Origin of the sequence: Corallococcus sp. AB018 (assembly GCF_003986945.1) — a bacterium.
Classification (GTDB): Bacteria; Myxococcota; Myxococcia; order Myxococcales; family Myxococcaceae; genus Corallococcus; species Corallococcus exiguus.
This window is the reverse complement of sequence record NZ_RAWR01000078.1, coordinates 1-40,954: the sequence shown is the minus strand read 5'-3', so window position 1 is coordinate 40,954 and position 40,954 is coordinate 1. Positions and strand designations below refer to the sequence as shown.

Annotated in this window: 34 protein-coding genes; 20 read left to right on the top strand and 14 right to left on the bottom strand. The window is 69.1% G+C overall.

Annotation, left to right across the window (positions count from 1 at the left end; all coding sequences use genetic code 11):
- The first annotated feature begins 75 nt into the window (after positions 1 to 75).
- Positions 76 to 960, top strand: a complete 885-nt coding sequence (locus D7Y11_RS18075; protein ID WP_120581581.1) for a fatty acid desaturase — start codon at positions 76 to 78, stop codon at positions 958 to 960.
- Between the two features lie 68 nt (positions 961 to 1,028).
- Here D7Y11_RS18075 and D7Y11_RS18070 read toward each other — a convergent pair whose 3' ends face one another.
- Complete coding sequence (locus D7Y11_RS18070) at positions 1,029 to 2,462, bottom strand: M28 family metallopeptidase (RefSeq protein WP_126934292.1); 1,434 nt, start codon at positions 2,460 to 2,462, stop codon at positions 1,029 to 1,031.
- A gap of 317 nt (positions 2,463 to 2,779) precedes the next feature.
- Between D7Y11_RS18070 and D7Y11_RS18065 the strand changes: the two genes are divergently transcribed.
- Positions 2,780 to 3,595 carry a hypothetical protein gene (locus tag D7Y11_RS18065; protein WP_120581583.1) on the top strand — a complete coding sequence of 272 codons (816 nt, stop codon included), beginning with the start codon at positions 2,780 to 2,782 and terminating at the stop codon, positions 3,593 to 3,595.
- A gap of 55 nt (positions 3,596 to 3,650) precedes the next feature.
- Here D7Y11_RS18065 and D7Y11_RS18060 read toward each other — a convergent pair whose 3' ends face one another.
- Together D7Y11_RS18060 and D7Y11_RS18055 are read right to left on the bottom strand one after the other, a co-directional pair.
- Entirely contained in the window at positions 3,651 to 6,101 is a 2,451-nt protein-coding gene (locus tag D7Y11_RS18060; protein ID WP_126934291.1) for a transglycosylase SLT domain-containing protein, read from the bottom strand.
- Between the two features lie 209 nt (positions 6,102 to 6,310).
- On the bottom strand, positions 6,311 to 7,000 hold the full coding sequence (locus D7Y11_RS18055) for a DNA-binding protein (RefSeq protein WP_120574274.1): 690 nt from the start codon (positions 6,998 to 7,000) through the stop codon (positions 6,311 to 6,313).
- A 218-nt stretch (positions 7,001 to 7,218) separates the two neighbouring features.
- Between D7Y11_RS18055 and menA the strand changes: the two genes are divergently transcribed.
- From menA to D7Y11_RS18030, 5 genes are all read left to right on the top strand, one after another.
- Positions 7,219 to 8,145: a 1,4-dihydroxy-2-naphthoate octaprenyltransferase gene (gene menA / locus D7Y11_RS18050; protein ID WP_120574273.1), complete on the top strand. Its 927-nt coding sequence runs from the start codon at positions 7,219 to 7,221 to the stop codon at positions 8,143 to 8,145.
- A gap of 234 nt (positions 8,146 to 8,379) precedes the next feature.
- On the top strand, positions 8,380 to 10,311 hold the full coding sequence (locus tag D7Y11_RS18045) for a hypothetical protein (RefSeq protein WP_120574272.1): 1,932 nt from the start codon (positions 8,380 to 8,382) through the stop codon (positions 10,309 to 10,311).
- A gap of 15 nt (positions 10,312 to 10,326) precedes the next feature.
- Positions 10,327 to 11,457, top strand: a complete 1,131-nt coding sequence (locus D7Y11_RS18040) for a hypothetical protein (RefSeq protein ID WP_120574271.1) — start codon at positions 10,327 to 10,329, stop codon at positions 11,455 to 11,457.
- Between the two features lie 100 nt (positions 11,458 to 11,557).
- Positions 11,558 to 12,811, top strand: coding sequence for a cytochrome c (locus tag D7Y11_RS18035; RefSeq protein WP_120574270.1), 1,254 nt, complete (start codon positions 11,558 to 11,560; stop codon positions 12,809 to 12,811).
- Positions 12,812 to 13,080: 269 nt separating this feature from the next.
- On the top strand, positions 13,081 to 13,920 hold the full coding sequence (locus D7Y11_RS18030; RefSeq protein ID WP_126934290.1) for a DUF5995 family protein: 840 nt from the start codon (positions 13,081 to 13,083) through the stop codon (positions 13,918 to 13,920).
- A 9-nt stretch (positions 13,921 to 13,929) separates the two neighbouring features.
- Here the strand turns inward: D7Y11_RS18030 and D7Y11_RS18025 are convergent, their stop codons facing one another.
- Positions 13,930 to 15,327, bottom strand: coding sequence for a BamA/TamA family outer membrane protein (locus D7Y11_RS18025; RefSeq protein WP_233607323.1), 1,398 nt, complete (start codon positions 15,325 to 15,327; stop codon positions 13,930 to 13,932).
- Positions 15,328 to 15,539: 212 nt separating this feature from the next.
- Here D7Y11_RS18025 and D7Y11_RS18020 point away from each other — a divergent pair, with 212 nt between their 5' ends.
- The gene (locus D7Y11_RS18020) at positions 15,540 to 16,016 is read left to right on the top strand and encodes a MaoC family dehydratase (protein ID WP_120593574.1); all 477 of its coding nucleotides are present in this window, start codon (positions 15,540 to 15,542) and stop codon (positions 16,014 to 16,016) included.
- 94 nt (positions 16,017 to 16,110) lie between these two features.
- Positions 16,111 to 17,262, top strand: coding sequence for a fatty acid desaturase (locus D7Y11_RS18015; protein WP_120574266.1), 1,152 nt, complete (start codon positions 16,111 to 16,113; stop codon positions 17,260 to 17,262).
- 3 nt (positions 17,263 to 17,265) lie between these two features.
- Here D7Y11_RS18015 and D7Y11_RS18010 read toward each other — a convergent pair whose 3' ends face one another.
- Positions 17,266 to 17,763 carry a hypothetical protein gene (locus D7Y11_RS18010; RefSeq protein ID WP_120574265.1) on the bottom strand — a complete coding sequence of 166 codons (498 nt, stop codon included), beginning with the start codon at positions 17,761 to 17,763 and terminating at the stop codon, positions 17,266 to 17,268.
- Positions 17,764 to 17,901: 138 nt separating this feature from the next.
- Here D7Y11_RS18010 and def point away from each other — a divergent pair, with 138 nt between their 5' ends.
- The 5 genes from def (at position 17,902) to D7Y11_RS17985 (ending at position 22,229) form a co-directional block, all read left to right on the top strand.
- Complete coding sequence (gene def, locus D7Y11_RS18005) at positions 17,902 to 18,528, top strand: peptide deformylase (RefSeq protein ID WP_120574264.1); 627 nt, start codon at positions 17,902 to 17,904, stop codon at positions 18,526 to 18,528.
- Complete coding sequence (locus D7Y11_RS18000; RefSeq protein ID WP_126934289.1) at positions 18,525 to 19,592, top strand: NADH:flavin oxidoreductase/NADH oxidase; 1,068 nt, start codon at positions 18,525 to 18,527, stop codon at positions 19,590 to 19,592. The genes def and D7Y11_RS18000 overlap by 4 nt, the downstream gene beginning before the upstream one ends.
- A 19-nt stretch (positions 19,593 to 19,611) precedes the next feature.
- Positions 19,612 to 20,460, top strand: coding sequence for an MBL fold metallo-hydrolase (locus D7Y11_RS17995; protein ID WP_120574262.1), 849 nt, complete (start codon positions 19,612 to 19,614; stop codon positions 20,458 to 20,460).
- Between the two features lie 29 nt (positions 20,461 to 20,489).
- Complete coding sequence (locus D7Y11_RS17990; protein ID WP_126934288.1) at positions 20,490 to 21,650, top strand: FAD-dependent monooxygenase; 1,161 nt, start codon at positions 20,490 to 20,492, stop codon at positions 21,648 to 21,650.
- 69 nt (positions 21,651 to 21,719) lie between these two features.
- Positions 21,720 to 22,229, top strand: a complete 510-nt coding sequence (locus tag D7Y11_RS17985) for a hypothetical protein (RefSeq protein WP_126934287.1) — start codon at positions 21,720 to 21,722, stop codon at positions 22,227 to 22,229.
- Here D7Y11_RS17985 and D7Y11_RS17980 read toward each other — a convergent pair whose 3' ends face one another.
- The 4 genes from D7Y11_RS17980 to D7Y11_RS17965 all read right to left on the bottom strand — a co-directional run bounded on the left by D7Y11_RS17980 (position 22,230) and on the right by D7Y11_RS17965 (position 27,845).
- Positions 22,230 to 22,994 carry an alpha/beta fold hydrolase gene (locus D7Y11_RS17980; protein WP_126934286.1) on the bottom strand — a complete coding sequence of 255 codons (765 nt, stop codon included), beginning with the start codon at positions 22,992 to 22,994 and terminating at the stop codon, positions 22,230 to 22,232.
- Positions 22,995 to 23,008: 14 nt separating this feature from the next.
- Positions 23,009 to 24,568, bottom strand: a complete 1,560-nt coding sequence (locus D7Y11_RS17975; RefSeq protein WP_121751424.1) for a mucoidy inhibitor MuiA family protein — start codon at positions 24,566 to 24,568, stop codon at positions 23,009 to 23,011.
- Positions 24,568 to 26,793: a DUF4139 domain-containing protein gene (locus D7Y11_RS17970; RefSeq protein WP_121751423.1), complete on the bottom strand. Its 2,226-nt coding sequence runs from the start codon at positions 26,791 to 26,793 to the stop codon at positions 24,568 to 24,570. The genes D7Y11_RS17975 and D7Y11_RS17970 overlap by 1 nt, the downstream gene beginning before the upstream one ends.
- A gap of 128 nt (positions 26,794 to 26,921) precedes the next feature.
- Positions 26,922 to 27,845: a hypothetical protein gene (locus D7Y11_RS17965; RefSeq protein WP_233604794.1), complete on the bottom strand. Its 924-nt coding sequence runs from the start codon at positions 27,843 to 27,845 to the stop codon at positions 26,922 to 26,924.
- Between the two features lie 118 nt (positions 27,846 to 27,963).
- Between D7Y11_RS17965 and D7Y11_RS17960 the strand changes: the two genes are divergently transcribed.
- The 4 genes from D7Y11_RS17960 (at position 27,964) to D7Y11_RS17945 (ending at position 35,651) form a co-directional block, all read left to right on the top strand.
- Positions 27,964 to 28,956, top strand: a complete 993-nt coding sequence (locus D7Y11_RS17960) for an alpha/beta fold hydrolase (RefSeq protein WP_121751422.1) — start codon at positions 27,964 to 27,966, stop codon at positions 28,954 to 28,956.
- 59 nt (positions 28,957 to 29,015) lie between these two features.
- A complete protein-coding gene (locus D7Y11_RS17955) occupies positions 29,016 to 31,940 on the top strand; it encodes an FAD-binding protein (protein WP_126934285.1) in 2,925 nt (974 codons plus the stop codon).
- Positions 31,941 to 31,951: 11 nt separating this feature from the next.
- Positions 31,952 to 33,160, top strand: coding sequence for an extracellular solute-binding protein (locus D7Y11_RS17950; protein ID WP_126934284.1), 1,209 nt, complete (start codon positions 31,952 to 31,954; stop codon positions 33,158 to 33,160).
- Between the two features lie 82 nt (positions 33,161 to 33,242).
- On the top strand, positions 33,243 to 35,651 hold the full coding sequence (locus D7Y11_RS17945) for a PAS domain S-box protein (RefSeq protein WP_120574253.1): 2,409 nt from the start codon (positions 33,243 to 33,245) through the stop codon (positions 35,649 to 35,651).
- On the opposite strand, the gene D7Y11_RS17940 is transcribed toward D7Y11_RS17945, so the two are convergent.
- The 5 genes from D7Y11_RS17940 to D7Y11_RS17920 form a co-directional block, all read right to left on the bottom strand.
- The gene (locus D7Y11_RS17940; RefSeq protein ID WP_120574252.1) at positions 35,648 to 36,193 is read right to left on the bottom strand and encodes a D-alanyl-D-alanine carboxypeptidase family protein; all 546 of its coding nucleotides are present in this window, start codon (positions 36,191 to 36,193) and stop codon (positions 35,648 to 35,650) included. The genes D7Y11_RS17945 and D7Y11_RS17940 overlap by 4 nt on opposite strands.
- A gap of 121 nt (positions 36,194 to 36,314) precedes the next feature.
- Positions 36,315 to 36,716, bottom strand: a complete 402-nt coding sequence (locus D7Y11_RS17935; protein WP_121751418.1) for an MGMT family protein — start codon at positions 36,714 to 36,716, stop codon at positions 36,315 to 36,317.
- An 88-nt stretch (positions 36,717 to 36,804) separates the two neighbouring features.
- Positions 36,805 to 37,563, bottom strand: a complete 759-nt coding sequence (locus D7Y11_RS17930) for a hypothetical protein (protein ID WP_126934283.1) — start codon at positions 37,561 to 37,563, stop codon at positions 36,805 to 36,807.
- Complete coding sequence (locus D7Y11_RS17925) at positions 37,560 to 39,167, bottom strand: patatin-like phospholipase family protein (protein WP_233607322.1); 1,608 nt, start codon at positions 39,165 to 39,167, stop codon at positions 37,560 to 37,562. Before D7Y11_RS17925 ends, D7Y11_RS17930 begins: the two co-directional genes overlap by 4 nt.
- Positions 39,168 to 39,266: 99 nt before the next feature.
- Positions 39,267 to 40,118 carry an alpha/beta fold hydrolase gene (locus D7Y11_RS17920; protein WP_126934282.1) on the bottom strand — a complete coding sequence of 284 codons (852 nt, stop codon included), beginning with the start codon at positions 40,116 to 40,118 and terminating at the stop codon, positions 39,267 to 39,269.
- A gap of 90 nt (positions 40,119 to 40,208) precedes the next feature.
- Here D7Y11_RS17920 and D7Y11_RS17915 point away from each other — a divergent pair, with 90 nt between their 5' ends.
- Positions 40,209 to 40,562, top strand: a complete 354-nt coding sequence (locus D7Y11_RS17915) for a hypothetical protein (protein ID WP_126934281.1) — start codon at positions 40,209 to 40,211, stop codon at positions 40,560 to 40,562.
- Positions 40,559 to 40,825, top strand: a complete 267-nt coding sequence (locus D7Y11_RS17910; RefSeq protein ID WP_126934280.1) for a hypothetical protein — start codon at positions 40,559 to 40,561, stop codon at positions 40,823 to 40,825. Before D7Y11_RS17915 ends, D7Y11_RS17910 begins: the two co-directional genes overlap by 4 nt.
- The last annotated feature ends 129 nt before the right edge of the window (positions 40,826 to 40,954 follow it).

The window sequence follows — 40,954 nt, the reverse complement described above, 5'->3', positions numbered from 1 at the left end:
CTGTTCGGGGTGGGGAATGCAGCCTACAGTTGGAAAAGCGGCATTTTTTCCCCGGCCCACTTGTCTCGGAAGCCCATGACCCTGTTCCGGCACCCTGAAGATCGCATCCCGGTCCTGATGTTCCTTGGCGTGTTCGCGCTCGACCTGACGGTGTTCCTCACGGCCCAGAGCTGGTGGATCCCGGTGCTGTGGTTCGGACTGGGCATCATCCCCAAGGGATGGATCTGCTCGTGGAACCACCACCACCAGCACCTGTCCTTCTTCAAGCACGCGCTGCCCAACCGCCTGTTGGAGATCGTCTTCGGCTTCCAGACGGGCGTGACGTCGCAGGCGTGGTTCCTCCACCACGTGCTGGGCCACCACAAGAACTACCTGGACCAGACGCAGGACGAGTCGCGCTGGAAGCGGGATGACGGCTCGACGATGGGGGAGGTGGAGTACTCGCTGAGCACGGCGCTGACCGCGTACTCGCGCGCGTTCCACGTGGGGAAGAAGCATCACCCCAAGGCGCTGCGCGTGTTCGTGTGGATGGCCGCGCTCCAGGTGGTGCTGCTGGCGGGCCTGTTCTGGGTGAACCCCTACAACGCGCTCTTCGTGTTCCTCTTGCCCATGATGGCGTCGCTCTACGTGACGACCTGGGCCACGTACTTCCACCACGTGGGCCTGGAGACGGCCAACCACTCGGAGGCCTCGTACAACATCCTCCACAAGGGCTACAACCTGATGACGGGCAACCTGGGCTACCACACCGCGCATCACACGCGGCACGGTCTGCACTGGTCCAAGCTGCCGGAGCTGCACGCGCAGCTGGCGCAGGAGATCCCCGCGAACCTGTACCGCCAGCCGGGCATCCCGTTCGTCTGGAGCGGCTCTGAAGAGAAGCTCGTGCTGAGCGAGCACGAGGTCGCCGCGCTCTCCGGCAGGCCCGTGGAAGGCAGCGGGGAGAAGCTGGCCGCCTAGCGGTCCCGCTGTCCCCGCTGGATGCTCCCGCCGGAAGTGCTCCTTCCGGCGGAGGGTGCCGCGGTCAGCTACTTCGGCTGCTGCTGCGGCTCCGTCGTGCGGTTCGCCGCGATGTTGATGACGTTGAGGAGCAGGTCCTTCACGCGGCGGGGCTTGTTGCCGCCGTTGTCCTCGATGATCTTGTCGATGTCGTCATCCTGCCGGTGGTACTCCGGGATGAGGTCGCCGCCGCCCTCGGGGTTGGACAGGCCCTCGAAGAGGAAGAGGACGTCCTCGCCCTTGCGCCCGAAGGACGCGCCGTCCTGCCGGTCGCGGTAGACGTTGATGTCGCGGTTGATGCGGTCGAACGGATCCGCCAGCTGCTGGTTCGCCTGGTCCACCACGTCACGGAAGTAGTTGGGCTGGCCCTTGGTGTTGGTGTCCACCACGGACAGGCGCTGATCATCCCAACGGCCCACCATGTCCGTGTTGATGACGCCGGCGATGTTCTTCAGCTCCAGGCCGGGGATGGGGTGGTCCACGAAGTACTGCGAGCCCACCAGGCCCTTCTCCTCCGCGCCCGTCCAGATGAAGAGCACGGAGCGGTCCAGCTTGCCGTTCTTCGCGGCCTCCGCCAGCTCCGGCACCGCCGCCATCAGCACCGCGCTGCCGGACGCGTTGTCGTCCGCGCCGTTGTACGGGTTGCCCTTGCGGTCCACGCCCACGTGGTCCAGGTGGGCCATCACCACGATGACCTCGTCCTTGTGGGGGCCGGTGCCGGGCAGCATGGCCATGGTGTTCACCGCCTGGCCCGTGGCGGCGGCCACCTGCTTGAGCTCCTCCACGCTGCGCTGCTTGCCCGCGCGCGCCGGCACCACCGACTGGCCCGCCGCCTTCATCGTCTGCTCGTACTGCTGGTTGAGCTTCTTCAGCGTGTCCTTGGGCATCTTCTCGTCCAGGTAGAAGCCTTCCTGGAACATCGTGTGGCCGAACTGCTTGTGCTCGGCATGCCCTGCGTGCGCCGCGCCCGCCGTCTCGCCCGCCTTGTCCGCGCCCAGCCACGAGTAGACGTTGAACTTCTGCTGGAAGGGGTTCTCCGGGTTGTTGATGTTGGGCCCCACGAGCCCGTACTTCTCCGCGTGGGCCTGCACGTAGACGGAAGCGGCATCCAGGCCCGCGGAGGGGCTGTCACGTCCCTGCAGCGCGTCCGAGGCCAGGTACTCGAGGTGCGTCATCGGATCCGAGTCGACCGAAACGGGCGGCTCGGTGGGCGCCTCCGGAGGCACCGGCGTCGTCGGCGCGGGCGTCGGGGTGGTGGGCGCGGGCAGCCCCAGGATCGGAGGCGGCGCGGGCAGCCGCGGCAGCTGGCCGGGCGCGGGGCGCGTGCTGCCGGAGGACTCGAAGCCGTCCTTGAATGCGAGAGGGCGGTTCCGGGACTTCGCATCCGTCGTCCGGGCGTCCTGCGAGGACAGCCGCGAGACGGAGGTGAGGGGACGCGAGCTGTCGTTGATCTTCGAGGCCATGGTGGGGAGTCCGGGGGAGGAACAGCGCTCCCCAGATTATCCGCCGAACCCCCTGGGGAGTTGTGCGCCACGGCAAAGTTCCGCCCGCGTCCGGCTCATCCCTTGAATCCCCGTTTCAGGACCCCGCCCGCGAGTAAGGGGTCCTGAGGCTCCGGGTGAGACCGGACCTGCTACAAATCGCGTGTTTCATGTGACATCCGCCGCTACTCCGTTTTCTCAATCAATGAATGACACGAGTGAAACAGACGGGCTCCAGGTGTTGGCGTGAGGGGTGCAGTGGGGCAGCGGGCAGTACACCCCACACCATGAGGTAACGGATGCATCTGAAGATCACGGGTTCCCTGCTGGCTTCCATGCTGCTGAGCATCACGGGTTGCGCGGGCGGTGCCGATGACGGCCAGGCCTCCGGTTCCCTGAACGCGCAGGAAGCCGCGGCGTCCCAGTGCGTGAAGAAGTTCGAAGGCATCACCAGCTGCGCGCTGGGCCGCGCGAAGGTGGATGCCGTCGCTGACGGGCTGGCGGTGTCCAACCTCACGACCCAGAAGGACGGCGTCTCCAGCAGCTTCACGCAGGCCGTGAAGTGGGAGCAGCGCGTGGCGACGCGTCTGGGGGCGCAGGGTGGCTACCAGCTGTCCGCGCGCGATGGCGATCAGGTCGTCAGCACGCTGAAGGTGACGCCGGGCCGCGAGGCGAACACGGTCAACATCCTGCCCACGTTCACGGGCTCGCCGGGCGGCTCCGCGTACCGGATGAACATCTACCGGGGCGGCGTGCTCCAGGGCTCCAGCCCCCAGCCGGCCGGGCTGATGATCACCTTCACCAACTGGCGGGACTTCCTCCGCTGGGCGGAGATGAACCACCACTTCCTGAACGACTTCGACATCGACGGGCTGTCCACCGGCTCCGCGGAGACGAACGTGGGCGCGTGCGTGTGGCGCCTGGACTCGGAGAAGAACACCTTCACCGTGGACATCAACGGCAAGTCCGTCACCGGTGACTCGGTGGAGTTCATCGAGACCGTCGCGGATGGCGCGTACCCGTACCGTCACTTCACGGGCATCGACACGAACGCCATCGCTGGCGAGTACACCATCCGCTCCGAGTCCATCACCCAGCCCACGGGCGTGAAGTAGCGCGAACCCGCGGTCCCAGCGCCGGACGGGAACACGGCCCCGTCCGGCGTGCCGCCTAGCGTCTCCCGGAGACGGAGGACGTGGGCGTCGCCATGTTCCGGCCGCTGCCTCCCACGCCCGACGCAGGGCTCACCGTGGGCGTGCGCCCGGCCTCCAGCGGGGCCTTGCGGGCCGGCGCGAAGGAGGCGGGGACTTCGTTGGCGTAGAGCAGCTTGTAGGCGCTGTAGCTGCTGAGCACGCGCTTCACGTAGTCGCGGGTCTCGTCGAAGGCGATGTGCTCCACCCACTCGTCCAGCTCCGCCTGGGGCAGGGCCTTGCGCCAGCGCTCCACCGCATTGGGGCCTGCGTTGTAGGCGGCCACCGCGTAGGCGGGGTTGCCGTCGAAGTGCTTGAGCAGCGAGCCCAGGTACGCCGCCCCCAGCCGGATGTTCGGCGCGGGCTGGAGCAGCGACGACATCTCGAACGACGCCAGCTTGAGCGAGTCCGCCACCGCCTGCGCCGTCGTGGGCATGAGCTGCGCGAGCCCCAGCGCGCCGGTGGACGAGCGCGCGCGTGGGTTGAACCGGCTCTCCTCGCGGATGAGGCCCTGCAGGAGGTCGGGGTCCACGCGTGCGGCCTTCGAATAGCTCTGGATGAGCGGCCGGAACGCGAGCGGCCACGTCGCCTCCCACACCGGACGGGACGCGGCGCTGAGCGGCCCGGCGGCCTCCTGGCGCAGCGTCACGCGAGCCACCTGCCGCGTGGCCCGGCCGCGGCCGGTGCGGCGCATGGTCTGGTAGAGCAGCCGCGCGGGCGCTTCCGCCAGGCCGCGCGTGTCCACCGCGAGCAGCTCCTCCACCACGCCCGGCTGTCCCAGGCGCAAGAGCTCCACGCCCGCCGCGAAGCGCGCATCCTTCTGGAGCGGGCCCGGGGGCAGGGGCCAGACCTCGTCGTTGGCCGGCGCGGCGGTGTTCAAGGTCTTCGCCACGGCCGGTTGCGCGGCGGTTTCCGTCAACCGCGCCAGTCGCTCCGGTGCGTGCTGCGCCAGCCGCGTGCGGGACAGCAGCCCGTACCAGGCCGTGGGCCGCTCGGTGGCGATGAGCTCGTAGCGCGCGAGCGCCGGGTCCAGCGCGCCAGCGTTCTCCTGGACTCGCGCCTGCCAGTAACGCGCGCGCCAGAGGGCGTCGTCGGTGCGCGCGGCCTCCGGCAGCTGCTCCACCGACATCAGCGACGCCAGGCCCTGCTGCGTCTCGCCCTTGCGCTGGTGCAGCCAGAAGGCGCGGAAGAGGGCCTCCGCGGCGAAGTTGCCGGCGGGGTAGCGCTTCGCGAGCGCCTCGTAGTTCTCCAGCGCCTCGTCCGCGCGGCCCAGGCGCTGCTGCGTCCAGGCCTCGAAGAACAGCGCGTCGTCCGCGTAGCCGTGCCCCGGGTAGTCCCGCGCCAGCGTGGCGTACGTCTCCACCGCCGCTTCGGGCTGCACCACGGACTGCGAATAGGCGAGCAGGTAGAGCGCCTGCGGCCGCTGCTCCGGCGACTGGCACTCGCGCGCCACCGGCTCCAGCACCTGGATGGCGCGGCGGTGCTGACGCTCCTTGCGCAGGGCGCGGCCCAGGGTGAGCTGGGCGCGGCAGGCCAGCTCGTCCGGAAGCTCCGTGCGAGGCCCCGAGCGGGCCAGCATGTTCATGGCCGGGACGTTCTGGTGCAGCTCCACCAGCGCCTCCGCGCGGCGCACGCGCCACTTCATGGGCAGGGGCAGGTCGCGCAGCAGGGCCTTCGCGCGGTCCGCCTCCGGCGACAGGGGCGCGGTGGCCCAGACCTCCAGCAGCGCGCGGTGCTCGGCGTTGTACTGCCCCGCCGCGCGCGCCAGGTCGCAGTACGCGAGCAGCGCCTTCATCCGCAGCGCGTCCGGCCCGCGAGCCTGCCGGCTGTCGATGAACTCCTGGAGCGCGGCCAGCGCCTCGGGGATCTTCAGCTGGCGCTTGAGCACGCGCGCCATGGTGAAGCGGGCCTCCGGGTAGAGCGGGGAGCCCGGGCTCACCAGGCCATACTGCTCCGCCGCGCGCAGCGGCTTGCGCAGCCGTTCATGCGACTGCGCGGCCTTCATCAGGCAGTGGTCGCGCAGCGGGACGTAGTCCTCCGCGAGCGCGGTGAACTCCGCGGCGGCGGTCGTGAAGTCGCGCGCGAGGAACGCGCTCTGCGCCTGGAGGAAGCGGCCGGGGAGGGAAGGGGGAGACTCCGTCGCGAGCAGCGCCCGCGCGGACTTGTACCGGCCGCGGTCGAACTCCGCCTTCGCCTTCGCCAGCAGGCCTTCCGCGAAGTAGGTCGAAAGCCGCTCCGGCCCGAAGGCCTCCGCCGTCACCTCGTCCTGCGAGGGCTGCGCCGTCGGCGTGTCGAGCAGGGCCTCCAGCTTCTCCTCCGACATCACGTCGCCGGAGTCGTCCTCGTCGGGCGCCTGTGCCCACGCGGTGCCCGGGGCCCACAGGCCCGCGCACGCAAGCAAGACCGCTGCTGTTCCTCGAAGTCCGTCCATGCCAGCCCTCGTTCGTCCGCCAGGGACTCGGATGGATTGGCACTGCGCGTACGCTTGGAACCTGCCCGCCTGTCCCCTTGTCAGGCGCACGTTGGCTTTCGTGCATCCGCCCCCAGGCACACATGTGGAGCCCTGCACGAAAGCCAACGGCCCGCGGACCCTGCGTCTGGCGTCTGGGGTGCTACATACCCAGGGGCGCCTGGCTGCTGTCAGGGCGCGGCGCTCTGCACCGAGAGGTCGCCCGGCATGCGGGGCGCCACCTCGTAGGTCGTCTCATACTGCGCGGCCAGCCCCACCACGGCGATGCGCTGTCCCACGGTGAGGGCCTGGAGCGCGGTCTTGTCGAAGCCGGCGGAGACGTGGACGAACACCTGCACCTCGCCGGTGCCGTCGTCGATGTAGAGCTTGTAGCCGTAGGGCGAGTCGTCCTGGAAAGCCTGGGTGATGGCGCCGCTCGCGCGGATGAGCTGGCCCTCCACGGACTCGTTCACGCCGCCGGTGGTCACTTCCTTGGGCGACACCTGCTCCGTGCCCGACTTCAGGTCCACGTCCTCGGGCACGCTCTTGAGGATGCGCAGCATGTTCTGCTCGTCCAGAGTGCCGGAGACGCGCACGCGGGCCCCCAGCCCGAAGGACAGCTTCTCCTCCAGCTTGACGTAGATGCCGCCGGTGTCGTCCTGGATGGCGAAGCCCTCATCGCCCAGGGCGGAGGAGAACGTGCCGGGCGCCACGGTCACCGCGCCCTCCACCACCACCTCCGAACCGTTGGAGCGCGAGCGCGCGTCCTCGATGGAGAGCACCGGATGACACCCGGCGAGCGCGAGCACGAACGCGCCCAGCAGCGTCACGGCGCTCCGGCGCGAAAGGGAAGGGGAGGAGGGAAGGGAGGTCGAGTTCATGGCCGCCTTCTATCACCCGGCGGCCACGGATGGCCTGTATTTCTGATTGTTCCGGAATTTGCCCGAGAGGGGACTGGCGTCTGGCTTTGTGTCACGCAGCCGCCCGCCGGAGTGTAGACAGGTGATACATGAGGATAACCGATGTGAAGCATTGGCTCCTCTTGCGGTCGGCGGGCCTGTAGCTTTACCGTGCGCCTGCTGCCCTCCCCCGGATATCCATGGCCACTCCGAGTCTCCCGTCGTCGAGTGTCGCGCTTGAATCAAGACCCCCTCTGGCCCGCGTCTGGTGGCTCGCGCTGCGGCCCAAGACGCTGACCGCCTCCGTCGCCCCCACGCTGCTGGGCTGGGCGTTCGCGAACGCGGAGGGCCACTGGCGGCTCGCGCCGGCGCTGACGTTCCTGGTGGGCTTCGTGCTCATGCAGATCGTCAGCAACCTGGTGAACGACTACGCGGACTTCGAACGGGGCGCGGACACCGAGGCGCGTCTGGGGCCCGCGCGCGTCACGCAGAAGGGCTGGCTCACGGCGCGCGAGGTGGCGACGGCCGCGGCGCTGGCGTTCACCGGATCCTCGCTCGCGCTGCTGCTGCTGACCCAGGCGGAGGGCTGGCCGGTGTTCGCGGGCGGCGCCTTCTGCCTGGCGGGCGCGGTCTTCTACTCCGCGGGCCCCGTGCCCCTGGGGTACCTGGGCCTGGGGGACGTGCTGGTGCTGATCATCTTCGGGCTGCTGGGGGTGAGCGGCAGCTATGTGGTGCTCACGCACCACGTCACACCGGCCGTGCTGGTGGCGGGGCTGTCCATGGGGCTCTTCTCCGCGGGCATCCTCGCGGTGAACAACCTGCGCGACCGCAAGACGGACGTGATCGCCGGCAAGCGCACGCTGGTGGTGCGCTTCGGCCAGCGCTTCGGGCAGTGGGAATACACGCTGGCGGTAGGGGGCGCGTTCGTGCTCCCAGTGATTGCCTGGGCGGTGCTGCCGGAGCACCGCTGGGCCTGGCTCCTCACCCTGGTCGCCGTGCCGCTCGCGGTGCGGCAGATCCGCGCCATCTGGCGCGAGGACGGCAGCGCGCTCAACCCACACCTGGGGAAGACTGCCGCGCTCGGGCTGGTGTTCGCGCTGCTCCTGTCCGCGGGCCTGAGCCTCTGATCCGGCGCGCGGGCGCGTGCTTCCCTCTGTGCGATCTGAAGTCCACGAATTGCGCGGACTCTCATAATGTGGTCAGTTTGAACCGATGAGGTGTTCTCCTCCCAACCCTTACCAGGCCTCACCATCTCCGCGTCGCGGAGCGCTGGCGGCGTCGGGAAGGGTGGGTCGCGTGGGCCCGCGCGTGAGGACACCTGCTCCTTTTCCTCCCCCCGACTCCCTCCGGCCTCGTCTTCCATGAATCGCTCAATCCTGTTGAAGAGCGCGTGGTGCGCCCTGCTGGTGCCCCTGCTGTCCTGCAACCTCCTCAAGGTCACTGATGACGAGGGGTCCACCACGGGCCGCGGTGCCAAGCGGTTCGACCCGTACCAGGGCCTCAACTCCGGAGCGATCCGGCTGAGCCTCCAGTACATCAACGGCTGCGCCTTCCTGCCCAACGGGCAGATGGTGGCGAAGAACGGCGTGCCGTTGAGGCACAACGACCTGCCGGTGACCTACCCGGACGTGTGCGTCACGCCGCTCGCGCAGAACCCGCTGACGCAGTCGCCTCCCACGGGGACGCTGCAGATCCTGTCGGACACCCAGTACTTCCTGAACCAGTTCTCCGTGTCGGAGACCGTGGTCAACCAGCACAACAATCCCAACGACCAGACGGCCGCGCTGGCGTGGATCAAGAACCAGTCCGTCTTCTCGGGACTGGACTGGACCAACGTCAACCAGGGCCCGGACGAGTGGAGCTTCTACAGCCTCGCGGGCGCGGTGGAGGACTGCTGGACCCGCGAGGTGCAGTTCGGCAACGCGAACTGGCAGAAGGTGAAGGACGACACCATCACCGTGGAGGTGCTGGACGAGTCGGGCACCCCGCGCGCGAGCCAGACGTATCTGCGCTCGGAGCTGCTGGCCTCCTCGCCCTACGCCGGCCACAGCCGCTTCTCCTGGCGGTCGGAGAACCTGAAGCCGCCGCGCTTCCCCGGCGACAAGGACCCGGGCACCGTGACGGGCTTCGCGGGTGGTCTGGACCAGAGCGCCATCACCCGCACCATCGCGCGCGTGGACTGGGTGGGCAGCACCAACCCCTTCAAGGTGCTGCGCGTGCCGCGCCTGTCCGGTCCCGGCGCGCTCAAGGCCACCTGGAGCCAGCTGCCGGACAAGCCGTTCTTCTTCCCCGTCACGTACGTCATCCCGGATGATCGCCCGTCCACCTGCACCGACGACGCCGGCAACCCGGTGCAGTGCAACCCGGGCCTGGACTCGCGGCTGGTGTTCTCGCCCCCGAAGGAGGGCAGCTTCTACAAGCCCGGCGAGGACGTGAGCGTCTACGTGGACCTGCGCGACAGCGCGGGCGCCCACCTGCACTCGCGCGACCTGTTGCCCAGCGCGCGGGAGATCATCAGCGGCCAGTCCAACGGCCTCGTGACGTTCGTCCCCGGCGTCATCGCGTCCGTCACGGAGAACGACTCCATCTCCAACGTGGCCATCGCGGGCCCCCTCCAGGATCTCCAGGTCCTGGGCAACCCCAGCGACAAGCCCCAGTTCTTCGCCAAGCCGTTCCCGTTCGCGACGCTGGATGACGCCACGCTCACGGGGCTGACGCCGGGCCTCATCGACTACAAGTGGCCCACCCGCCAGACGTTCTCGCTGCCCGCGAACGCGAAGCCGGGCACCTACGTGGCACTGGTGAAGTTCAACCGTGGAGCCATGGGCGAGCGCGTCGCGAAGCTGAACCCCTTCTTCTTCCAGGTGGGCCAGGACGAGTCGACGACGTACCCGGGCAACGTGGGCAACTGCCAGCTCTGCCACCGCGGCGTGCTGTCGCTGGACAACCTGCGCCACGGCCTGTCGGTGGACCACATCGAGAGCTGCAAGGTCTGCCACCACTACGACACGGACACGGTGGGCCGCACGCAGGAGATGGTGCACCGCATCCACATGAACTCGCCCACGTACCCGGCGAACCGCGCGGACTGCACCGTGTGCCACCTGACGCGCAAGAGCACGGAGCGTCCCAGCCTGTCGCTGTGCGGCTCCTGCCACATCTCCCAGCACGGGGACGAGTTCTTCCAGATCGCCTTCAACCAGCGCGGCACGCCCAGCCGGTTCGGCAACTGCGCGCAGACCTGTCACGGCGGCGATCAGCTTCCCGCCAGCCACATCCTCCCCGCGAAGTAGGGGAAGCACCCCGCCATGCAAAGAGCTCTCTTCGTCGGAACGCTCCTCGGCGCGGCCCTGCTGAACGCCGGCTGCCAGGAATCCTCCAACAACCCCTCGGCGTCGACCTTCACGCCGCGCCCCACGTATGAGAACCGCGAGCCGGAGGGCCTCACCTCCCGGCTGAACGGCTTCACCGTGGACCCGGAGGCCTACTTCTTCAACCTGGCGGCCTGCGCGCCGCCGCCCGCGCAGTGCCCGCTGCCGCCGCTGTACGCGGAGTTCAGCCCGCTCCTGCAGCGCGCGGTGGTGCAGAACGCGCCCATCACCCTGCTGGACAGCGCCACGGGCCAGGTGCTCGCGGAGAGCGGCGTGTTCGCTGCATCGGACGCCCATGGCGTCTGGACGCTGGACAAGGTGCCCACGCGCCGGGGCGCGCCGTTCTTCGTGCTGTCGTCGGCGTTGCCAGGGGTGCCGAGCGGCACGCTGGCCAATAATGCCCCTGCGGGGCCGCCGCTGCCGCCGCTGCCTCCCGTGCCGGAGGGCAACTACGTGCCCACGCTGACGGTGCGGCCGGTGGTGCCCGCGCACAGCGCCTGCGTGGGCCTGGAGGCCCTGCAGATGAGCGACAAGGGCATCCTGGAGGCGGTCGCGAAGTACCTGACCACCGAGGGCACGCTCACCACGGTGGCGGACCTGCTCAACCCGGCCCGCTTCGGCGGCGTGACGGTGTTCTGGCTGTACCGGCCGGGCTTCCCCGTCTTCCGCGTGCCAGCTGCGAACACCACCGTGGTGGCCAGCGCGGGCCGCGTGCTGAACATCGAGTGGGCGCCCCCAGGCGCGCTGCCGCCGCCGCTGGCGCCGTTCCAGTCCACGCGCGGCTTCTTCATCCCGCCGGGGCCGCCGGCGCCGAACAGCTCCCTGGGCGTCGTCGCTGTCGTCCACCCGCCGCTGCCGCTGCCGCCGATGGGGCCGCCGCCGGTGGTCCACTACGAAGCGGTGGACTCCACCACCAGCGACCCGGAAGGGCGCCCGTGGGTGCTCCAGCCGCTGGATCTCCCCGTGGCCCCGGGCAGCGTGACGTTCGCTGGCCTCCAGATGTACAGCAAGACGCCCTCGACGACGCCTTCGATTCCCCCGCCCAGCACCTGTCTGCCGGGCCAGTAGCCGCCTCACCCGTCCCAACACCGGCGCTCTGTCCACTCCTCCCCCGTGGAGCAGACGGAGCGCCGTGTGCCGTCCCCGTTCATCCGGAGAAGCGTTCCCCATGATGAAGAAGATCCTGATCGCCATTGGTGCGTTGGTCGCCCTGGTCCTGATTGGCGCGGGTTCCGCCATGGGCGTGGCCACCCACAAGATCAACAAGACGTACGACTATGTCGCGCTGCCCAACATCACGCGGGACAGCTCTCCTGAGGGCATTGCCCGCGGTGAGCAGGTGTTCCGCGCGGTGTGTGGCGAGTGTCACGCGGGCGGAGGCAACACCAAGCCCGTGGGCGGCCGGATGTTCGACTTCCCGGCCGAACTGGGCACGTTCTACTCGGCGAACATCACCTCCGACATGGAGAAGGGCGTGGGCGCCTGGACGGACCAGGAGATCGCCCGCCTGGTGATCAACGGCATCGACAAGAACCACCACTTCCGCCCCATGCCCCCGTTCCCCAACATGGGTGACAAGGACATCGCGGCGGTCATCGGCTTCATGCGCTCCGGGCACCCGGACTTCGCGCCGGAGAAGCAGCAGCCGCCGCGCTCCGAGCTGACGCCCCCGGGCCGGATGGCGTTCGCGTTCGCCATGGGCATCAACGACAAGGGCCGCACGGAGCCGGTGCCCGTGCCCGCGAAGGCGGCGGACTCCGTGGAGTACGGCCGCTACCTGGCCTCCAGCGTCTACGACTGCACCTTCTGCCACTCGCCCGGCCTGGAGAGCAGCGCGGTGAAGATGCAGCACCCGGAGACGCTGCTGAGCGGCGGCTTCGAGTTCGACATGGTGCCGCTGGGCGGCGAGGGCAAGCTGCTGTCGCCCAACATCACCCCCAGCGAGACGGCCGGCATCGGCAAGTGGACGCTGGACGAGTTCAATCACGCCATGGTCACGGGCATCACGCCCGGGGGCTACATCCTGCGCGCGCCCATGCCCAAGTACCGCTACGCGGACGCCGTGGAGCTCTCCGCCCTCTACACCTTCCTGCGCTCCATGAAGCCCAACGACAAGGTCGTGCCGCCGCCCGCCGGTGGCCGCCCCAAGGCGGAGCCCTCCAGCGACCCGGAGAAGATGTTCAGCTCGCTGGGCTGCGCGACCTGCCACGCCCCCGGCAAGGCCTACGAGGCCAAGCTCCAGGGCGCCAAGGGCAAGGCTCCGGAGGAAGTGGCGAAGTGGATCCGCAACCCGGAGACCTTCAAGCCCGGCACGCAGATGCCCACCTACGAGTCCCTCGTCGACGAGAACAACGCCCTCGCGCTCGCCAGGTACGTCCTGGGCAAGACGGGCGGCACCGTGAGTGAAGGCACCGCGCCCTGAGTTTGACATCGATGTGACAAAGGCCCCCGCGTGAGTGTCAACACGCGGGGGGCCTCGTGAAACATCGAATTTCTTCTGAGCGGGTGTCATCACACGAGGGACCGGTTCAGATAAGCTTTCATGTGAAGTCGTTCCCCCACCCCGCGGAGCGTCATTTCATGAATGTTTCACCGGCTTCCCCCTCGGCTCACCGGTCGCAGCGTTCCCAGTCGCTTCACCTCCACGAGACAAAGGCCCCGGACGCGCAGGGGCCCATCCGGTTGGATGACGTGCTCTGGAATCCGGTCAACGCGGAGGAGGCGCTGGAGGGTCTGGAGAAGATCCTCGGCCGGCTGAACGCGCGGGATGACTCACGCGCCATCTTCCTGGACATCTACGCCATCGTCACGCGGAAGGTCGTCCACCTGCTGAGCCGCGATGACGCGGGCGGCTTCCTCGAACCCGAGTGGCTGTCTCACCTGACGGGCCGCTTCGCGGAGGAGGCGCTCATCGCGGTGCGCGACTCGCTGAAGAACCTGCCGCTGCCCACCGCGGCGTGGCGCTTCGCGACGCACTACCCGGCCCAGGGGCTCACGCAGCCGTACCAGGACGCGCTGCTGGGCGTGAGCGCCCACATCAACCACGACCTGGGAATGGTCGTCTACGACAACATCGCCCACCAGTCGCCGCCGGCGGATGCACGCCGGATGGCGCGCTACCGGCATGACTACTTCCACGTGAACGAGATCCTCCGCTCGTGCATCCCGGACTGCGTGGACCTGCTCGCGGAGCGCTACCGGTGCGCGTCCACGCGGCTGCTCCTGCGCGTGCCCTTCAGCCGCCCCGTGGTGGAGCGGGCGGTGATGCGGATGCTCATCGTCTGGCGGCAGCGCGTCTGGGACAACGTCGTCGCGATGCTGGAGGCGCAGACGCCCGAGGAGCACCAGGCCGTCGTGGAGCGCGTCCGCACGACGTCCGGCCGCATCGCGCAGGCGCTGTGCGCGGACAAGGCGCTCTGGTGGACGGTGCGCGGCGAGTCACCGCCGTTCAGCCTGGACCTGCCGCCGGAGGCATGGCCCGGCGTGGTGCCGCCTCCGGAGCCGGACGCGGACGCTGCCCGCGCCGGCTAGCAAGCCGCATCAGGAGGGCGTGACTCCGGCCACGAGGTAGAAGCGCACCTGGCCGGAGTTGACGGCGTAGGCGACGTCCACGCCCAACAGGGGCAGCACGACGTTGTTGAGGTACAGCCGCAGGCCCCCGCCCACGCCCTGGGCCACGGTGACGGCGTTCTGGCCCGTGATCGTCTCCCGCAGGTAGTTGCGGATGACGCGTCCGTTGGCGTCGCGCAGGTTTCCGTCCTCGGGCACATCCCACCATGCGATGGCACCCGTGTCGGAGAAGGCCACGCCCCGGAAGGCCAGCGACTGCACCTTGAAGAGGGGGAAGTGGTACTCGGCCGTGAAGGTGAGCCGGCTGTCGCCGCGGAACTGCCGGTACTGGAAGCCGCGCAGCGTGTTGCCGCCCATCACCAGCTCCTGTTGGAAGGGCAGGTGCCTGCCCAGCACCAGCTCCCCGCGCAGCACCAGGTTGTTCTCCGTGAAGAAGCGGATGCCGTGGCGATAGAGGAGGCCGAACTTGCGGTAGTCGAACTCGCTCCACACGCCCGGGGTGGACACCTCGTAGGAGGCCTCCAGGTTGAGCCCCTCCGTCACCGCGTGCAGCGTCTGGCGCGAGTCCAGGCCCACCATGAGGCGCAGCGACGTGTCTCGCATGGCGGGGCCGGTGGAGAACGGCGGCACCGTCACCGGCATCTCCGGATCCGGAGTCTTCGCGTCGATGCTGGCCAGGCGGTACTTCGCCGCCGCGCGCACGCGCTCGAAGAGGATGAAGCCCAGTTCGGAGCTGATGGACGCGGAGTTGAAGCGCGTCCGCCGGAGGATCTCCGGGTCGTCCTCACTGGCGTCCATGCTGTACTCGTCCACGCGGTCGCTCTTCAGCTGTCCCTCCAGGCTGAACTTGAGCTGCGGCAGGCCGAAGAGGATCGGATCCAGGAAGCCCACGTACAGGCCGCTCTCGCCGGTGCTCACCTGCGCCGCGACGGCGAACTTCTTCGCGCGGCCGCCCAGGTTGTTCTCCGCGTAGAGCAGCCCGCCGCCGGTGTTCGCGGAGGACAGCGCCACCGTGGGGGCCACCACCCACGACGCCTTGTCCTTCACCCGCAGCACCAGCCGCACGCGCCCGTCGGGCATCGGCTCGGTGCCGACACGGACCTCCTGGAAGAGGCCGGTGGCCAACAGGCGCCGCTCCACCTTCTCCAGTTCCTCGCTGTCCACCTCGTCGCCCACGCCCACCTGTCCGAACGAGCGCACCGTCCCGGACGTCGTCTTGTTCGCGCCCTCCACCGTCACCTCTCCGACCTGGGAGCGGTCGATGGGGGACACGGGCGTGTCCTCGTCGGCGTGGGCGACGGGGGCCGCCAGGCCCGTCAGGGCCAAGGCGAGGACGGACAGGTGACGGCGAAAGCAGGAGAGCGGCACGCACTGCTCATACTCCACGGGCCGTGGGCACTGGTTGTTTCGACGCGTGTCCGCCGGTGCGGGCGCGCGATGTTCAACGTTCGGCATCCGGAGCGACCCGAGGGGCGGCCCCCCGTGCGACCTGGAGAACAGTGGCACCCGGACGAGCGCCCCGGTCATGGACGGATTATGCTCATAATGTGGGCGGGCATCCGTCCCGGAGGGACGCGGGCATGGCATCGACGGCAGAGGGCGGGCGCCAGGAGTTGTTCCTGGACGACCTGTCCGTGGGGCAGAAGTTCTTCAGTGACACGCACGCGCTGGACGCGGCGCAGATCATCGCCTTCGCGAGGGAGTTCGACCCGCAGGGCTTCCATCTGGACGACGCCGCGGCGAAGGACACGCTGTTCGAAGGGCTGGCGGCGAGCGGCTGGCACACGGCGGCGCTCACCATGAAGCTCAACGTCCAGAGCGGTCTGCCCTTCAAGGGAGGCATCGTGGGGGCGGGCGGCGACATCCGCTGGCCCCGGCCCACGCGCCCGGGAGACATCCTCCAGGTGGAGAGCGAGGTGCTGGAGATCATTCCCTCCCGCACGCGGCCGGACCGGGGCATCGCCACGGTGCGCAGCGAAACTCGCAACCAGAAGGGCGACGTGCTGCAGGTGCTCATCGCGAAGCTGGTGCTGCCCCGTCGCCCTGCGAGCGGGTGAGCGGGACGTGACGCTTTGCGTGAGCGCTGGCGGAGGCTACCGTGCGGCCCGCATCGGCCGTGGTCCCCGTCCCGCTCTCGAGGAGTCCCTTCGCATGTCCCGCGCCCCCCCTGACTTCGACCTGGCCTCCGTGGACGTGGAGGGCTTCTACGCGGAGCTGAAGGCGCTGCGCGCCCAGCTGGACGCGAACCTGGGTGAAGCGGACAAGGCGCACCTGCGGAAGATGGAGCGGTGGGGGAAGGTGGCTTCAGTGCTGGGCATGGCCACGGCGTGGATTGCTCCCAATCCACTCTCCGCGGTGGCGCTGGGCCTGGGCCGCTCCACGCGCTGGCTGCTCATGCACCACGTGGGGCACCGGGGCTATGACCGCGTGCCGGGCATGCCCGCGTCGCGCACCAGCAAGGGCTTCGCGAAGGGGAACCGCCGGTTCGTGGACTGGCTGGACTGGATGCTGCCGGAGGCGTGGGTCTTCGAGCACAACGTGCTGCACCACTCGCACACCGGCGAGGACGCGGATCCGGACCTCCTGGAGCGCAACGCGGAGGGCTCGCTGCGTGACACCGGCCGGCCGCTGGCCCTGCGCTACGTGCAGCTGGCGCTGCTGGCCGTCACCTGGCGCGCGAGCTACTACGCGCCGGAGACGCTGGGCTCGCTGCGCCGCAAGGGCCGCCGCGAGGGTGGGGCGCTGACGCGCACGGAGCTGTGGGAGCTCTTCACGCGCTGCTACCTGCCGTACGCGACCGTCTTCTTCGGGCTGTATCCGGCGGCGTTCCTGGTGGTGGGGCCGTGGGCGGCGTTCAGCGTGTTCTGCAACTCCGTGCTGGCGGACGTCGTCACCAACCTGCACACGTTCTTCGTGGTGGGCCCCAACCACACCGGCGAGGACCTGTACCGCTTCGACTCCGCGCCCGCGAACAAGGCGGAGCGCATGGTGCAGCAGGTGGTGGGCAGCGCGAACTACCGCACGGGCGGCGACCTCAACGACTTCGCGCACCTGTGGCTGAACTACCAGATTGAGCACCACCTCTGGCCGGACCTGCCGATGCTGAAGTACCGCGAGGCGCAGCCGCACGTGCGCGCCCTCTGCGAGAAGTACGGCATCCCGTACGTGCAGGAGAGCGTCTGGACGCGCGCGCGGAAGATGGTGGACGTCGTCGTGGGCAAGGCGTCCATGAAGCGGCTGGTGAAGGCCGCGGCGCCCGGGATGTCTGCCGCGGACGCTCGCGCCGAGGCCTCCGCGGCCTGAGCGTCAGGCGGGCGGAGCGCGACGGCGGCGGGGCAGCGGGGCGAGCGCCACGGGCGTGGCCTCCGAGGCCGTGGCTTCCTGGCGCACGGCCTCCGCGTTCACCACGCGTACACCGTCAGGTTGGACGGGCAGCCCCAGGGTGTCCACGAAGAGGCGGTAGCTCTCCTCCAGGCGGCGGTGCAGCGAGTTGAACGTCTGGTGCGCGGTGCCGGGCATGTCCTCGGTGTAGGTGAAGTACCAGCGCAGCTCGTCCAGGCGCCCGTAGAAGTGGTCCACCACCGCCTGCTCCTGTTCGGTCAGGTGGATGAGCTGGGCGAAGGCGCCGTCCGCGTAGCGCGAGGCCACCGTCTCCACCAGCGGGTCGCGGCTGCGCAGGCGGGAGAAGAGGAGGAACATGTCCTCCTTGCGTGCGGCCAGCCGGCGCATGATGCCGGCGGCGTCGAGGGCGAGCAGGTTGCGCACGCGCGCGGTGGTTTCGTCGGCCTTCTTGCGGCGAGCCATGGTGCGACACAGCCTACCGTCAGTGGTACCCCTCCACGCCAGGGGCCGCCCGCTTCGTGAGGAGCCGGGCGGCCGGGCCCATGCCGGCCCCACGGCGTTGCGGCGCGGCGGGAGAGCGGTTGTTACGGTGGGGCCACCATGGTGCTCAAGATCGTCCAGGCGGGGGAACCGGTGCTGCGCCAGCGCGCGCGGGAGCTGACCCCGGAAGAAATCGGCAGCGAAGCGACGCGGCAGCTCATCCAGCTGATGCGCGACACGATGCGGGACGCGCCCGGCGTGGGGCTCGCGGCACCCCAGGTGGGCGTGGGCCTGCGGCTGGTGGTCATCGAGGACCGCGCCGAGTACCAGGCTGGCGCGGCGCCCGCGGACCTGGCGCTGCGGGAGCGCTCGCCGGTGGCCTTCCACGTGCTGATCAACCCCAAGCTCGTGGTGGAGGACCCCACGCCGATGGAGTTCCACGAGGGCTGTCTGAGCGTGAACGGCTTCGCGGCGCTGGTGGCCCGGGCGCGTGGCGTGCGGGTGGAGGCGCTGGATGAGAACGGGCGGCCGGTGTCGGTGTCCGCGCGCGGCTGGTACGCGCGCATCATCCAACACGAGCTGGATCATCTGGACGGCACGCTCTACGTGGACCGCATGGAGACGCGCAGCCTCACGACGCAGGAGAACCAGCGACGGCACTGGCTGGGCAAGAGCACGGCCCAGGTGCGCACGGCGCTGGGGCTGCCAGAGCAGACCCCTTCGCTTCCCCGAAAGGACCCGACATGAGCAGCAAGCTGTTCTCCCCCTTGAAGCTGCGGGACATCACCCTGCGCAACCGCGTGGTCGTCTCGCCCATGTGCCAGTACTCGAGCGAAGACGGCTTCGCGAACGAGTGGCACGTGGTGCACCTGGGCAGCCGCGCGGTGGGGGGCGCGGGCCTGGTGCTGACGGAGGCCACGGCGGTGGAGCCGGAGGGCCGCATCTCGCCGCAGGACCTGGGGCTGTGGAAGGACGCGCACGTGGAGCAACTGGCGCGCATCAACCGCTTCATGCACCAGAACGGCGCCGCGTCCGGCGTGCAGTTGGCACACGCGGGCCGCAAGGCCTCCACGCCCCGTCCGTGGGACGCGGGCAAGCGCGTGGATCCGGAGCATGGCGGTTGGCAGGTGCTGGGCCCCACGACGGAGGCGTTCGACGAGGGCTACCCGGTGCCCACCGCGCTGGACGAGGCGGGCATCCAGCGCATCGTGAAGGCGTTCGCGGACGCGGCGGTGCGGGCGAAGGCCGCGGGGTTCCAGGTCATCGAGCTGCACGCGGCGCACGGATACCTGCTGCACGAGTTCCTGTCGCCGCTGTCGAACAAGCGGACGGACAAGTACGGCGGCACGTTCGAGAACCGGACGCGCTTCGCGCTGGAGGTGACGCGCGCCGTGCGGTCGAAGTGGCCGGAGTCGCTGCCGCTCTTCATGCGCATCTCCTCCACGGACTGGGTGGAGGGCGGCTGGACGCCGGAGGACTCCGTGGCGCTGGCGCGGCTGGTGGCGAAGGAGGGCGTGGACCTGATGGATTGCTCGTCCGGCGGCGTGGTGCCGTACGCGAAGATTCCGGTGGGGCCGGGCTACCAGACGCAGCTTTCGGAGCAGGTGCGCAAGGAGACAGGCTTGCTCACGGGCGCGGTGGGGATGATCCGCTCCGCGTTCCAGGCCGAGCACATCCTGGCCACGGGCCAGGCGGACGTCGTTTTCCTGGCGCGCGAGCTGTTGAGGGATCCGTACTGGCCGCTGCGCGCCGCGAAGGAGCTGCGTGCGGATGTGCTGTGGCCGCACCAGTACGAGCGCGCGAAGAACTGATCGGCGTAGGCTTCCGCGCATGCTGACCGAGGTGCAGGCGGGACCCTATACCGTGCGCGGCGTGTCCGTGGGTGGCGTGTACACGTCGCTCCTGGTGCCGGAGTTGGGGGTGCTGCTCGACGCGGGCATCCCCATCCGCTCCTTCGCCACCACGGACCGCATCTTCCTCAGCCACGGGCATGCGGACCATGCGAGCGCGCTGGGCTCGCTGCTGGGCATCCGCGCGCTCGTGGGCAAGGGGCCGCCGTTCGTCTATCTGCCGGCGGAGATTGAAGCGCCCGTGCAGGAGGCGCTCGCCGCCCTGGGGCGCCTGCACCGGATGAAGTCGGAGGTCCGCACCGTTCCCCTGCGCCCCGGTGACACCGTGAAGGTGCAGCAGGACGTGTGGGTCCGTGCCTTTCGCACGCACCATCCCGTGCCGTCGCTGGGCTACCAGTTCCTCCGCCGCGTCGCGAAGCTCAAGCCGGAGTTCCGCGAGCTGCCTCCGGCGGAGATTGGCCGCCGTCGCCAGGCCGGTGAGCCGCTGTTCGATGAAGTCGAGCGGCTGGAGCTGGCCTACTGCACGGATACCCTCTCCAACGTGCTGGAGCGCCAGCCGTCGTTGTTCGACAGCCGCGTGCTCATCCTCGAATGCACGTTCATCGACGCGGAGCGCACCGTGCGCGACGCGCAGGAGCGGGCCCACATCCACCTGGAGGAGATCGCCTCCATGGCGGACCGCTTCCAGAACGAGGCCCTGGTCCTGATGCACTTCAGTCAGGCTTACAGCCCCGCGCAGGTCCACGCGACGCTCCAGGCCCGTCTGCCGGCGTCGCTGCTCGAACGCGTGCGAGTCTTTGCTCCTGACGCCGGCCGCTGGTTCGGTTGACCGCGGCGCCGGCATGACCGGAGGCCGCCATGACGTCCGCATCCACCCGCCACGTCCTCATCGCCGGAGCAGGCATTGGAGGCCTCACGCTGGCCTGTGCCCTCCAGCGCGCGGGCCTTCGCGCCACGGTGTTCGAACGCGCCGACGCGCTGCGCCCGGTGGGCGCGGGCATCATCGTGCAGATGAACGCCGCGGTCGCCCTGCGCCGCATCGGCTTGTGTGACGCGGTGGTCGCGGAGGGCGAGCGAGCCGAGCGGACACTCATCCTCGATTCGACGGGCGCTCGTATCACCGCCATCGATGTGCGCTCGCTCCAGGAGGAGTTGGATATCCCGATGGTGGCCATGCACCGCGCGCGCCTCCAGGCGGTCCTTCGCGCCCACGCGGGCCCGGAGGAGGCCGTGCGGCTGGGTGTCAGCGTGACGCGCTTCGAGGACGACGGCGCCCGCGTGACGGTGACGCTGTCCACTGGCGAGACCGTCACCGGCGACGTCCTGGTGGGCGCGGATGGCCTGCGCTCCGCCGTGCGGACCGGCCTGCTGGGCGCGCAGCCGACGCGCTACTCCGGCTACACCAGCTGGCGCGGTGTCTGCCCGGGGGCGGACCTCGTGGAGGCGGGCCAGTTCACCGAGACGTGGGGACCCGGGGCCCGCTTCGGCATCGTGCCCATCGGCCATGGCGAGGTGTACTGGTACACCACGCTGAACGCGCCCGCGGGGGCGGAGGATGCGCCGGGTCAGACGCTCGCCGTCCTCCAGGAGCGCTTCGCCGGATGGCACGCGCCCATCGCGAAGCTGCTCGCGGCGACGCCACCCGAGCGCGTCCTGCGCACGGACATCCACGACCGTCCGCCGGTCTCTCGCTGGAGCCGGGGCAGGGTGACGCTGTTGGGTGACGCCGCGCATCCCATGACGCCGAACCTGGGGCAGGGCGGCTGTCAGGCCATCGAGGACGGCGTGGTGCTGGGGGAATGTCTCGCGGCGCCGGGCAGCGTGGAGGACGCACTGCGTGCATACGAATCCCGCCGGGTGGAACGTGCCAACGCGCTGGTCGTGCGCTCACATCAGGTGGGACGTGTGGCCCAGTGGGAGAATCGAGCCGCGCGCTTTGTCCGTGATGCACTATTCCGGCGAGTCCCGCAGTCGGCCGCGAGACGCCAGCTATGGACGCTGGTCCAAGGCGTGAGCTGAGACGTATCGGGCTCTATAGAGTTTGTCTTTGCCAGGAGAGCGAGCAGCCTGCCCTGGCGGGGGGAACTCATGCAGACGAAGCCCACGCGGCTTGCCGCCCTTGTTCTTGTGTCAGCGGCTCCCTGTCAACGCGCTGAAACACCGGCAGCCACCGCGCCGCCAGTCGCTCCCAATGTCGTCACCGGTACGCCGGATGCCGGAACCGGAGACGTCAACGCCCGCATCCAGAGCGTCCTCGGAGAACCCGCGAAGTACGAACAGGCCTTCGCGGCGTTCCAGAAAGCGGTGGCCGCGCACGACGCGAAGGCGGTCGCGGCCCTGGTGGCGTATCCCTTCACCGCGAACGTGGGCGGCAGGAAGGTGAAGCTGCCCGACGCCGCGGCGTTCGTGAGGCACTACGACGTCATCGTCACGCCGGCCATCGCCAACGTCATCACCCGGCAGCGCTACGCGGACCTCTTCGTCAACGCCGACGGCGTGATGTTCGGCCAGGGCGAAGCGTGGCTCAACGGCATCTGCAAGGACGCCGGGTGCAAGGACTTCGACGTCCGGGTGATCGCCATCCAATCCGCGAATTGATCAGGACCGTGAGACGGAGTCGAGGAATGGCAGGACGTGGGGCAGCACCTTGGGCGCCTTCGCCCAGGCGCCGCCGTGGTCGGCGTGCTCGATGGTCGCGAACGCCGCGCCGGCCCGCTCCGCTACGGCCTTCATGGAGTCGTGGTACGGGTCCGTCACGCCGCAGTACAGCAGCCCCGGCTTGCCGGATTGCTCCAGTGCCTCATCCAGGCCCGCCGACGTTTCACAGGCCTTCATGCACAGCCGGAGCGCGTCCAGGTCTCCCGCGTCGATGGCCGCCGCCAGCTCCGGCGCGCGCCGTGCTCCCAGCAGGAGCACCTGGAACCAGTCCACGCGGGTACCGGGCTTGAGCTGCTTCTCCATGGCCGCGTAGGCCACGGGCAGGCCCACCACCGGATCCCAGCCGCCCACCACGTAGGACGCCAGCCGCTCCGGCGCGAAGGACGCCAGGCCACACACCGTCCAGCCTCCCATCGAGTAGCCCCACGCGTGGGCCCGGTCGATGGAGAGCGTGTCGAGCACCGACAGCGCGTCCTCCACGCGATGCTTCAGCGCATAGGCCTCCAGGTCGTGCGGCGTGTCGCTCTGGCCATGCCCCAGCGAGTCGAACGTCACCACCGTGTACGCATCCGTCAGCGCTGGCAGGTATCCCTTGAGCGACCAGTGCGAGCCCAACTGGAGCAGGCCGTGCAGGAGCAGCAGGGGAGGGCCGTGGCCCTGGACCTCGTAGTGGATGCGGCGGCCGGACTTCGTCGCGAAGGGCATGGCGTGGTGATTCCCTACAGGCCCGCGACCTTCGCTGCGCGGGCCACCGTGAAGCCGAAGTCCACCGTCTGCCGGGAGCGCGCTGGCACGTTCAATTCGAAGCGCACGATGCCCTCGGCGCTCACCTTCGTGGGCGCGGGCTTCGCGGCGTCCTTGAGCAGCGCCACCTCCACGGCCTCCACCTCCGACACCGGCATGCGCTCCTCCACCGCGAGCGCCGTGGGCTTCGCGCCCATGTTGGAGATGAACAGCTTCACCTTCTGCGTGCGGGTGCGCCGGCCGGTGATGCGAGCGACCTCCTCGCCCACGTCCACCTGCCGCGACACGCGCAACGAGTCCTCGCTGCCGAAGCCCAGCTTCACGCGCTCGCCCCGGCCCGCGAACTTCAGCTGCGCGCGGCCCACGTAGCCGCTGTTGCGCACCAGGTCCACCGGCCCCGCGAGCAACACCGCCGGCCCCGTGTTGTCGAACTTCGCCACGCGGTGCACCAGCGGTGACTGCTCCGGGCAGGCCACCAGCTCCGACGTGGCCGGCGACGTGAACGCGAACAGCGCCACGCGGTGCGCCTCGCCGTCCGACGGCACCGTGGCCTTGTGCGGCGCGGACAGCGTCACCGCTTCGCCGCCGTCGTCCATGCCGGGCAGCGCGTCCGCCGCCTTCGTCGCTCCCGCTTCGCCCGTCTCCTGGAGGGACTCCTCGCGCATGGAGACGTCCACCACCTGCTTCTCGCGCGACGTCTTCTCCCGCAGGAAGAGCCAGTCCTCCGTGAGCCGGGGCGGCGTGGCGCCCAGCGTGGGCCGCGCCGTGGAGAAGGCCAGGGTCACGTCCTTCCACGCCTCGCCGGTGTTCTGCCAGACCACGGCTTCGCACTCCAACTTCACCGAGGACGCCTCATCCGCGAGACCCAACACCGCGCGGTAGGCCGGCCGCCACGCGGCGCACGGCACCAGGTAGCTGAGCGTCAATGTCGCTTCACCGCCCGCGGCGTGGCTCACGTCCAGTTCAGCGCGCACGTCCAGCCTGGGCTCCGGCATCTCCGTGCGGGACAGCACGTCGCGGGACTCCTGGATGTGCTGCCGCTCCAGGCGACCCAGCTCACGGCGGGCCTGCCGCAGTTGATCGTCGGTCGCGGTCTGCTCCTGGCGGACCGTCGCGAGCTGTTCCTTCCATCGCGCAGGATCCGCTTCACCGGCTCCGGTGCGCTCGGAGATGGAACGGAGGATGTCCCGGCGCGCGGTCTCCAGCAGGCCGTGCTTCGCCTCCAGGCGCCGCACCTCCGCCTGGGCGCGCGCCAGCACCTGCTCGCGTTCGAAGGCGCGGCGGGCCAACTCCGAGTGGTGCTCGCGCAGGGCTTCGGGCAGCACCGCGCGCATGGAACGGCGCAGGCTGGCCTGGGTCACCATGCCGCCGGTGAGCTTCGCCTGGAGCGAGCGGTCCACCGCCACCGCCGGCAGCCCGTCCACCACGAGACGGCAGGGACCCGGCGGCAGCGTCACCGTGCCGCTGCGCTCGACGAGCGCCCGGTCCTCCAGGACCGTCACCTTGATCAGGGGCAACAGAATGGAAGTGCGCATCACGTCCTCCGGTTCCCGCCGTTCAGCATCTTGCTGGCGGGCAGCTTCACGACCCACGACGCCTTCATCGAACGCTTCTCTCCAGCGGGGACGCTCACGCGCCACACCCGCTCGCCCTCCACCGCCTCTTCACCCGGCAGCGGCGAGGCCTTCTGCCAGGGCGGTGCCACCTCCGCCTCCTCCACCTTGATGTCCTTCTGGGATTCGGGGACCGCGCTGATCCGCTCGGAGATGGCGATGTTCGCGGCGCGCGAGAGGTGGTTGGCCACCTCCACGGAGACGTGGTGCGTGAGCACCGTGCTGTTGCCGAACATGCCGCCCGTGGCCTCGTCGAAGCGGGTGTTGCGCGCCACCTGGAGCGCTTCCTCCACGCCCAGGCCCAGCCGCTGCGTCTCGCCCGGCCCCAGCGTGGGCATGGGCGACGTCATCAGGAACTCGTCGCCGAGCGTCACGTCCACAGGCCCCGCGAGCAGCGGATGCGGCGAGGCGTTGTCCATGCGCACCGTGCGGAAGACCCGCGGCTCCACGGAGGGCACGCACACGTATTCGGCCTTGAGCACCAGGGGCACCGTCAGCATCGGCACGGTGTGCCACGCGCCATCGGACGGCACGTCCGCGACGGCGTCCGAGTCGAAGCGCGCATCGAAGTGGCGGGCGGAGTCGTGCGGCGGCACGGCCCAGGTGGGGGGCGCCACGCTGTTCACGGACTCGGCGATGACGAAGGCCTGGGCCTCCAGGCGCACCACCTCCACCTGCACGTTCACCGACGTGATGGACAGCATCGCCTGGGAGACGAGCGCGGAGCGGGGACGCAACCGGCCGCGCTGCGCCTGGGAGGCCGCGGAGGCCAGCGTCAGCGAGTCGTAGTCGAACAGACGGTCCGCCGGCTCCAGGCCGGCCGCGCTCCGGAGCTCATCGTCGGCGCCACCCTCTTCTTCGTCCATCGACATGTCCGCCATCGGGGCGCCATCGAGGTCGTCCTCCTCGACCGCGCGCTTCTTGCTGCGCATGCGGTCGCTGCCGCCACCGCCGCGGGCCCCGGGCATTTCCTGTGCCGGGATGGCGCCGGTGACGTTGCGGCGGGACGCCGAGGGACGAACCGCTCCCAGAAAAGCCCCCGAGGACTTCGGTGCCGGCGCCATGGGCGCTGGCGGAGGAGGCGCGGACATGCTGGGCGCTGCTCCTGGCGCGCCTCCGAACGAGGCCGACTCCTTGTAGAGCTTCTCCTGCTCGTAGGCGCCTTCACTCATGATCGGCGCGGGCGGAGGCTGAGGCTTGGGAAGGACCGGCTCCGGGCGGGCGACGTGCAGGGCGTCGTAGCCCGCGAACAGCTCCTCCAGGCCCGGCGCGGGTTCACGCCACCCCGAGCGCGCGGGGGCAGGCTGGCTGCGGCCGATGCGCAGCGACTTCAGCTCCGGCACCTCCGCGCGCCGCTCCAGGCTCGCGGTGGAGACCGCTAGCCGCACACCGCTCCAGTCCTCGCCGGTCCGCTGGACGACGGCGGCGCGCATGCGCAGCGTGCCTTCCTCCAGCGTGCGCGGCAGGCGCAGATCGTAGGTGGGCACCCAGCGCGCACCGGCCACCGCGTACTCCAGCACCAGCCGCGCGTCCGCGTTCGCGGCGATGGGGCCGGACAGCGTCAGCAGCGCCGCGCGGAACAGCCGGGTCCGGTCCACGCTCTTCGCGGAGGACAGCTCCTGGACGCGGCGGCGGCGCAGCTCCAGCTCGTTCGTGGCGTCGCGGTGCTGGCGCGCCAGGTCCAGCTCCTGGGCCTGCAACTCCGCCAGCTCCGAGTCCACGAAGCCGGTGAGGGACAGCATCGAGGACAGCGGCGCCTCGCGTGGGAGGTGGCCCTTGCGCGGGGCCGGCCAGGTGGGCGTCAGCCCGCGCAGCGCCGAGATCTCCGCGCGAACCCGCTCCAGCCGGCCATGCACGGCCGCCAGGATGGCCTCCGCCGCTTCGAGCGCGTGCTGCTCCGCGGGCAGCGCCGACTCCGGCGGCATCCGCACGTCGAACGTGGGCTTGAGGTCGCGGACGAGGAGGTCCGACGGCCCCTCCACCACCCGGGCGCGCAGCGAACCCGTGCGCAGGGACAGTGGCAGGCCGTCGATGCGGACCTGGCCGGGCAGGCGACCGTCCTCGGGCGAGAGCACGAATGCGCGCGTGCACAGCGCGCCCTCGGCGTGAACGGTGACGGATTCCAGGACGGACGACACGACTCTCATGGGCCCCCTCTTCCGTGGAGAGGCCCGCAGGCTACCCCGAGGCCGCCGCGAATGGCGACCGGGGAGAAGAGGGGGCAAGGCTTTCCACGGCGCGGATCACGCACCGCGCCGTGGGGCACCGGGCGACATCAGAACGCGCGGTTCACGGCGTACGCGCAGATCATGTGCTCGGCCTTGTACGTGTTCGCGCCGGGGAGGCCGTCAATGGGGCCGGTGTAGCCAAAGGACCGGCCCACCGTCTGCACGCGGGTCCAGTAGATGGAGCCGGGGATGCCATCGTCCTCGGAGGAGGTGCGAGGGCCGCCGCGCCGGTTCAGTTCGCGCGCGGTGATGCGCACGCGGATCTTCTCCGTGTTCGGCCCCGTGACGCCGTCGATGGGGCCCGTGTAGCCGTAGTCGCGCCTGCCCACCGTCTGGATGCGCTTGTAATAGATTTCACCCGGGATGCCGTCGAACTCGGTGGTCGTCTGCGGCAGGCTGCTCGAACCGCCGCCCGGAGACTGGCCGCCGCCGGCGATCTTCCCGCCCGCGTAGTCCATGGACCAGCCCAGGTATCGCGCGCCCGTCTTCGACGAGTAGCCGGAGACGCTGTTGACGCCAATCGCATCCCCCCACGACTGGGAGAGGTTGTACGTGGCCATGAACACCGTGCCGCCGCCGCCGTTCAGGTCCGCGCCCACGTGGCCCGCGGAGCCGATGTCCCACCAGTGGAAGGCCCCGGTCAGCGCCTTGGACGCGTCCGTGGAGACGATGCGCGAAGCGCGGTAGGCCTCGATGGCGGTGGGGCGCACGGCGGAGTCCGGAAGCTGCCCGAAGCGGACCATCAGCGAACCGCACCACTGGTTCCACGAACCACCGTCGCGCTTGGGATTGGCGGCGGCGTACGCGCGCGCCCGGTCGTAGATGGGCGAGTTCGCTTCGCCCTCCACCGTGCCAATGGCAGACACGTCCATCCCAGGGGCTTCCAGCTCCGGGCCGCCGCAAGCGGCCAGCATCAGGCCCGCGGACACGAGCAGGGCAGGGGACCACGTCATCCAGTTCGAGCGAATCATCTGTCTCCAAGGGGGGATTCAGCGAGGGTTGGAAAATTACGCTGAAGTCTAGCCAGGCCTGATTTGCGACCTTGAGCCCGTTCCGTTGTCGCGGTGGGGCATGCAAAGGTTTCCACCCATGCGAACGTCCTGGCTTCGTCTGTCGTGGGTGCTGTTGCTTTCCGCCTGTGCGACCACGCCGTCACCGCCGCCCGGCGGCACGGCGGATCCACTGCACCAGGTGAGCCGGGTGCGGGTGGCCCCGGAGGTCGAGCTGGAGGTGCTCGACTACGGCGGCAAGGGTCCGGCGCTGGTGTTCCTGCCGGGCCTGGGCAGCACGGCCCATGTCTTCGACGTGCTGGCGCCGGAGTTCATCGCCACGCACCACGTCTATGCCTTCACCCGGCGCGGCTTCGGCGCGTCGAGCTGGCCGGCCACCGGCTACGACAGCGCGACGTTGGGGCACGACGTGCTGGCCGCGATGGAGGGCCTGGGGCTCGCGAAGGCGACGCTCGTGGGGCACTCGCTCGCGGGGGATGAGCTGAACTGGATGGGGCTGAATCATCCAGAGCGCGTGGAGGCGCTCATCTTCCTGGACGCCACGGACAACAAGGGAGAGATCGCCGAGTTCCTGAAGCCGGGCCCGTTGCCGCCGCTGCCGTTCACCGTGCTCGACGGGCAGCCGTCACGTGAGGCGGTGACAGCGCTGCTGGCGCGCGACCTGGGCGGACCGTTCCCGCCGCACGAGATTGATCAGGCGTATGAGTTCGACGCTGGCACGGGCGCGTACCTGCGCTACCACCGCTTGCCGGAGGCCACGGAGCAGTGCATCCGGGGCGCGGCCTTGCCGGACTACGCGAAGCTGCGGGGCCCGGTGCTGGCCCTCTCCGACGGCCAGGCCTTCGCGGGGTGGGTGGCGTTTCTGTCCCAGGCGGAGAACGTCCCCGCCGACCTGCGCGAGCGGGCGCGCGCGTTCCTTCCGGAGCTGAGCCAGCACGAGGCCGCCCAGGACGCCCTGCTCAAGAGCCTGCCAAACTGGAAGCTCGTGACGCTCCAGGGCGCGGGGCACTACCTCTGGCTTCCGCGACATGCGGGGGTCGTCTCCGAGATGCGCGCGTTCCTCGCGCGGTAGGAACGCATGGAGTCGGGTGTTGATGCCTAACGTGACCGGATTCTCGAAAGAGCACCACCATGGCGAAACTTTCCCTGAAGAATGCCCGCGCGCTCCAATCGTCCTTCAAAGGACGCATCACGTCCTCGCACGAAGCTCAAGCAGAGTTCTACGACAAGCCCACGGTCCTTGTTCCTGAGTCGACTGACGACGTTGAGAAGGCACTGCGCCTGGCACAAGCCGCCAACCGGCGCGTGTTCATTCGAAGCGGCCACAGCCTATCGGCCTCTGATGTGAGCAAGGTGGGCACTCCTGAGAGCAAGGAGGCTGCCGCGATCGTCAGCATGGAGGCATTCCGAAACGTCGACGTCGGTGAACAGCGGGTCACCGTCGGGGCCGCGGCGACAACGGGCGATGTCGCCAGGAAGCTGATCAACAAGGACCTCTTCCTTCCGCTCGATGACAACCCGACACAGAGCATTGTGTCGGCCGTTCTCAGCATGGACTCGTCACCGTTTCTTCGCAGCGGAGCCGGACTCCTCCCGCTCCGCGGCGCTGTCGTGGAGGCCGAGGTCATCCCGACCGAAGGCCCCGGCGCAGGCGTCACCAAGACGTTCCACAACAAATCGCTTCGCGATCTTCTGGCCGGCCGTCGCCGCGCGGTCATCACGAAGCTTGTTTTTGACGCCGCAGCCTCGAAAACGGATGAATCCGCCCGCTGGACGCAGGCCTGGATGACGTCCTATGCGCCAAAGGGCTTCGCGGCTTTGTGTGACGCGCTCTTCGGCGGCGGATCCTCTGTCCCTGAGCACGTCGACCTGAGCGTCCGCGTGACGTCGGCCGCGTATTCGATGAGTCTCATCGTCGTCCGCGCCACGGGGCACGACGCCGCCGACAGCGAGGCAACCGAAGCGGTCGTTCAAGCTGCCTTGAGTCGTGCAAAGCTTACCGTCCTCGATTCCAATCGGGTGACGAGTCCTGGCTCCAGCATCGCCGCCTGGGTTGCGACGGGCCCGAACGCCGCGGCACAGGACGAAACGCTGAGGCGGTTTGGCAGCAACCCCGTGCCGCGGCCATTCGCCAGGTTCCGGCAAAAATTTCTTGATGCCGTGGACTTCGCTATCGGCGTTAGCGCCCGCACCGGTCGCGAGCGTGCACCCGGTATCCGAGCTTGGGCCGAGCTTCAGCTCGCGCCGGGCAGTGACGTGGTCGCCCGCGCGCAGATTTCCGACGCGAAGGCTGAGAAAAAGGTCGCTCAAGAGGCGCGGCGGCGCATGGCCGCGGCCATCCCCGCCGACAAGGTTTCGCCCACGGCCGCGGTCAATAAACGAGCGTTGGTTCGGCGCGCCTCCACCAGGGTTGCGCTGCGCGGCGTCAAGGTCTTGCCTGCGCTCTCATCTACGCCTGGCTTCGACCTGGTCTCCAGCAACCGGGCTGGAAGCGACAAGATTCCTGGCTTTGAAGGTGAGGTGTTCGATAAGTCGGACGGCGCCAGCTATCTTGAGGCAATCCATCAGTACGCTGTCTCGTCATACTCGTCGCAGGTCGTGGACGCGCGCATGACCCCGCGGTTCGTCGCAATGGCGGAGAACGCCATGGATGTGACGACGGCCGTTGCGTTCGCCGCGATGAACAACCTCAAGGTCGTGGCCAGGTCTGGCGGGCACCAATACTGCGGCCTTTCGTCGGGCGGCAAAGACACCCTGCTCCTGGACATGACGCTCTTTGTGGATGTCGAGTTCTTGCCGTCCACGGGCACGCCGACCCAGGTCACGGTGGGGCCGGGGGTGGCGCTGAAAGACTTGTCAAAGAAGCTGCTGGAGAAGGGCGTCGCGATACCTCATGGCGAGTGCCCACTCGTAAGGCTCGGGGGGCACGTACAGACGGGTGGTATCGGCCACCAGCTTCGCAGTCTCGGCGCAACCTTGGATTGGGTTCGCTCATTCAAGATGGTGACGCGCGATCCGGGGTCGCCCGGAGCCGACGTATACGTAGAGCGTGAGTTCACCCGGCCTCAATCCGGAGGTGGCACGGGTACGCCGACAGACAGCGACGTGTTCAGAGCCGTCCTCGGCGGCGGCCCGGGCAGCTGGGGAGTCTTGACGGAGATCACCTTCGATCTGGTGCCCGACGACAAGTACCCCAATTCGGAAGGTTACTCTTATACATACCTGTACCCGTCTGGTAGGGATGGCTTCCGCGCCGCGATGGGTCAACTCCAGCGGTGGGCGGAGCGACAGGCGGAAGGCACGCTGCCGCTGGGAATCGACCTCTTTCTCAGCGTCGTTTCAGGCGACTTCAACCAACTGCGACCAGCCGTGCTGCTCGTGGAAGTCATGTGTAGAGACAAGGCGGGTCTGGGGGAAATCAAGGCCGTTGTGGAGGCGATCGAGGAGGGCGCCGCGTGTGCCCCCATTGCCCGCCCGATCAATGGTCCAGCCAGGCTCTCGACCATCGCCGATACCGGCGTCCGCGAGATCGGTGTGTTTGGTCTTCCCGCGAGCGGCCGTGAGTTCGACTTGCCGTATAAGAAGTCGCTCCACATCACAATGAAGCCGTTTTCGGACGCTTTCCGTGACCGCTTCGTTGACCTTGTCAACGCGACCTACGAGCACGATGGCCTGAAAGTGGTGGTCCAGACGGTCGTCGGCGGCGGCGAATTCAGCGCGAATGGGCAGAAGAAGGTGACGCACATGCAGCGGCGCGATGCCCTCGTACAGCTCGTCTTCGACGTGTTCTACAAGTCCGGACACGAGGCCGACGCCGAGAAACTCCAAGCCGAGATGAAGTCCTTGCTGAAGGAGTTTAGCGGAGGCGAGGACGTGCGCATGAGCTGGGGCACTTTCGAAGACGCGAACACGAACAGCCAGCAACTCGACATGAGCCGGAGCCAGGTCCAAAGCCTCTACTACGACTCCAAGGCCGATTACGAATGGCTGCGGAAAATCAAAAAATACACCGATCCCAAGGACGTTTTTCACACGTCCTTCACCGTGCAGCTGTGAGGTCGCCCGCAATGCGTTGGAGAGTCTTTGTCTGCCCCGCCGTCCTGGTCCTGAGCGCCTGCTCGGAATCATCCGATCCCGACCCCACTCCCAGGCGTCCGCTGAAGGCGGTCCTGTTCCCATACATCCCCGACTCCGCGGGGGACAGCTTCGCCAGCCTGGAGCAGCGGCTGGAGTCCGACTTCGAAGCGGCCCATCCGGACATCGACCTGGACGTCGTCTTCGACGCCAACCTGGATGTCTATGACCTGGATGAAGGCGGGACGCTGAACCAGTTGCTCGGCACGGGGACCGGGGCCGCCCAGGTGGTGGAGGTGGACACGCTGATCCTCGGCTCGCTCGCGGAGAAGAAGTGGATCCAGCCGGTCGCGCTGGAGGCGGGCGTCGTGCATTCCGCGGCGGAGGAGGCGGTCCGCATTGGCGGTGCGAACTACGGCGTGCCCACCTACCTTTGCACCAACGTCGTCTATTCGCGGACCACGAACATCCGGTCCGCGACGGACAGCGCCTCGCTCGTGCGAATCCTTCGCGAGGCGGCGCCCGGCAAGCGCCCGTTGGCGACGAACCTCGATGGGAGCTGGACGCTGCCTTCCTCGTACATCGATGCCTGGGCGGACACGCATCCGGGGGATGCGCTCGCGAGCGCCATCTCGCTGCCGCTCGACTCACCGACCCTGAACGCGTTCGCGGACGTCGTCGACAGCTGCTCGCTCGAAGCGGGCGTCAATCCGTGCCTGGATGGCAGCTACGCGGACAACACGGTGGCGGAAGTGGCCTTCGCCCAGGAGCAGGCCAACGGCTTCATGGGCTACACCGAGCGCCTGTTCTACATCCTCCAGTCACAGCCCTCCATGCCGCTCCCGGAGGTCATCTCGGTCCCGTTGGGCGCGGGCTCGGCGCCGGCGGTCTTCGTGGATGCGCTGGTGCTCAACGCGAACTGCACGGGGACGTGCGCGGAGGATGCCCGGGCCTTCACGTCGTTCATGCAGGCCCCCGAGACGCGCAGCCTCATCGCCTTCAGTGAAGACGGCCCCCAGGGTACCCGGCCTCGCTACCTGCTCCAGGCCAACCGCGCCTTCTATCAGCAGGAGCCCGCACGCTCCGACCCCATGTACCAGCAGTATGAAACCCTCCTGAGCGGAGCGCGGCCCTATCCCAACCAGCGCTTCCCGGAGAACCGGAAGGCGCTCCAGGCGGCCCTGCTGGAAGCCCTCCAGTAACGCCGGGCGGGCAGCGTCTGGCACATGGGCGGGCGAGCCCCCATCGTTGAAGGGGGAAGAGTCCGTCCCCTCCACGCGTCCCATGGCCCGCCTGCACGACAGCCCAGCGCATCCGTCTCCACGTGGCCCGCCACCGGAGTACAGCAGCCTCCTCGACGCCGTGCTCGCCAGCATGGGCGAGGGGCTGCTGGTGGCGGATGAGCACCAGCACCTCGTGTTCATCAACCCGATGGGGGAACACATCCTGGGCATGGGGCCCACCGACGAGCCGGTCAGCCGCTGGCCGGCGCATTTCGGGCTCTACTTGCCGGACCAGGTCACGCTCTATCCGTCCGAGCGCCTGCCCATGAGCCGGGCGCTCCGGGGGGAGACCGTCAGCCGCGCGGAGGTCTTCCTGCGCAATACCTCAAGGCCGGCGGGGACCTGGCTGCACGTCAGCTCCAGTCCGGTTCGCGACGGGGCCGGCCAGGTGCGCGGTGGCGCCTCCGTCATCAGCGACGTCACCGACTTCAAGCGGGCCGAGGACGCGGCGCGCGAGGGCGAAGAGAAGTACCGGTCGCTCTACAACACCACGCCCGTGATGATGCAATCCATTGATCCACGCGGGCGGCTCATCAGCGTCAGCGACTACTGGTTGAGCACGTTGGGCTACGCGCGCGCGGAGGTGCTCGGGCGCGAATCGGTGGAGTTCCTCACGCCGGAGTCCCGGCGGTACGCCCGCGAGGTCGTCCTGCCCGAGTATTACAAGACAGGGGTGTGCAAGGACGTGCCGTACCAGCTCGTGAAGAAGGACGGGCAGCTCATCGACGTCCTGCTGTCCGCCATCGTGGAGCGGGACACCTCCGGCAAGATGGTCCGTTCGCTCGCGGTGCTGAACGACGTGACCGAGCGGAAGCGAACGGAGGAGGCGTTGCAGGAGAGCGAGCAGCGGCTGCGCGCCATCCTGGACAACGCGCCGACCGTGTTCTTCCTCCTGGATACGCAGGAGCGCTTCCTCTTCGTGAACCGCGAGTGGGAGCGGCTCTTCCACCGCACCCGGCAACAGGTCGCCGGCAGGACGGTCTTCGATGTCTTTCCCCGGGACATCGCGGAGACGCTGCACCAGGCCAACCGGGACATCTTCCAGAGCCGGGTCCCCGTGCAACGGGAGGAGCGGCTCCCGCACGACGATGGGATCCACGTCCACCTCACGCAGAAGTTCCCGCTCCTCGACGCCAATGGGGTTGCCTACGCGCTCTGTGGAGTCGCCACCGACATCACCGAGCGCAAGCGGATGGAGGTGTCACAGCGGTTCCTGGCCGAGGCGAGCAGCGAGTTGGTGGCCTCGCTCGATCCTGAAACCACGCTCCAGCGCGTCGCCGAGCTGGCCGTGCCCCTGCTGGCGGAGCTGTGTGTCTTCTTCGTGCGGACGGACGGCGTGGGTCTGCGGCCGGTGGCGGTGGCGGACCGTTCGCCGGCCCGCGCCGCGAGCGTACGGGAGTTCCTGCGACGCCATCCGCCGGAGCCGGAGTCCCTCCACGGTCCAGCCCGGGTGCTGGCCACGGGAGAGTCGGAGGTCTCCGAAGCGTCACAGGGCCTGTGGGATCCCGACGAGCTGCCGGAGGACCTGCGGCCGCTCGACGACCGGCCTTCGCTCGGCGTGCCCCTCCAGGCGCGGGGCCGCACCCTGGGCGTGCTGTATCTCCTCTCTCCTGATCCGGGGCGCACGTATTCACCGGCGGAGCTGGCCTTGACGGAGGAGCTCGGCCGCCGGGCTGCCTTCTCCATCGACAACGCGCAGCTCTATTGCTCGGCGCAGGAGTCCATCCGCGCGAGGGACGAATTCCTGTCCATTGCCTCCCATGAGCTGAAGACCCCGCTGACCTCCATGCGGTTGCGGGTGCAGCAGATGGAGTCCGTGCTCGTGGGAGCGCGCCCCCTGTCCCCGGAAAGGGTGAAGCGGATGCTGGAGGTCTTCGAATCCCAGCTCCAGCGGCTGTCGCATCTGGCGGAGCACCTGCTCGACGTCTCCCGCGTCAACGAGAAGCGGATCGACCTGCACCTGGAGGAGATGGACCTGATGGCGGTGGCGCGGCACGTGGCAGGCCACGTCGCGGAGCAGCTGCAGAAAGCAGGCTGCGAGTTCGAACTGGTGGCCCGGGAGCCGGTGTGGGGGAGCTGGGATCGGCTGCGGCTGGAGCAGGTCATGCTCAACCTGCTGACCAACGCGATGAAGTATGGCGCGGGTCATCCCATCCGGATGGAGGTGGCGAAGCACTTGGGGAGGGCGCGGCTCACCGTCGAGGACCAAGGCATGGGCATTCCGTTCGAATCCCAGGCACGCATCTTCGAGCGCTTCGAGCGCGCCTCCTCACGCAACTACGGAGGGCTCGGCTTGGGGCTCTTCATCACGCGACGCATCGTCGAGGCGCACGGTGGAAGCATCCGCGTCGAGAGCGAGCCGGATCACGGCGCGAAGTTCATCGTGGAACTGCCGCCTCACGCGGCCTAGCTCGCGTCCTGGCGGACCACGGCGGGCGTGGGCTCCACGTCCAGGGGACGGCCCATGCAGTCCTCGCCGTCGTCGGGCGCCGAGGTGCTCTTGGGCCGGTACTCCCAGTGCCACGGCTCCGACGCCACGGTGCGGCGGAAGCCGAAGCGGCACGCGTTGCCCGCGAGCCAGTCATACGTGGGGGACGCTTCCTCGCTGCCCACGACCAGGTCCACCGCGAGCCCGCGGTTGTGATTGGAGCGGCCCGGCCGCGCGGCCTTGGGCCCCAGTCCCTTGCGGTAGCGGCGCCACAGGAAGCGCTGCTGCTGATACGAACGCCACCCGCTCGTGACGAGCAGGGGCTGCCCCGCCGTGCGCGCCGCCTCCGCCATGCGCTCGAAGGCGGACGCCGCGTCGCGGTGGAGACGGTGGCCGGTGTGGATCCGTACCAGGCGCGGTGCCTTCGCCTTGGCCCTGCGAACCTTGGCTTCCTTCGCGAACCCGACGGGTGCCAGCAGACAAATCAGGAGCGCGAGGCCCCAGCGGAGCAGGGGAGAGGACATTCTTCGGAGGTCCAAGCAGTGGGCGAGGACCTGAGGCTGACGCCTTTATTCCGCTCTGAAAAGCAGGCGGGCCTGCGAGCGCTTTCCGCTCGTATCCGGTCGCCCGGACGCTCCGTGAGCCCTAGAAGAGCTTGAGCTGCGCGTCGGGTGCGGGCGCGTCCTTGGGCGGCAGCACACTGAAGCCGTTGGCGCGTGCCCAGGCCTCGCTCGGGCCCTTCCAGTGGTGCGCGTCCATGCGCGCGTGGCCCGCGTCATCGAAGGCGACGCCCTCGGCCTCCAGCAGCTCGCGCTGGCGGTGGCCGGAGGTGCTGATGCCTCCCGTGCGGTTGATGATGCGCTGCCACGGCACGGCCGACGCTCGCGACCCCAGCGCCGCCATCGCATGGCCCACGGTGCGCGCATCACAAGCCCCGCCGACGATGGTGGCGATGTCTCCGTAGGTGGCCACCTGTCCGGAGGGCACCTGTTCGCAGACGCGGTAGATGCGCTCGTACGGGTCCTGCGTGTCGGTGGGGGATGTCATCGGGTCTCCGGGCTGGGGCTGCCAGAATCCTACTCATGGCATCCACCGATGCACGCGAAACCCGAGGCGTCCGCCGAGGCCATTCACCTCAAGGGTGCTTCTTCGTTTCGGTGAAGACCGGTTCGTTCCGCCGGATGCGTTCGAAGATTTCGCCGTGGTCGATTTCGCCGAGGTCGATGTCCCAGAGGCCGGGCATCAGGAAGGCAGAGGCCCACGATGCGGCTTCCTCACCGGAGCGCCCGTTCTCGAAGCGATGCTCCGTGCGGAGTTCTCCGTAGCAAGCGACCTCGTGATCATTCTCATCCAGGAAGCGCGTCTCCAGGTTGCCCGCCACGATGAGACTCTCATCGTTGTAGACGCCCTGGATGACGTCCCGGACCACCAGGTCGCCCAGGACCAGGAAGTTCCCCGACGTCCGCAGCCCCTTGGCGACACAGCGGCCCAGGACCACGATGGTGGAATCCGGTCCGCAGTCGTCCAGGAATCCATCGACCTCCAGGTCGCCCAGCACGAGGAGGGGACAGGTGACGAGCAGCGAGCCGGGAGCCTTCGCGTTGCCCGTCACGACCGTGGCCTTGGACAGCGACGCATCCAGTACGGCGTCCACGGGCTCAAGCAACTCGCGCATCACCACTGCGGCCAGGCCGACATGCGACACGGGCCCGGGACACAGCGCCTTCGCGAGCGCGGCGGGCTGAAGGGGCGCGTCCTTGGGGAACGCCCTCCCCAGGGTCGTGACCAGGGGCGTGCCCTGATGGGAGAGCGCATCCCGGAGGGCACCGTCCAGTCGGGCGAGCGTGGCCTCCGCGCGCGGAAGGAAGTCGTTCTTGGAAAGGAGCATGGTCATGCCGCCACGGCCTGTCGTTCCTTCGAGGGTGCACCGGCCTGGTTGAGCACTGCCCATTCCTGGCGCAGGCGCTCGTACAGGGCATTCAACGGCTGGCCCGGCGCTTCGTACTGTCCGGCGTGGTGCTCCACGACGTGACGCAGGAGCACGTAGCAGATGGTGGCCGCGCCCGCGCTCTCCACCGCGGTGAATTGGGCCGTGTCCGTGAACCAGAGTGTGGTGGGCATCTGACAGGCCTGCGTGCCCGAGGCCACCAGGTGCGCACCGGGCTTGAGCCACGGGTGCTTCGCGAACAGGTTGGGCCGGTCCACCGTGAGCGCGGAGATGAGGTTGGAGATGCGCCGGTCCTTGAACCGCGAGTCCCCATACACCTGACCGAACACGAGCCCGCGTACCCGCTTCATGAACACCTGGGTCGTCAGCGCCAGCAGCGACGTCGCGCGGAGCACCAGCATCTGCGTGAACTCCGGCACGGTGAGCTTCTTGAACGACGGCCAGACGTCCAGGTCCATCTGCCGCTTCACCAGCGTGATGACGTCCGTCAGTCGAGCACGCACCCAGACCAGCGCCGTCGCCACCGACGCCGTCAGCACGCCGGGGATGAGGTAGAGGAAGTAGTCCTTGGGCTCCCAGTTGCCCTCGCGAGCGGTCTCGAACCCGCGCCACGCGAGGATGCCGGCGGAGAGCAGGGTGAGGAAGAAGAGGCCGTAGGCCAACCAGGAGACGCCGTTCAGCGTCACCCAGCCGCGCTTCGTCGGGTTCTCCGGAACGTTGTACATCTCCGGGCTCTGCACGCTGACGTCGGAGATGAGCAGCGTGGGCGGCGGATCCGCCCGGTTGAACGCGAGCAGCAGGCTGTCGATGCCCTGGTTGTCGTAGATGCCGCCGTCCATCAGTGGCAGGCCGTTCTGGAAGCCCGGGCCCAGCGCCGCCTGCGCGGTGGCGAGCGGATAGCCCTGGGGCCAGTGGAACTGCTGCGGGAACACCAGCGGTTCAAAGCCGCCCGGGAAGCACGACGACGCGGCGGCGATGTCCGCCAACCGGACGTGGCTGGCCACCGGGCGAGGCATCCGGTAGCCGTTGTTGCCCAGGATGGTGAGCGGTTTGTTGCTGCGCCGGAAGCGGAAGTCCAGGCCGGTATGGAACTCGGTGGTGTTGAAGATGGCCTCCTGGAACTGGAGCCCGCTTGCGTCCAGGACCTCGCCGAAGCGCCGGTCGCCCAGGAAGTCGGGCCGGGCGTAGACCTCCGCGGCGGACCGGATGAGGCTGGCCCAGGCATGGCTGCCGTGGTCGCGGTTGGAGGTCAGCCCCGTCAGGGCCTCCGCAATCACATTCGTCTGAAGCAGGTACGCCGAGAATGCCTCGTGAAACGCCTTGAACGGCTTGCCGTCCAGCTGGCTCACCACCCAGGCCAGGCCCGTGAGCGTGCCACCGGACACCGTGGACAGGCCCACGACATCGGACAGGAGTCCCACGGTGTCGAGGAACCGCAGCGTCCCCAGGTGGAACGCCGCCGCGCGGTAACCCCCACCGGACAGAGACAGCGCGAGCGGTCCGAGCGGACCGTGTTTCTCTGTGACAGGGGGCGTGGCGTCTTGGCTCATGGGGCTGGGGTGCGGCGGAGAGGACGGCGGGAGCTTAGGCCAGATGCGCACTGGCAGTGCCACCCTGAGCCCCCAGGAGGCAGGCGGCGCCGTTACGCCTCACCGCGCGGACTGGCGGGAGCCCTCCGCGGCGTCCAGGTGCCCCTTCAGGAGCGCGTTGACGCGGTCCGGGAAGCGCAGGGGCACGCCGTGCGAGGCATGGGGGAGCTCCACGAAGCGGGCGCCAGGAATTCCCGCCGCCAGGGCCTGACCGGCGGTGGGGGGCGCGATGGGGTCGTGCGTGGCGCTCACGACCAGGGTCGGCAGGCCCGCCAGCCCCTGGAGGAACGGGGTGGCGTCCGCGCTCCGCATGGCCCGGAACTGGCGCATCGCCACGGGAGGCTGGTCCGCGAGGTCATGGTCGAACAGCTCCGCGAGTTGCTCCGCCAGGGCGTCCTTGTCGGCGTGGGCCAGTTCCTCGGGCGCCAGCACCATGCGGAGGAAGGCGTGGCGCCGCATGCGCCGCGTGCCCACCTGGGTCCGCAGGCCCATGAGCAGCAGGCCCGGCGTGAGCCGGGTGGGCACCGCGCCCGTCGCGAACGTGCACAGCAGCGCGAGGCTGCGTACCCGCTCGCGTGCGTGGTGCGCGAGGTACAGCGCCACCAGCCCGCCCAGCGAGTGCCCCATGACGTGCGCGCACTTCCAGCCCTGCGCGTCCATCAAGGCGAGCACGTCGCCGGCCATCATCTCCACCGTGAGTGCATCGCCTGGCGGCTGGCTGGATCCGAAGCCCCGGTTGTCCAGGCAGAGACACCGGAAGTGGGATGCCAGGCCTTCCACCTGCGGCCGCCACCCCGTGGCGCCGACGCCGACCCCCTGGATCATCACCACCGGAGGACCGTCTCCCTCCACGAACCAGCTCAGCGTGCAGCCCCGGTGCAGGGTGCTGTGTCGGAGGTAGGCGAGGCTCATGAGGGCTCCTGAAGCAGGGAGGCGCGAAGGCTATCCTGTCCCCGGGGTCACTGTTGCTTCGCGTAAGCGTTGGGGCAGGCTCTCCATCCCATGCCAATTTCTTCCTCGCATCATCGCAAGGTCGCCTCGACGGCACTCTTCTGCGCGGGACTCGCGCTGGGCTGGCCCCTGTTCGCGGGCGCGAAGCTCCAGGGTGGGGTGTGTGATCCGCTGAATGATGAAGCCGACGGCATCCGGGTTCGGCTCGTGTCGGCCACCGCGGATGGCGTCTCCATCATCCCCGCGCAGGGCACGGGCCCCATTGGCGCCGTCTACAACGTGTGGGCCGTGCGGCCGGAGGCGGGAGCGACCGGCGATTTCGCGAGGGCCATGCTCTTCGAAGCCGAGCCGACGGAAGGCACGGGAGAGCTCTACCGGAACCTCAGCCTCCAGAGGCAGCCATGAGGAGGCTTGGCATCGTGCTCGCGGGCATGCTGACGAGTGCCCTGGCCTCCTCGCTGTTGACGGCCTGTTGTCCGGATCGCCCCCCTCGCGTGGTCTTCAAGCTTCCCTTCGGAAACTACGGAGTGACGACGCCCACGGCGGACACGAACTATCGCCTCTTCCTCTCCGAGGACGGCGTCACCGTGGTGGAGACCTTCGAGCGTGGGGGCAAGGCCTACCGGCAGGAGTATCGGGTGACGGACCGGCAGCAGACCGACATCTAAGGCCAATGCCGGTCAGTTAGGGCGAGGGCGCTTCACCCACTTCTTGTCGTAGTTGCTCATCTTGATTTTTACGACTCGTGGGAAGCGCCTCTCGCTCCTTCGTTCCGGTAACAGCAGCAACCCCAGGTG

Excerpts from the sequence above, each read along its gene's own strand:
- def (WP_120574264.1), top strand. The coding sequence starts at position 17,902 with ATGGTGCTCAAGATCGTCCAGGCGGGGGAACCGGTGCTGCGCCAGCGC.
- D7Y11_RS17925 (WP_233607322.1), bottom strand. The coding sequence starts at position 39,167 with ATGAGCCAAGACGCCACGCCCCCTGTCACAGAGAAACACGGTCCGCTC.
- D7Y11_RS17960 (WP_121751422.1), top strand. The coding sequence starts at position 27,964 with ATGCGAACGTCCTGGCTTCGTCTGTCGTGGGTGCTGTTGCTTTCCGCC.
- D7Y11_RS18010 (WP_120574265.1), bottom strand. The coding sequence starts at position 17,763 with ATGGCTCGCCGCAAGAAGGCCGACGAAACCACCGCGCGCGTGCGCAAC.
- D7Y11_RS17940 (WP_120574252.1), bottom strand. The coding sequence starts at position 36,193 with ATGTCCTCTCCCCTGCTCCGCTGGGGCCTCGCGCTCCTGATTTGTCTG.
- D7Y11_RS17970 (WP_121751423.1), bottom strand. The coding sequence starts at position 26,793 with ATGAGAGTCGTGTCGTCCGTCCTGGAATCCGTCACCGTTCACGCCGAG.
- D7Y11_RS17950 (WP_126934284.1), top strand. The coding sequence starts at position 31,952 with ATGCGTTGGAGAGTCTTTGTCTGCCCCGCCGTCCTGGTCCTGAGCGCC.
- D7Y11_RS17930 (WP_126934283.1), bottom strand. The coding sequence starts at position 37,563 with ATGACCATGCTCCTTTCCAAGAACGACTTCCTTCCGCGCGCGGAGGCC.
- D7Y11_RS18035 (WP_120574270.1), top strand. The coding sequence starts at position 11,558 with ATGATGAAGAAGATCCTGATCGCCATTGGTGCGTTGGTCGCCCTGGTC.
- D7Y11_RS17975 (WP_121751424.1), bottom strand. The coding sequence starts at position 24,568 with ATGCGCACTTCCATTCTGTTGCCCCTGATCAAGGTGACGGTCCTGGAG.
- D7Y11_RS18060 (WP_126934291.1), bottom strand. The coding sequence starts at position 6,101 with ATGGACGGACTTCGAGGAACAGCAGCGGTCTTGCTTGCGTGCGCGGGC.
- menA (WP_120574273.1), top strand. The coding sequence starts at position 7,219 with ATGGCCACTCCGAGTCTCCCGTCGTCGAGTGTCGCGCTTGAATCAAGA.
- D7Y11_RS17935 (WP_121751418.1), bottom strand. The coding sequence starts at position 36,716 with ATGACATCCCCCACCGACACGCAGGACCCGTACGAGCGCATCTACCGC.
- D7Y11_RS18075 (WP_120581581.1), top strand. The coding sequence starts at position 76 with ATGACCCTGTTCCGGCACCCTGAAGATCGCATCCCGGTCCTGATGTTC.
- D7Y11_RS17985 (WP_126934287.1), top strand. The coding sequence starts at position 21,720 with ATGCAGACGAAGCCCACGCGGCTTGCCGCCCTTGTTCTTGTGTCAGCG.
- D7Y11_RS18020 (WP_120593574.1), top strand. The coding sequence starts at position 15,540 with ATGGCATCGACGGCAGAGGGCGGGCGCCAGGAGTTGTTCCTGGACGAC.
- D7Y11_RS17910 (WP_126934280.1), top strand. The coding sequence starts at position 40,559 with ATGAGGAGGCTTGGCATCGTGCTCGCGGGCATGCTGACGAGTGCCCTG.
- D7Y11_RS17965 (WP_233604794.1), bottom strand. The coding sequence starts at position 27,845 with ATGATTCGCTCGAACTGGATGACGTGGTCCCCTGCCCTGCTCGTGTCC.
- D7Y11_RS17915 (WP_126934281.1), top strand. The coding sequence starts at position 40,209 with ATGCCAATTTCTTCCTCGCATCATCGCAAGGTCGCCTCGACGGCACTC.
- D7Y11_RS18055 (WP_120574274.1), bottom strand. The coding sequence starts at position 7,000 with ATGAACTCGACCTCCCTTCCCTCCTCCCCTTCCCTTTCGCGCCGGAGC.
- D7Y11_RS18070 (WP_126934292.1), bottom strand. The coding sequence starts at position 2,462 with ATGGCCTCGAAGATCAACGACAGCTCGCGTCCCCTCACCTCCGTCTCG.
- D7Y11_RS18045 (WP_120574272.1), top strand. The coding sequence starts at position 8,380 with ATGAATCGCTCAATCCTGTTGAAGAGCGCGTGGTGCGCCCTGCTGGTG.
- D7Y11_RS17955 (WP_126934285.1), top strand. The coding sequence starts at position 29,016 with ATGGCGAAACTTTCCCTGAAGAATGCCCGCGCGCTCCAATCGTCCTTC.
- D7Y11_RS17990 (WP_126934288.1), top strand. The coding sequence starts at position 20,490 with ATGACGTCCGCATCCACCCGCCACGTCCTCATCGCCGGAGCAGGCATT.
- D7Y11_RS18040 (WP_120574271.1), top strand. The coding sequence starts at position 10,327 with ATGCAAAGAGCTCTCTTCGTCGGAACGCTCCTCGGCGCGGCCCTGCTG.
- D7Y11_RS17980 (WP_126934286.1), bottom strand. The coding sequence starts at position 22,994 with ATGCCCTTCGCGACGAAGTCCGGCCGCCGCATCCACTACGAGGTCCAG.
- D7Y11_RS17995 (WP_120574262.1), top strand. The coding sequence starts at position 19,612 with ATGCTGACCGAGGTGCAGGCGGGACCCTATACCGTGCGCGGCGTGTCC.
- D7Y11_RS18000 (WP_126934289.1), top strand. The coding sequence starts at position 18,525 with ATGAGCAGCAAGCTGTTCTCCCCCTTGAAGCTGCGGGACATCACCCTG.
- D7Y11_RS18065 (WP_120581583.1), top strand. The coding sequence starts at position 2,780 with ATGCATCTGAAGATCACGGGTTCCCTGCTGGCTTCCATGCTGCTGAGC.
- D7Y11_RS17945 (WP_120574253.1), top strand. The coding sequence starts at position 33,243 with ATGGCCCGCCTGCACGACAGCCCAGCGCATCCGTCTCCACGTGGCCCG.
- D7Y11_RS17920 (WP_126934282.1), bottom strand. The coding sequence starts at position 40,118 with ATGAGCCTCGCCTACCTCCGACACAGCACCCTGCACCGGGGCTGCACG.
- D7Y11_RS18015 (WP_120574266.1), top strand. The coding sequence starts at position 16,111 with ATGTCCCGCGCCCCCCCTGACTTCGACCTGGCCTCCGTGGACGTGGAG.